This window comes from Kitasatospora sp. NPDC058048, assembly GCF_042885555.1.
In the GTDB taxonomy this organism is placed as follows: Bacteria; Actinomycetota; Actinomycetes; order Streptomycetales; family Streptomycetaceae; genus Kitasatospora; species Kitasatospora lactacystinica.
On record NZ_JBHVRT010000004.1, the window covers coordinates 250,836 to 304,222 of the forward strand.

Genomic DNA, 53,387 nt, shown 5'->3' on the forward strand with positions numbered 1-53,387 from the left:
CGCCGATCTCGCCGGGGACCGGCCAGGTGCTCTGGCCGTCGGTGCCGGGGAGGTCGTCGCGCCACATCGCGAAGTAGGTGGGCTCGGTGTAGGTGTCGAAGTAGCAGTAGCGGTCGACGGTGCTGCCGGCGGACCCGAGCAGCCGGACCAGGTAGAAGCCGGCGACGACCAGGAAGACCCCGGCGGCGGCGCCGATCGCGCACAGGGCGTTGAGCAGGCCGGGGGTACCGCCGGTGCGGCGGGCGCGCAGCAGCAGCACCAGGGTGAGCACCACCACTCCGGCCGCGGACCACACGAACCAGCCGGAGTAGAGGAGGAACAGCAGCCCGATCCCGAGGCCGAGCACGGCGCCGCGGACGGCGGCGGTGCGGCGCGGGAGGTCCGGGGCGCGCTGGAGGAGCTGCATCAGCTTCGCCACCACCGGGAGGAAGGCGACGAGCACGAAGGTGGTGTACGGCTTGTACGGCTGCGCCATCGGCAGGGCGGCGGTGACGCCGATCCCGAGCGCCCAGAGCGGGGGCAGCAGCAGGCGCCAGGACAGGTAGGCGAGCGGGCCCAGCAGCGCGGTGAACGCCAGGTCGGCGAGCTTGAGCGCGTAGCCCACCTGGCCGTGGGTGAGGTGCTCGGCGATGAAGGCGACGATGTGCGGGAACAGCGGCGGGTAGGCGCCGTCGAGGGACTTGCCGTCCATCAGGGCGCCGACCCAGGCCTGGAGGCTGCCGGAGTCGCCGTGCTGGGCGTACAGCGGCCAGTTGGTGTCGCGCAGCGCGAGCGAGATGCCGGCGGCCAGGACGCCGGAGGACAGGCCCGCGATCGCGGCGGCGGCGAACCGCACCGGGAGGTCCGCCCAGCGGCGCATCGCCGGCACCAGGACCAGGACGACGAGGCCGACGAGCAGCAGGAGCCGGAGCTGGAGCGCGGCGAGGCCGCTGACCTGGCCGATCCTCGACATGGGGTTCAGGTGGACGGTCCATGCCAGACCGGTCATGAAGAGCGCCGCCGTGGCCGCGGTCAGGATCTCCGCGGCCCAGAGGACGGCGGGGAGGCGAAGAGCGGCTGCCCGTCTCCTCTGGCTGGGCGGTATGCCCTGATGCCTGCCCGAGGCGGGGGCGGGCTGGACGCTCGTCGTCACTGTTCGGTCCTTCTGCTTCCCGCAGCACGTGGACGCGGGGGCGGTGTGTGGTTTCGGTGGCCGGACACCGCGATTCTGCCAGCACCTCGATCGGGGGATCGTCGCGGGCTGAACCACCGTTCCCGGGCGGGTCGTTGTCGTCCAGGGGCGAGGAGTGCGTTGGCTCCGGCCGATCACCGCGTGGCACACTGCCGATGCGCTTCGACGCGTGGTGGCAGGACCCGTGGCACGCCGTCCGGAACCGGTCATGACGAGGTCGTCAACTCATACAAGTAGGGAAGTGTCTCGGTGCAGCCGCTGATCGACTCTGCCCACACGTCCGACGGGCCGCGCCGGGGTGAGGGCGGCGACGGGAGCGCGTCCGGCACCCCGGCCCCGGTCGTGCCGGTCCGGCTGCGGGCGCTCGCCGCCCACCGCTGGTTCTGGCCGGCGGCCCTGCTGCTCGGGTACGGCGCGCAGGTGGCGTTCCGCCTGGTGCTGTCGATCCACAACTACTTCCCGTCGGTGCACGCCGACGAGGACTCGTACCTGGTGATAGCGCGGGTGCTGGCCGGCCGGCCGACCACCGAGATGCCGGTCGGCGTGGTGATCCCGGGCGGTTACCCGCTGCTGATCTCGCCGGCGCTGCGGATCGCCGACAACCCGGCCACCGCGTACCACCTGGTGATGGGCATCAACGCGGTGCTCAACGCGCTGGTGTTCCCGCTGGCCGTGGTGGCGGCGCGCCGGCTGGGCCTGTCCCGGCCGCAGGCGTACCTGGTGGGCACCGCCGTGGCGCTGGTGCCGCCGGTGGTCTTCTACTCCCAGTTCGTCATGTCGGACACCGTGCTGCCGGTGCTCCTGCTGGCCTGGGTGCTCGCGATGCACGGCTGGCTCTCGCCCGGCACGGCGCGCCGCCGCGCGCTGTACGCGGCGGGGATGGGCCTGGCGGCCGGCTACACGATGGCCACCCACGACCGGGGCGGCGTGGTCGTGGCGCTGACGGCGCTGGTGCTGGTCGTGGTGCTGGTCCTCGGCTGGGCGCCGCGGCTCGCCTCGCTGGCCGGTGTCGGCGCGCTCGGGGTGTCGTACCTGGGCGCGAAGCTGCTGGCCGGCTTCGTCGAGAGCCAGTTCAAGGACGTGCCGCCGAGCGACGTCGGCAACAAGGTCTTCGAGAACCTCGAGGACAGCAAGTACATCGGCACGATCGTCGCCCGCACGTTCGGGCAGCTGTGGTACTTCATGACCTCCACGTACGGCTTCGGGGCGATCGCCCTCGTGCTGTGCGTGGTGGTGGTGTTCCGGCGCCGGTACTCGGTGGCCGAGCGGGTGGTGGCCTTCACCCTGGTGGCGATGCTGTTCGGCACCGCGCTGGCCTCGGCGGCCGGCCTGGCGGACAACGACCGGACCGACAACTGGGTGTACGCCCGGTACTGCGCGGTGCTGGTGCCGCTGTTCCTGGTGGTCGGCCTGACCGCGCTGTTCCGGGCCGGGGTCCGTGCGCTGCTGTGGATGGCGCTGGTCGGCACGGTGGTGATCGGTGTCATCCAGGTGTCGGTCGGCGCGTACGCGGGTGCCGCGCTGAAGCTCTGGATCAGCCCGTGGACGGTGCCGGACGCGATGTTCCTGGCCTCGACCTGGGACGGCCTGCACATGATCCGGACGAGCTTCGGCGCGCTGGCGGTGCTGGCCGCCTGCCTGCTGCTGCGGGTGGCCGGCGGGCGCCGGGTGGTCGCCGCGGTGGTGGCCTGCCTGACGCTGTTCGCGGCCTACTCGACGATCGCCATCACCGACAACGTCTCCGAGCCGCACGCCAAGTTCCGCAAGTACCAGGCGGTCGGCGTGGCCAAGGAGGCGGGCCTGCGCAAGGGCGACAACGTGGTCCTGGACTGGGACCTCGACTGGGACACCCGGATGGCGATGGCCTACGAGGTCTACTGGGGACGGGTCTGGACGGACGACGTCAAGGGCGGCAACACCCCGCCGGAGAAGGCCACCGCGTTCCTGGCGGCCACCGGCAAGGACGCCCCGCCGGAGGCCAGCTGGCCGAATCCGAAGCCCGGCTGGCACGTCGCGAAGTACAACAAGGACCGCGGCTGGGTGCTCTGGCGCAAGGACTGACCAGGGCGTTCACCCCATCGGGGCCGGTGAGGAGCGCCTCACCGGCCCCGATTGGCATCCGGGCTGCTCCATGTGGCAGTATGTCCAAGTTGCTCGGTTGAGTGCCGATGCTGCGCGCCTCCCGCCGGGAGGACTGGAAGCGAGTCCCATGTACTCGTCGTTCCCGTGATGGCCGTCAAGCGTGAGTTCTACGCCACGGCAGCTGCGGGGCGAAAGTACGGGAATCTTCCGGGAAGCGTGAGCGGGGCCTCGACCCGGCGCCCCCAACCCCGAAAGTTTGAAACCGACGAAGTAATTCGTTGGTTTTTTGCAAGCGCGAGTGCGACACGCCCGAGCGCGGGGGTCGGAGGGTTGTCGTGCAGTGACTAAGGACAAAGGACTACTGAGTAGCCATGGCGGGACAGAAGATCCGCATCCGGCTCAAGGCCTACGACCACGAGGTCATCGACTCTTCGGCGAAGAAGATCGTCGAGACGGTGATCCGTACTGGTGCGCAGGTCGCGGGCCCGGTGCCGCTGCCCACTGAGAAGAACGTGTACTGCGTCATCCGCTCGCCGCACAAGTACAAGGACTCGCGCGAGCACTTCGAGATGCGTACTCACAAGCGTCTGATCGACATCCTCGACCCCACGCCGAAGACGGTTGACTCGCTCATGCGTCTCGACCTGCCGGCCGGCGTCGACATCGAGATCAAGCTCTGAGAGGCGCACCGAAGATGGCTAAGCAGATTAAGGGCATCCTGGGCGAGAAGCTCGGCATGACCCAGGTCTGGGACGAGAACAACCGGGTTGTCCCGGTGACCGTCGTCAAGGCTGGGCCCAATGTCGTGACCCAGGTCCACACCGCCGACAGCCCGGCCGGCTACGACGCCGTCCAGATCGGCTTCGGCGAGATCGACCCCCGCAAGGTGAACAAGCCCCTCGCGGGTCACTTCGCCAAGGCCGGTGTCACCCCGCGCCGCCACCTGGTCGAGCTGCGTACCTCGGACGCGTCCGAGTACACCCTGGGCCAGGAGATCACCGCCGAGCTGTTCGAGGCGGGTGTCAAGGTCGACGTGACCGGCACCTCCAAGGGCAAGGGCTTCGCCGGTGTCATGAAGCGCCACAACTTCCGGGGCCTCGGCGCCGGTCACGGCGTGCAGCGCAAGCACCGTTCGCCCGGTTCCATCGGTGGCTGCGCCACCCCGGGCCGCGTGTTCAAGGGCCTGAAGATGGCCGGCCGGATGGGTCACGAGCGTGTGACCACCCAGAACCTGACCGTGCACGCGGTTGACGCGGAGAAGGGTCTGCTCCTGATCAAGGGTGCGATCCCGGGCCCGAACGGCGGCCTCGTCCTCGTCCGCACCGCGGCGAAGGGGCTGTGAAGGATATGAGCACCATTGACATCCTGTCGCCCTCGGGTGACAAGACCGGCAGCCTCGAGCTGCCGGCCGAGATCTTCGACGCGAAGGTCAGCGTTCCGCTGATGCACCAGGTCGTCGTGGCGCAGCTCGCTGCGGCCCGTCAGGGCACCCACAAGACCAAGACTCGTGGCGAGGTCCGCGGCGGCGGCAAGAAGCCGTACCGCCAGAAGGGCACCGGCCGCGCCCGTCAGGGCTCGACCCGTGCGCCGCAGTTCGCCGGCGGTGGCGTCGTGCACGGTCCCGTGCCGCGCGACTACTCGCAGCGGACCCCGAAGAAGATGATCGCCGCCGCTCTGCGCGGTGCGCTCACCGACCGGGCCCGCCACAACCGCATCCACGTCGTCACCGACGTGGTCGCGGCCGAGGTGCCGTCGACCAAGGCCGCCAAGGGCCTGTTCGGCAAGATCACCGAGCGCAAGAACGTCCTCCTGGTCGTCGAGCGCGAGGACGAGCTGGGCCTGAAGTCCGCTCGGAACCTGCCGCACGTGCACATCCTGGACGCCGGTCAGCTGAACACCTACGACGTGCTCGTCTCCGACGATGTGGTCTTCACCCAGGCCGCCTTCGAGCGTTTCGTGGCCGGTCCGGCCGCGTCCGCCAAGGCCGTTGCCGCTGAGGGCGAGCTCGAAGGGAGCGCCGCCTGATGAGCGACGTTACGAGCAAGACGTTCACGGACCCCCGTGACGTCCTGGTGAAGCCGGTCATCTCCGAGAAGAGCTACAGCCTTCTCGACGAGAACAAGTACACGTTCATCGTGTCGCCGGGCGCCAACAAGACCCAGATCAAGCAGGCCGTCGAGGCGGTCTTCTCGGTCAAGGTCGAGGCTGTCAACACGATCAACCGTCAGGGCAAGCGCAAGCGCTCCAAGACGGGCTTTGGCAAGCGCAAGGACACCAAGCGCGCCATCGTGACGCTGGCCGAGGGCAACCGCATCGACATCTTCGGTGGTCCGGTCTCCTAACGGAGATCGTGATCGTCGATAAGGACGAGGACGAGAGAGCCAAATGGGCATCCGCAAGTACAAGCCGACTACGCCGGGCCGTCGTGGCTCCAGCGTGGCCGACTTCGTAGAGATCACGCGGTCCACGCCGGAGAAGTCGCTGGTTCGCCCCCTGCACAGCAAGGGCGGCCGTAACAACGCCGGTCGGATCACCGTTCGCCACCAGGGTGGCGGTCACAAGCGCGCCTACCGCGTGATCGACTTCCGTCGTCACGACAAGGACGGCGTGCCGGCCAAGGTCGCGCACATCGAGTACGACCCGAACCGCACCGCGCGCATCGCGCTCCTGCACTACGCGGACGGCGAGAAGCGCTACATCATCGCGCCGCGCGGCATCGCGCAGGGTGACCGGATCGAGAACGGCGCTGGCGCCGACATCAAGCCGGGCAACAACCTGCCGCTGCGCAACATCCCGGTCGGTACCACCATCCACGCGGTGGAGCTGCGTCCCGGTGGCGGTGCCAAGCTGGCCCGCTCCGCCGGCTCCGGCATCCAGCTGCTGGCGCGTGAGGGCAAGATGGCGCACCTGCGCATGCCCTCCGGCGAGATCCGCCTGGTGGACGCGCGCTGCCGCGCGACCGTCGGCGAGGTCGGCAACGCCGAGCAGTCGAACATCAACTGGGGCAAGGCCGGCCGTATGCGCTGGAAGGGCGTTCGCCCGACCGTGCGTGGTGTGGCCATGAACCCGATCGACCACCCGCACGGTGGTGGTGAGGGTAAGACCTCCGGTGGTCGCCACCCGGTCTCGCCGTGGGGCCAGAAGGAGGGTCGTACCCGTCGCCCGAAGAAGGCGTCGGACGCTCTCATCGTGCGCCGCCGCAAGACCAACAAGAAGCGCTAGGAGCAGGTCAGATGCCGCGCAGTCTCAAGAAGGGCCCCTTCATCGACGGCCACCTTCTCAAGAAGGTGGACGCGCAGAACGAGGCGGGTACCCAGAACGTCATCAAGACCTGGTCCCGTCGCTCCGTGATCTTCCCGGCCATGCTCGGCCACACGATCGCGGTTCACGATGGTCGCAAGCACGTCCCGGTGTTCGTCACCGAGTCGATGGTCGGCCACAAGCTGGGCGAGTTCGCTCCGACCCGCACCTTCCGCGGCCACGTCAAGGACGACCGCAAGTCGAAGCGTCGCTAGTCGCCTGAGCTTCACCGCCAGAACGACTCAATGACTTACTCCATTAAGGGGACAACCATGGAAGCCAGGGCCCAGGCGCGGTACATCCGCGTCACGCCCATGAAGGCCCGCCGCGTGGTGGACCTCATCCGTGGCCTGCCGGCCACGGAGGCCCAGGCCGTCCTGCGTTTCGCTCCGCAGGCCGCCACCGTGCCGGTCGGCAAGGTGCTCGACAGCGCCATTGCCAACGCCGCGCACAACTACAACCACTCCAACGTGGACGACCTCGTCATCAGCGAGGCGTACGTTGACGAGGGTCCGACCCTGAAGCGGTTCCGTCCGCGTGCCCAGGGCCGCGCCTACCGGATCCGCAAGCGGACCAGCCACATCACCGTGGTCGTCAGCAGCAAGGAAGGGACCCGGTAATGGGCCAGAAGGTTAACCCGCACGGGTTCCGCCTCGGCATCAGCACGGACTTCAAGTCCCGCTGGTACGCCGACAAGCTGTACAAGGACTACGTCAAGGAAGACGTTGCCATTCGTCGCATGATGACGAAGGGCATGGAGCGCGCCGGCATCTCGAAGGTTGAGATCGAGCGCACCCGCGACCGCGTCCGCGTCGACATCCACACCGCTCGCCCCGGCATCGTCATCGGTCGCCGTGGCACCGAGGCCGACCGCATCCGCGGCGACCTCGAGAAGCTGACCGGCAAGCAGGTCCAGCTGAACATCCTCGAGGTCAAGAACCCCGAGCTGGACGCCCAGCTCGTGGCTCAGGGCGTCGCGGAGCAGCTGTCCTCGCGCGTCTCCTTCCGCCGTGCCATGCGCAAGTCGATGCAGGGCACCATGAAGTCCGGCGCCAAGGGCATCAAGGTCCAGTGCTCCGGTCGTCTCGGCGGCGCCGAGATGAGCCGTTCGGAGTTCTACCGCGAGGGTCGCGTGCCGCTGCACACCCTGCGTGCGAACGTCGACTACGGCTTCTTCGAGGCCAAGACCACCTTCGGCCGCATCGGCGTGAAGGTCTGGATCTACAAGGGCGACGTCAAGAACATCGCCGAGGTCCGCGCTGAGAACGCCGCTGCGCGCTCGGGCAACCGCCCGGCCCGTCCCGAGGGTGGTCGTCCCGCCCGCGGTGGCGACCGCCGTGGTGGCGAGCGCGGTGGCCGTGGCCGTCGTCCCGCCGCTGCCGAGGCCCCCGCGGCCGCGGCCGCCGAGGCGCCGGCTGCCGAGAACACCGGAACGGAGGCCTGACCCCAATGCTGATCCCCCGTCGGGTCAAGCACCGCAAGCAGCACCACCCCAAGCGCCGTGGCGCTGCCAAGGGTGGCACCGAGCTCGCGTTCGGCGAGTACGGCATCCAGGCCGTCACCCCGGCCTACGTGACGAACCGGCAGATCGAGTCCGCTCGTATCGCCGTCACCCGTCACATCAAGCGTGGCGGCAAGGTCTGGATCAACATCTACCCGGACCGTCCGCTCACCAAGAAGCCGGCCGAGACCCGCATGGGTTCCGGTAAGGGTTCGCCCGAGTGGTGGATCGCGAACGTGCACCCGGGTCGGGTCATGTTCGAGCTGTCGTACCCCAACGAGAAGGTGGCTCGTGAGGCGCTGACCCGCGCAGCTCACAAGCTCCCGATGAAGTGCCGGATCATCCGGCGCGAGGCAGGTGAGAGCTGATGTCGGCCGGCACCAAGGCTGCTGACCTCCGCGAGCTGGACAACGAGGGTCTCGTTGCCAAGCTCCGTGAGGCCAAGGAGGAGCTGTTCAACCTCCGCTTCCAGGCGGCGACCGGGCAGCTCGACAACCACGGACGGCTGAAGCTCGTCCGCAAGGACATCGCGCGGATCTACACCCTGATGCGCGAGCGCGAGCTGGGCATCGAGACGGTGGAGAACGCCTGATGACTGAGAACACCAACGAGACGCGCGGTTTCCGCAAGACCCGTGAGGGTCTCGTCGTCAGCGACAAGATGGACAAGACCGTCGTCGTCGCCGTCGAGGACCGCGTCAAGCACGCTCTGTACGGCAAGGTCATCCGCCGTACGAACAAGCTGAAGGCGCACGACGAGGCGAACGCCTGCGGCATCGGCGACCGGGTCCTCCTCGCGGAGACCCGCCCGCTGTCCGCGACGAAGCGCTGGCGCGTCGTCGAGATCCTCGAGAAGGCCAAGTAACGAAGCCGATGTGGTACGGCCGTATGTGCAGCGGGTCCCTGCGGGACGCCGGTGTGAGCAGCGGCCGGCCCGTCAGCTCTCGTTGACGATCAGGAGAAAGCTGTGATCCAGCAGGAGTCGCGACTGCGTGTCGCCGACAACACGGGCGCGAAGGAAATCCTTTGCATCCGCGTTCTCGGTGGCTCCGGTCGTCGCTACGCCGGTATCGGGGACGTCATCGTCGCGACCGTCAAGGACGCGATCCCCGGCGGTTCGGTGAAGAAGGGTGACGTCGTCAAGTGCGTCGTCGTCCGTACCGTGAAGTCGCGTCGTCGTCCGGATGGCTCGTACATCCGCTTCGACGAGAACGCCGCGGTTGTTCTGAAGAACACCGATGGTGACCCCCGTGGCACCCGCATCTTCGGCCCGGTGGGCCGCGAGCTGCGTGACAAGAAGTTCATGAAGATCATCTCGCTTGCGCCGGAGGTGCTCTAACTCATGGCGAACAGCATGAAGATCAAGAAGGGTGACCTGGTTCAGGTCATCACCGGCAAGGACCGCGGCAAGCAGGGCAAGGTCATCCAGGCCATGCCCGCCGAGAACAAGGTCCTGGTCGAGGGTGTGAACCGGGTCAAGAAGCACACCAAGCCGGGCCCGGGCACTCAGGGTGGCATTGTCACCGTCGAGGCCCCGGTGCACGTCTCCAACGTCCAGCTGGTCGTGGAGAAGGACGGCAAGAAGGTCGTCACCCGCGTTGGCTACCGCTTCGATGACGAGGGCAACAAGATCCGCGTTGCCAAGCGAACCGGTGAGGACATCTGATGTCTGAGACGACTGTTGAGAAGGTGACCCCCCGTCTCAAGGAGCGTTACAACTCCGAGATCAAGGGTCAGCTGCAGGAGCAGTTCTCGTACGAGAACGTCATGCTGACGCCCGGCCTGGTCAAGGTCGTCGTCAACATGGGTGTCGGCGAGGCCGCCCGTGACAGCAAGCTGATCGAGGGCGCGATCCGCGACCTGACCGCGATCACCGGTCAGAAGCCGGCCGTGACCAAGGCTCGCAAGTCCATCGCGCAGTTCAAGCTGCGCGAGGGCCAGCCGATCGGCACGCACGTCACCCTCCGCGGTGACCGCATGTGGGAGTTCCTGGACCGTCTGGTTTCGCTGGCCCTGCCGCGAATCCGTGACTTCCGCGGCCTCTCCCCGAAGCAGTTCGACGGCCGTGGCAACTACACCTTCGGTCTGACCGAGCAGGTTATGTTCCACGAGATCGACCAGGACAAGGTCGACCGTCAGCGCGGTATGGACATCACCGTCGTGACCACCGCTCAGACCGACGACGAGGGCCGGGCGCTCCTGCGCGCTCTGGGCTTCCCGTTCAAGGAGGCGTGAGCCAATGGCGAAGAAGTCCCTCATCGCGAAGGCCGAGCGGAAGCCGAAGTTCGGCGTCCGGGCCTACACCCGGTGCCAGCGCTGCGGCCGTCCGCACTCGGTGTACCGCAAGTTCGGCCTCTGCCGTGTCTGCCTCCGTGAGATGGCGCACCGCGGCGAGCTGCCGGGCGTGACCAAGAGCTCCTGGTAATCAAGGCGCTTTAGGCACACAGCGAAGCAGAGGTGCCCGATCCCACACCGGCCCGTTTTGGGCCTGCCGTACGGAGTCCCGTAAGGTAGTGGGGTCGGGCCCCCTGCCACGGCTTCCCCATGGATGTCCGTGGCCCTCTCAAGGGAGGGCTCGCACCCAGTCTTACGACGTCGCAGGTCCCCTGCGCTTGTGCCCCTGACGAACTCGGAAGAGTGCGTAAGGGGGACCTGGCGCGGAGAAACCGCGGCGAGAGAGGCCTGAGGCCATCATGACCATGACCGACCCCATCGCAGACATGCTCACGCGTCTGCGTAACGCGAACTCGGCGTACCACGACACCGTGGCGATGCCGGCCAGCAAGATCAAGGCGCACGTCGCCGAGATCCTGCAGCAGGAGGGGTACATCTCCTCCTACAAGGTTGAGGAGCCCGTCGAGGGCGAGGTCGGCAAGAAGCTGACCATCGAGCTCAAGTTCGGCCCCAACCGTGAGCGCTCCATCGCCGGCATCAAGCGCATCAGCAAGCCGGGTCTGCGTGTTTACGCAAAGTCCACCAACCTGCCGAAGGTTCTCGGCGGCCTGGGCGTGGCGATCATCTCCACGTCCTCCGGCCTCCTGACCGACAAGCAGGCCGCCAAGAAGGGCGTAGGCGGAGAAGTTCTCGCCTACGTCTGGTAATTCGGGAAACGGAGGTACAGCAATGTCGCGCATTGGACGGCTGCCCATCCAGGTCCCCGCTGGCGTGGACGTCACCATCGATGGCCAGACGGTCTCGGTGAAGGGCCCGAAGGGCTCCCTCACCCACGTCGTCGCCGCGCCGATCGAGATCGGCAAGGGCGAGGACGGCATTCTGGCTGTCACCCGCCCCAACGACGAGCGTCAGTCGAAGGCCCTGCACGGCCTGACCCGCACGCTGGTGGCGAACATGATCACCGGCGTGACCGCGGGCTACCGCAAGTCGCTGGAGATCAGCGGTGTCGGCTACCGAGTTCTGGCGAAGGGCTCCGACATGGAGTTCCAGCTGGGCTACAGCCACCCGATCCTCGTCGAGGCGCCGGAGGGCATCTCCTTCGTCGTCGAGTCGGCCACCAAGTTCCACGTGGACGGCATCGACAAGCAGAAGGTCGGCGAGGTCGCCGCGAAGATCCGCAAGCTGCGCAAGCCGGACCCGTACAAGGCCAAGGGTGTCAAGTACGCGGGCGAGGTCATCCGCCGCAAGGTCGGAAAGAGTGGTAAGTAAGCGATGAGTGTCTCTGTCAAGATCGGCAAGGGCAACGCCTACAAGAGCGCCGCTCGCAAGCGCCGCGCGATCCGCGTTCGCAAGCGCGTCGTCGGCACCGAGGTGCGTCCGCGCCTCGTCGTGACGCGCTCGAACCGTCACATGGTCGCCCAGGTCATCGACGACGCCAAGGGTCACACCCTGGCGTCGGCGTCCACCCTCGACGTGTCCATCAAGGGCGCCGAGGGCGACAAGACCGAGCTGGCCAAGAAGGTCGGGAGCCTGGTCGCCGAGCGCGCCAAGGCCGCCGGCATCGAGTCGGTCGTCTTCGACCGCGCGGGCAACCGGTACGCCGGCCGCATCGCCGCCCTGGCGGACGCGGCTCGCGAGGCCGGGCTCGACTTCTAAGCCGCTCGTCGACTCTGTCGACGGACGTAAACGAGAGAGGTAATTCCAATGGCTGGACCCCAGCGCCGCGGTAGCGGCGCCGGCGGTGGCACCGGCGGTGGCGAGCGGCGCGACCGTAAGCGTGACGACCGGGGCAACGCCCCCGCCGTCGAGAAGACCGCTTACGTCGAGCGCGTCGTCGCGATCAACCGTGTCGCCAAGGTTGTCAAGGGTGGTCGTCGCTTCAGCTTCACCGCGCTGGTCGTGGTGGGCGACGGTGACGGCACCGTGGGTGTCGGTTACGGCAAGGCGAAGGAGGTTCCGGCCGCCATCGCCAAGGGTGTTGAGGAGGCCAAGAAGAACTTCTTCAAGGTCCCCCGTATCCAGGGCACCATCCCGCACCCGATCCAGGGTGAGAAGGCCGCCGGCGTCGTGCTGCTGAAGCCCGCCGCCCCCGGTACCGGTGTTATCGCCGGTGGTCCGGTGCGCGCCGTCCTGGAGTGCGCCGGCATCCACGACATCCTGTCGAAGTCGCTCGGCTCGGACAACGCGATCAACATCGTGCACGCCACCGTGGCCGCTCTGAAGGGCCTCGTGCGCCCCGAGGAGATCGCCGCCCGTCGTGGTCTGCCGCTGGAGGACGTGGCCCCCGCCGCTCTGCTGCGGGCGCGTGCTGCTGGGGTGAGCGCCTGATGGCTCGCCTGAAGATCACGCAGACCAAGTCGTACATCGGCAGCAAGCAGAACCACCGTGACACCCTGCGTTCGCTTGGTCTCAAGCGCATGCACGACGTGGTGGTCAAGGAGGACCGTCCCGAGATTCGCGGGATGGCCCACACGGTCCGTCACCTGGTGACGGTTGAGGAGGTGGACTGATCATGGGCGACAACCCGATCAAGATCCACAACCTGCGTCCCGCCCCGGGTGCCAAGACCGACAAGATCCGCGTGGGTCGTGGTGAGGGCTCCAAGGGTAAGACCGCTGGTCGTGGTACCAAGGGCACGAAGGCCCGCTACCAGGTTCCGCAGCGCTTCGAGGGTGGCCAGATGCCGCTCCACATGCGCCTGCCGAAGCTGAAGGGTTTCAAGAACCCGTTCAAGATCACCTTCCAGGTCGTCAACCTCGACAAGCTGGCCGAGCTCTACCCGCAGGGTGGAGAGGTCACGGTCGAGGACCTGGTCGCCAAGGGCGCGGTTCGCAAGAACTCCCTCGTCAAGGTGCTCGGCACCGGCGAGATCTCGGTTGCCCTGCAGGTGACGGTCGACGCCGTCTCCGGCTCGGCCGCCGAGAAGATCACCGCCGCCGGCGGTACGGTCACCGAGCTCGTCTGAGCCCGCTGACAACCGGCTTCGAGCCCCGCACCTCCTCCGGGAGGTGCGGGGCTCGTGCCGTTCCCGGGGATATCCGGCCGGACGGCGCTCGTTCTTTTGTGTGGCAAACCCGGGCATCCCGTACCCCATGAGTGGGGGAGGGGCGGTACGCGCTTCTTCCGAGTGGCTGCGCACTGTTAGAGTCCGTGGAGTTCCCTTGTAGGCTGCGCGTAGGCTCGCCTGTGCCGTCTGTACGGGGGCCCGAACCGCAAACTCCCCATTCAGGACCGACCCTCCCGCCGACGACGCGCGGGAGGCGCAGGAGGCACCGTGCTCAGTGCGTTCGCGCGGGCGTTCCAGACGCCCGACCTGCGCAAGAAGCTGCTGTTCACGCTGGGCATCATGGTGCTGTTCCGCCTGGGCTCGCACATCCCGATCCCGGGCGTGAGCTTCACGGCCGTGAACGAGTGCGTGAAGGAGACCAAGAACAGCGGCCTCTTCGGACTCGTCAACCTGTTCAGCGGTGGCGCGCTCCTCCAGCTGACGATCTTCGCCCTCGGCATCATGCCGTACATCACGGCGAGCATCATCCTCCAGCTCCTCACCGTCGTGATCCCGCGACTGGAGATGCTGAAGAAGGAGGGACAGGCCGGCCAGGCCAAGATCACCCAGTACACCCGCTACCTGACCATCGCGCTCGCCGTGCTCCAGGGCACCGGCATCGTGGCGACGGCCTCCAGCGGTGCGCTGTTCTCCGGCTGCCCGCTGGCCAACGAGATCGTCCCGGACACCGGCGTGTTCCGGATCGCGGTCATGGTGCTCACCATGACCGCCGGCACGACGGTCATCATGTGGCTCGGCGAGCTGATCACCGACCGCGGCATCGGCAACGGCATGTCGCTGCTGATCTTCACCTCGATCGCGGCCCAGTTCCCGTCCTCGATGTGGGCGATCAAGCAGTCCGGCACCATCGGCGGCGGCTGGGTCGAGTTCCTCTCGGTGGTCGCGGTCGGCGTCATCGTCGTGATGCTGGTCATCTTCGTCGAGCAGGCCCAGCGCCGGATCCCGGTCCAGTACGCGAAGCGGATGATCGGGCGCCGGGCGTTCGGCGGGACCTCGACCTACATCCCGCTCAAGGTGAACCAGGCCGGTGTCATCCCGGTCATCTTCGCCTCGTCGCTGCTGTACATCCCCGCCCTGGTGGTCCAGCTGACCAACAGCCAGGCAGGCTGGGCCACGTGGATCCGGACGAACTTCGTCAAGGGTGACCACCCGATCTACATGGCCACCTACTTCCTGCTGATCGTCTTCTTCGCGTTCTTCTACGTCGCCATCTCCTTCAACCCCGAAGAAGTTGCCGACAACATGAAGAAGTATGGTGGGTTCATCCCGGGTATCCGGGCCGGCCGACCGACGGCCGAGTACCTGAACTACGTGCTGACCCGTATCACGTGGCCGGGTTCGCTCTACCTGGGCCTGATCGCGTTGATCCCGATGATCGCCCTGGTCGCCTTCGGACAGCAGACCAACTTCCCGTTCGGCGGCACCAGCGTGCTCATCGTCGTCGGCGTCGGACTCGAAACTGTGAAGCAGATCGAGAGCCAGCTCCAGCAGCGCAATTACGAAGGGTTCCTCCGCTGATGCGTATCGTCCTCGTTGGTCCTCCCGGGGCCGGGAAGGGTACTCAGGCGCACCTGCTCGCCAAGACCCTGTCCATCCCGCACATCTCCACCGGCGACCTGTTCCGTGCCAACATCGGCCAGGGCACCCCGCTGGGGCTCGAGGCCAAGGGCTACATGGACGCAGGCCGCCTGGTACCGGACGAGGTCACCATCGGGATGGCCAAGGACCGCATGCTCCAGGCGGACGCCGAGAACGGCTTCCTGCTCGACGGCTTCCCCCGCAACCTCGGCCAGGCCGAGGCGCTCGACGAGTTCCTCGCCGAGAAGGGCATCAAGCTGGACGGCGTCCTGGACCTGGAGGTCCCCGAGGACGAGGTCGTCAAGCGGATCGCGGGCCGTCGCCTGTGCCGCAAGAACGGCAGCCACGTGTTCCACGTCGCGTACAACCCGCCGAAGGAGGAGGGTGTCTGCGACGAGTGCGGTGGCGAGCTCTACCAGCGCTCGGACGACACCGAGGCAGCGGTGCGCACCCGCCTGGAGGTCTACCACACGGAGACCGAGCCGATCATCGGCTACTACAAGGAGCAGGGGCTGCTGGTGACCATCCCGGCCCTCGGCAAGGTGGACGAGGTCACCTCCCGCGCCATCGAGGCGCTGAAGCAGGACAGCTGAGTCTCTCGGCGAACGTACGACGGTACGGCCGGGTCGCCCGCCCCTCGCGGGTGGCCCGGCCGTTTCGGCGTCGTACGGTGGTAGCAGTGGTAATCCGGACTTGGAAGGCGTGACCAGATGGTGGAGATCAAGACCCCCGAGCAGATCGCGAAGATGCGAGCGGCCGGGCTGGTCGTCGCCGAGGCCCTGAAGGCCTGTCGCGAGGCGGTCGTCCCCGGGGTGACCACCCAGGAGCTCAACGACGTCGCGGACAAGGTCATCACCGGCCACGGTGCCACCTCGAACTTCCGGGCCCACCATGGCGGGCTCTGGTTCCCGGGCGTGATCTGCGCCTCGGTGAACAACGAGGTCGTGCACGGCATCCCCGGCGAGCGGGTGCTCCAGGAGGGTGACGTCATCTCGATCGACTGCGGCGCCATCCTGGACGGCTGGCACGGCGACTCGGCCATCACGGTGGCGGTCGGCGAGGTCCGCCCGGAGGTCGAGATGCTGAGCCGGGTCACCGAGGGCTCGATGTGGGCCGGCATCGCCCAGATGAAGAAGAACAACCGCCTGGTGGACGTCTCCAAGGCGATCGAGGGCTTCATCCGTCGCCAGCCGCTGCCGCCGAAGGGCAAGTGGGGCATCACCGAGGGCTACGGCGGCCACGGCATCGGCACCGCGATGCACATGGAGCCGCACGTGCTGAACTACGTCGAGCGCGGCCGCGGCAAGGGCCCGAAGCTGGTCCCCGGCACCGTGCTCGCGATCGAGCCGATGGTGTCGCTCGGCACCCCGCACACCACCGTGCTGGACGACGAGTGGACGGTCGTCACCAACGACGGCACCTGGGCCTCGCACTGGGAGCACTCGGTGGCCGTCACCGAGCAGGGCCCGCTGGTGCTGACCGCCTTCGACGGCGGCAAGGCCGAACTGGCCAAGCTGGGCATCACCGCAGCTCCGGACCCCCTCGCGTAGTCGCCACGGCGCTCAACTGCCGCTGCTGACAAGGGATCAGAGCCCTGGAGGTTTGGACCTCCAGGGCTTTTGTCCTATTTTTATCGGCTGGCAGGGTCTGTAGTGGCTTACGAGCGAGCAGGAGAGAGTACGTGCTCAAGGGATTCCGCGACTTCATGATGCGCGGCAACGTCGTCGACATGGCGGTCGGTGTGGTCATCGGTGCCGCGTTCACCGCGGTGGTGACCGGCTTCGTGTCCGCCTTCCTCACCCCGCTGGTGGGCGTGGTGGTCGGTGCGGCCGGCGACTTCAGCTCGTACAAGGCGCACATCGCGGGGGTGACCTTCCCGTACGGGCAGTTCCTCAACGTGCTGATCGCGTTCTTCATGACCGCCGCGGTGCTGTACTTCTGCGTGGTGCTGCCGATCACCAAGGCGACCGCGCGCTACATGCCGAAGAAGCCGAAGACGCCGAAGCGTCCCTGCCCCGAGTGCCTGACCGAGATCCCCGAGGCCGCCCGCCGCTGCTCGGCCTGCACCGCCCACGTCGAGCCGCTGGTGGTCGTCGCCAAGGCCTGACGCGACGGGTGTGACGGTGACCGCTTTCCGGGACCCCCGTTTTGGTCCGTCGGACGCGCTGGCGTAGGATGGACCGTCGGCTCACTCGTAGCGTGCTTCAGCGCGCCCTCTTCCCCCCGGGGGAGGGGTGAACCCAGGTTCGCACGAGCGTTCCGCATACGGTAGCCGGTCCCGGAAGGTGGATCTCGCAGTTCATGGCTAAGAAGCAAGGCGCCATTGAGATCGAGGGCACCGTGATCGAGTCTCTGCCGAACGCGATGTTCAAGGTCGAGCTGCAGAACGGTCACAAGGTCCTCGCGCACATCAGTGGCAAGATGCGCATGCACTACATCCGCATCCTGCCGGACGACCGGGTCGTCGTGGAGCTCAGCCCCTACGACCTCACGCGCGGGCGGATCGTCTACCGCTACAAGTAAGAACGTCAGATCTAGACCCGGAGAACCTGAACATGAAGGTCAAGCCGAGCGTCAAGAAGATCTGCGACAAGTGCAAGGTGATCCGCCGTCACGGCCGGGTCATGGTGATCTGCGACAACCTGCGCCACAAGCAGCGCCAGGGCTGATCTCTCCCCAGCATTTCTCGTAGTACTTCGCGCGACGCGAAAACGTCATAAGCGGGCTGCCCGATCCGTTCCGTCCGGAACGGACTGCCACCCCCGGTCAGAGGCCGGGGCTCCCTCACCGTGAGGTGTCGGAGTAGGTAGCACGCAAGACCTCTGAAAAAGCACAGGAGCCTTGAATGGCACGCCTCGCCGGCGTTGATCTCCCCCGTGAGAAGCGGATCGAGATCGCCCTCACCTACGTGTACGGCATCGGCCGTACCCGCGCCCAGCAGACCCTGGCCGAGACCGGTGTGAACCCGGACGTCCGCGTCCGCGACATCACCGAGGACGACCTGGTCAAGCTGGGTCAGTACATCGACGCCAACTACACGGTCGAGGGTGACCTCCGCCGTGAGGTGGCCGCCGACATCCGCCGCAAGGTCGAGATCGGCTGCTACGAGGGTCTGCGTCACCGCCGTGGCCTGCCGGTCCGCGGCCAGCGCACCCACACCAACGCGCGTACCCGCAAGGGCCCGCGTCGCGCGATCGCCGGTAAGAAGAAGCCGGGCAAGAAGTAGTCCGTCCCGTAACCGGACATCCCTCCGGCCCGCGGGTCAGCGGACCGACCACCTCAGTAGGAGAACAGACTTATGCCCCCCAAGGGTCGTCAGGCTGCCGGCGCGAAGAAGATCCGCCGCAAGGAAAAGAAGAACGTCGCTCACGGCCACGCGCACATCAAGAGCACGTTCAACAACACCATCGTTTCGATCACCGACCCCGCGGGCAACGTGATCTCCTGGGCCTCTGCCGGCCACGTCGGCTTCAAGGGCTCGCGCAAGTCGACCCCGTTCGCCGCGCAGATGGCCGCCGAGGCCGCTGCCCGTCGCGCGCAGGAGCACGGCATGCGCAAGGTTGACGTCTTCGTGAAGGGTCCGGGCTCCGGCCGCGAGACCGCGATCCGTTCGCTCCAGGCCACCGGCCTGGAGGTCGGCTCGATCCAGGACGTCACCCCCACCCCGCACAACGGCTGCCGTCCGCCGAAGCGCCGCCGCGTCTGACGCAGCGCCTTCGGGCACGCAGGTGATGTTTTAAACCTCGTACGGGCTCCCGTTCTCCACGGGAGCCCGTACGCTTGGTCCTGTCGGCATCAAATAGTGGGTGCCGAAGACAACCGGAGGATTTCCCCCATGCTTATCGCTCAGCGTCCCTCGCTGACCGAAGAGGTCGTCGACGAGTTCCGCTCCCGGTTCGTGATCGAGCCGCTGGAGCCGGGCTTCGGCTACACCCTCGGCAACTCCCTGCGCCGCACGCTCCTGTCGTCGATCCCGGGTGCCGCTGTCACCAGCATCCGCATCGACGGCGTCCTGCACGAGTTCACCACCGTGCCGGGCGTCAAGGAGGACGTGACCGACCTCATCCTCAACATCAAGCAGCTGGTCGTCTCCTCGGAGCACGACGAGCCGGTCGTGATGTACCTGCGCAAGCAGGGCCCGGGTGTCGTCACCGCCGCCGACATCGCCCCGCCGGCGGGTGTCGAGGTGCACAACCCCGAGCTGGTCCTCGCCACGCTGAACGGCAAGGGCAAGCTGGAGATGGAGCTGACCGTCGAGCGCGGTCGCGGCTACGTCTCCGCCGTCCAGAACAAGGCCTCCGGCCAGGAGATCGGCCGCATCCCGGTCGACTCGATCTACAGCCCCGTGCTGAAGGTCACCTACAAGGTCGAGGCCACCCGTGTCGAGCAGCGGACCGACTTCGACAAGCTGATCGTCGACGTCGAGACCAAGCCCGCCATGCGTCCGCGCGACGCCATGGCCTCGGCCGGCAAGACCCTGGTCGAGCTGTTCGGTCTCGCCCGCGAGCTGAACATCGACGCCGAGGGCATCGACATGGGCCCGTCCCCGACGGACGCCGCCCTGGCCGCCGACCTGGCGCTGCCGATCGAGGAGCTGGAGCTCACCGTCCGCTCCTACAACTGCCTCAAGCGCGAGGGCATCCACACCGTGGGTGAGCTCGTCGCCCGCTCCGAGGCCGACCTGCTCGACATCCGCAACTTCGGTGCGAAGTCGATCGACGAGGTCAAGGCGAAGCTGGCCGGCATGGGCCTGGCCCTCAAGGACAGCCCGCCCGGGTTCGACCCGACCGCTGCCGCCGACGCCTTCGGCGCCGACGACCTCGACGACTCGCACTTCGCCGAGACCGAGCAGTACTAAGAGAATTGGCCGCGGGGGCGGTTCCACGGAGCCGCCCCCGTCGTCGTGAAAGTCGTACGGGCAACAGTGCCCGTACGCCCGCTGCGGTACCTGATACGGCCGTAGTCGGAGATCCAAGGAGAAATCCATGCCGCGTCCCACCAAGGGTGCCCGCCTCGGCGGCGGCCCGCACCACGAGCCGCTGCTGCTCGCCGGTCTGTGCCGGGAGCTGTTCCAGTACGGCCGCATCACCACGACCGAGGCCAAGGCCCGTCGGATGCGCCCGCTGGCGGAGAAGCTGATCACCAAGGCGAAGAAGGGCGACATCCACAACCGTCGCCTGGTGCGCAAGACCATCACCGACATCTCGGTGCTGCACACCCTCTTCACCGAGATCGCGCCGCGCTACGAGAACCGCCCGGGTGGCTACACCCGCATCACCAAGATCGGTCCCCGTCGTGGCGACAACGCCCCGATGGCCGTGATCGAGCTGGTCGAGGCGCTGACCGTCGCGCAGACCGCCGTCGGCGAGGCCGAGGCCGCCACCAAGCGCGCCGTCAAGGAGGCCGACGAGGCCGCTGCCGTCGAGACCAAGGCCGACGAGGCCGAGGCCGCCGAGCAGGCCTGACGCCTCTAGGTGTTCCGCGGGCCCGTTTCCCCAGCAGTGGGGGAGCGGGCCCGTTCCTCATCCCCGGGAGATGTGAGAAGCAGTGGTCAACGATTGCGCCGAGCAGCCGCCGGTGAAGGACGGCCCGGCCGACGGGTACGTCCGGGTCCGGCTCGACCTCGCCTACCAGGGCGCCGAGTTCTCCGGCTGGGCCCGCCAGAAGGGCGGCCGCCGGACGGTCCAGGAGGAGATCGAGACCGCGCTGCAGATCGTCACCCGCAGCCCCGAACTGTTCCCGCTGACCGTGGCCGGCCGCACCGACGCCGGGGTGCACGCCCGCGGCCAGGTCGCCCACGTCGACCTGCCGGCCGAGCTGTGGGAGGCGCACCGGGAGAAGCTGCTGCGCCGGCTGGCGGGCCGGCTGCCCGGGGACGTCCGGATCTACCGGGTCGGCGAGGCCCCGGCCGGGTTCGACGCCCGCTTCTCGGCGGTCTGGCGCCGGTACGCGTACCGCGTCGCCGACCACCCCGGCGGGGTGGACCCGCTGCTGCGCGGCCACGTGCTCTGGCACGACCGCCCGCTCGACGTGGACCGGATGAACGCCGCGGCGAAGCTGCTGCTCGGCGAGCACGACTTCGCCGCGTACTGCAAGAAGCGCGAGGGCGCCACCACCATCCGCACCCTGCTGGAGCTGCACTGGGACCGCGTCCCGGTGGACTCCTACGCCGCCCAGGAGGGCTCGCTCGCGGTCGCCACCGTCCGGGCCGACGCCTTCTGCCACAACATGGTCCGGGCGCTGGTCGGCGCGATGCTGCTGGTCGGCGACGGGCACCGGCCGGTGGAGTTCCCCGGCGAGGTGCTGGCGGGCGGGGTGCGCAACTCCGCCGTCAACGTGATCCGGCCGTACGGGCTCACGCTGGAGGAGGTCGGCTACCCGCCGGACGACCAGCTGGCCGAGCGCAACCGGGCGGCCCGGCGGATGCGGACCCTGCCCGGGCAGCCGGCCGTCGGGTAATCCGTTTTGGCACGGCGCGTCCGCTTGGGAGAATCGCTCCCATGGGACACGTCGAGATTTCGCACCTGGAGTACTACCTGCCGGACGGGCGCGTGTTGTTCGACGACGCGTCCTTCCGGGTCGGAGAGGGCGCCGCGGTCGCCCTGGTCGGTGCCAACGGCGCCGGCAAGACCACCCTGCTGCGCATGATCGCGGGGGACATCCAGCCGCACGGCGGCTCGGTGACGATCAGCGGCGGGCTCGGCGTGATGCGCCAGTTCGTCGGCACCACCGGCCGCGAGGACCAGTCGTCCACCCCCGGCGCGCTGCCGGCCGACGCCTCGGTGCGCGACCTGCTGGTGTCGGTCGCCCCCGAGCGGATCGCCAAGGCCGCCCGCGCGGTGGACGCCGCCGAGCTGGCGATGATCGCCCAGGACGACGAGAAGACGCAGATGGCCTACGCCCAGGCGCTCTCCGACTGGGCCGACGTCGGCGGCTACGACTACGAGACGGACTGGGACGTCTGCACCACGGCGGCCCTCGGGGTGCCGTTCGACAAGGCCCAGTGGCGGGGCCTGAACACCCTCTCCGGCGGCGAGCAGAAGCGGCTCGTCCTGGAGGCGCTGCTGCGCGGCCCGGAGGAGGTGCTGCTGCTCGACGAGCCGGACAACTACCTGGACGTCCCGGGCAAGCGCTGGCTGGAGGAGGCCATCAAGACCACCTCGAAGACCGTGCTGTACATCTCGCACGACCGCGAGCTGCTCTCGAAGACCGCGGACAAGATCATCGCCGTCGAGTCCGGCGCCGCCGGCAGCAGCGTCTGGGTGCACGGCGGCGGCTTCGACAGCTTCCACGAGGCCCGCAAGGACCGCTTCGCGCGCTTCGAGGAGCTGGGCCGGCGCTGGGACGAGGAGCACGCCAAGCTCAAGAAGCTGGTCGTCACCCTGCGCCAGGCGGCCTCGGTCAGCCACGCGCTCGCCACCCGCTACGCCGCCGCCCAGACCCGGCTGAAGAAGTTCGAGGAGGCCGGCCGCCCCGAGGAGCCCCCGCGCGAGCAGAGCATCACCATGCGGCTCAAGGGCGGGCGCACCGGCATGCGCGCCTTCACCCTGGAGCAGCTGGAGCTCACCGGCCTGATGCAGCCCTTCGACCTGGAGGTCTTCTACGGTGAGCGGGTCGCGGTGCTGGGCGCCAACGGCGCCGGCAAGTCGCACCTGCTGCGGCTGCTGGCCGGTGACACGACGGTCGGGCACACCGGGAACTGGAAGCTCGGCGCCCGGGTCGTCCCCGGCCACTTCCGGCAGACCCACGCCCACCCGGAGCTGTTCGGCCGCACCGTGCGGTCGATCGTCGAGGAGGAGCACGCGCTCAGCCGCGGCGCCGCGATGGGGGCGCTGCGCCGCTACGAGCTGGACCGTCAGGAGGAGCAGAAGTTCGAGTCGCTGTCCGGCGGGCAGCAGGCCCGGCTGATGATCCTCAAGCTCGAACTCTCCGGCGTGACGGCCCTGTTGCTCGACGAGCCGACCGACAACCTGGACCTGGAGAGCGCCGAGGCCCTGCAGACCGGCCTGGAGGCCTTCGAGGGCACCGTGCTGTGCGTCACCCACGACCGCTGGTTCGCCAGGACCTTCGACCGCTTCCTGGTGTTCGGGGCGGACGGCCGGGTGTACGAGTCGTCGGAGCCGGTCTGGGACGTGACCCGGGTGGAGCGCGAACGCTGAGTCGCGACCGGCCCCGACCGGGAGGGGGCCAGCCGATTTTTGACCCCTCAGGGTCGGGCCGGTAACCTGGACGCTTGATGTGCGTATTGGCTCGCTCTATCTCACGTGAGAGGTCGGTACGCCGGAGACATCAGGTCGTCGACCAGCGGTCCCCCTTGAATTGCGTCCAAGGTTGGCCAGGCTGCTCTGCCGTCCGGGTGCTCCTGTCAGGACTCACTCACTGAAAAGCGAAGGCTACGACCGTGCGTACGTACAGCCCCAAGCCCGGCGACGTCCAGCGTCAGTGGCACGTCATCGACGCGACCGACGTCGTGCTCGGCCGCCTGGCCTCCCAGGCCGCCAACCTCCTCCGGGGCAAGCACAAGGCGATCTACGCGCCGCACGTTGACACTGGTGACTTCGTCATCATCATCAACGCCGACAAGGTGCACCTGTCCGGTAACAAGAAGACCCAGAAGCTGGCCTACCGCCACTCGGGCTTCCCGGGCGGTCTGCGCTCGGTGCGCTACGACGACCTGCTGGCGAACAACCCGGAGAAGGCCGTCGAGAAGGCCATCAAGGGCATGATCCCCAAGAACAGCCTGGGCCGCCAGATGCTCTCCAAGCTGAAGGTCTACTCGGGCGACCAGCACCCGCACGCTGCCCAGCAGCCGGTGCCGTTCGAGATCACCCAGGTCGCGCAGTAATTCGGCCACCAAGCCCCCCAACACTGAAAAGAGCTGAGGAACATCGTGGCCGAGACCACTGAAACCCTTGAGGTCGACTTCGACGAGGCCGTTGAGGCCGTCGAGGGCGAGTACACCTCCGAGGAGAGCTACACCTCCGAGTCCCTGGCCGGCCGCTTCGGCGAGGCCACCCCGGGCGCCGGCCTCGGCCGTCGCAAGGAGGCGATCGCCCGCGTGCGCATCGTCCCCGGCACCGGCCAGTGGAAGATCAACGGTCGCACCCTCGAGGGTTACTTCCCGAACAAGGTGCACCAGCAGACCGTGAACGAGCCCTTCAAGCTCCTTGAGCTGGACGGCCGTTACGACGTCATCGCCCGCATCAGCGGTGGTGGCACCTCCGGCCAGGCCTACGCGCTGCGCCTCGGCGTCGCCCGTGCCCTGAACGAGGCCGACGTGGAGAACAACCGCGCCGCCCTGAAGAAGGCCGGCTTCCTGATGCGTGACGCCCGTGCCGTCGAGCGCAAGAAGGCCGGTCTGAAGAAGGCCCGCAAGGCGCCGCAGTACAGCAAGCGCTAATCGCCTCCCCGGGGGTGCGCTCCGCCCTGGCGGCGCACCCCCTGGTTGTGCGAAACCGTCGCCCCGGAGTACCTCGAGTACTCCGGGGCGACGTGTTCCCCGGCTACTGTGCGGCGGCCGGGATCTTCGGTTGGGTTCCGAGCAGTGGTGATGGAGGACGGGACAGTGGGACGACTCTTCGGTACGGACGGCGTGCGCGGGGTGGCCAACGAGGGCCTGACGGCGGAGCTGGCGCTCGGCCTGTCGGTCGCGGCGGCCCATGTGCTCGGCGAGGCCGGCGCCTTCGACGGCCACCGGCCGGTCGCGGTGGTCGGCCGTGACCCGCGCGCCTCGGGCGAGTTCCTGGAGGCCGCCGTCATCGCCGGTCTGGCGAGCGCCGGCGTCGACGTCCTGCGGGTCGGCGTCCTGCCCACCCCGGCCGTGGCGTACCTCACCGGCGCGCTCGGCGCCGACTTCGGCGTGATGCTGTCCGCCAGCCACAACGCCATGCCGGACAACGGCATCAAGTTCCTCGCCCGCGGCGGCCACAAGCTGGACGACCGGATCGAGGACGCGATCGAGTCCCACTACCGCAAGCACACGCTCGGCGACGAGGACTGGAACCGTCCGACCGGCGCGGCCGTCGGCCGGGTGCGCGAGTACACCGAGGGCTTCGACAAGTACGTCGCCCACCTGATCGGCGTGCTGCCCAACCGCCTGGACGGCATCAAGGTCGTCATCGACGGCGCCCACGGCGCGGCCGCCTACGTCGCCCCCGAGGCCTTCGCCCGGGCCGGCGCCGAGGTGGTCCACACCCTGGGGGCCGAGCCCACCGGCCTCAACATCAACGACGGCGTCGGCTCCACCCACCTGGACCGGCTGCGGGTCGCGATGAAGGAGCACAAGGCCGACCTGGGCATCGCCCTGGACGGCGACGCCGACCGCTGCCTGGCCGCCGACGCCGAGGGCGCCGAGGTGGACGGCGACCAGATCATCGCGATCCTCGCGGTCGCCATGAAGGAGGCCGGCACCCTGCGCCGCAACACCGCGGTGGCCACCGTGATGTCCAACCTCGGCTTCAAGCTGGCGATGGAGCGCGAGGGCATCGAGCTGGTGGAGACCGCCGTCGGCGACCGCTACGTGCTGGAGGCGATGAAGGAGCACGGCTTCGCGCTGGGCGGCGAGCAGTCCGGCCACGTGATCCTGCTGGACCACGCCACCACCGGCGACGGCACCCTGACCGGCCTGATGCTGGGCGCCCGGCTGGCCGCCACCAAGCAGCCGCTGGCCGACCTGGCCGCCGTGATGACCCGGCTGCCGCAGGTGCTGATCAACGTCAAGGGCGTCGACAAGTCCCGGGTGCGGACCAGCACCGAGCTGACCGCGGCGGTCGCCGCGGCCGAGGCCGAGCTGGGCTCCACCGGCCGGGTGCTGCTGCGCCCGTCGGGCACCGAGCCGCTGGTCCGGGTGATGGTCGAGGCCGCCGACCCGGCGCAGGCCGAGGCGGTCGGGCAGCGGCTGGCCGACGCGGTGCGCACCCACCTGGGCTGAGCCCCGGAGACGGCGAAGGGCCCCCGCGCGACGCGGGGGCCCTTCGTGTCGTGCCCGGCGGGCGCTGTCGTGCCCGGCGGGCGTTCAGAGCTTGCGCAGCAGCGCCCGGCGGACCTTGTGGTCCGAGCCCTTCTGGAGGATCAGGGTGGCGCGGCCGCGGGTCGGCAGCACGTTCTCCAGCAGGTTGGGCTTGTTGATGGTGCGCCAGACCTGCCGGCCGTACTCCATCGCCTCCTCCTCCGGCACCTCGGTGAAGCGGCGGAAGTAGGAGTTCGGGTCCTGGAAGGCGGTCTGCCGCAGCTTGCGGAAGCGGTCCAGGTACCAGTGCTCGATGTCGTCGGTCCGGGCGTCGACGTAGATCGAGAAGTCGAAGTAGTCGGCCACCGCGAGGCGGGTGCGGCCGTCGGAGCCGGGCAGGGCCGGCTGGAGCACGTTCAGCCCCTCGACGATCAGGATGTCCGGGCGCTCCACGGTCAGCCGCTCGCCCTGCACGATGTCGTACACCAGGTGCGAGTAGACCGGCGCGCTGACCCGCTCCTTGCCCGCCTTCACGTCCGCGACGAAGCGCATCAGCGCCCGGCGGTCGTACGACTCCGGGAAGCCCTTGCGAGCCATCAGGCCGCGCCGGCGCAGCTCGGCGTTGGGGAGCAGGAAGCCGTCGGTGGTGACCAGCTCGACCCGGGGGTGCTCGGGCCAGCGGGCGAGCAGCGCCTGGAGCAGGCGGGCGGTGGTGGACTTGCCGACCGCCACGGAGCCGGCCACGCCGATGATGAACGGGGTGCGGGTGCGTTCGGTGTCCGGGGTGTCCAGGAAGGTGCCCAGCGTGCCGCGCAGCTCGTGCGTGGCGTGGATGTACAGGTTCAGCAGGCGCGACAGCGGCAGGTAGACGTCGCGGACCTCGTCCAGGTCGAGGGCGGTGCCGAGGCCGCGCAGCCGTTCCACCTCCTCGGCGGTCAGCGGCAGTGGCGTACGCTCGCGCAGCGCGCTCCACTCGGCCCGGCTGAGGTCGACGTAGGGGGACGGCGACGGGCCGGGCGTGGCGGCGCCCCGCGTACAGAGTTCGGTCAGCACATGCTCCATTGTGAGCCGTAGCGGCGCTCACGGTGGCTGTGGTGTCGGTCACGCAGCGTTCGCGCGCGAGGGGAAACGGCCACAGAACCGCCCTTATGCTGGCACGCATGTGCGGAATTGTTGGATACGTGGGCGCTCAGTCCGCCCTCGACGTAGTAATCGCAGGCTTGCAGCGACTGGAGTACCGGGGCTACGACTCGGCCGGTGTCGCGGTGCAGGTCCAGGACTCCGAGGGGCAGTGGAGCCTGGCCACCGACAAGCGGGCGGGCAAGCTCGCCAATCTGGAGAAGTCGCTCGCCGAGACCCCTCTGCCCGGCGGCACCACCGGCATCGGCCACACCCGCTGGGCCACCCACGGCGGCCCGACGGACGCCAACGCCCACCCCCACCTGGACGACCAGCAGCGGGTGGCCGTGGTGCACAACGGCATCATCGAGAACTTCGCGCAGCTGCGCGCCGAGATCGCCGAGCGCGGCCACACCCTCCGGTCGGAGACCGACACCGAGGTCGTCGCCCACCTGCTGGGCGAGGCCTACGCGGGTGACCTCGCCGAGGCCATGCGGGTGGTCTGCCGTCAGCTGCAGGGCGCCTTCACCCTGGTCGCCGTGCACGCGGACGCGCCGGACGTGGTCGTCGGTGCCCGCCGCAACTCGCCGCTGGTCGTCGGCCGCGGCGAGGGCGAGAACTTCCTCGCCTCGGACGTCGCCGCCTTCATCGCCCACACCCGCGAGGCGATCGAGCTGGGCCAGGACCAGGTGGTCGAGCTGCGCCGGGAGGGCGTGACCGTCACCAACTTCGACGGCACCGCGGCCGACGTGCGCGAGTACCACGTCGACTGGGACGCCTCGGCCGCCGAGAAGGGCGGCTACGACTACTTCATGCTCAAGGAGATCGCCGAGCAGCCGAAGGCGGTCGCCGACACCCTCCTCGGCCGGATCGGCACCGACGGCCGGCTGACCCTGGACGAGCTGCGGATCTCCGACGCCGACCTGCGCTCGGTCGACAAGGTCGTCATCGTGGCCTGCGGCACGGCCTTCCACGCCGGCATGATCGCCAAGTACGCGATCGAGCACTGGACCCGCATCCCCTGCGAGGTCGAGGTCGCCTCCGAGTTCCGCTACCGCGACCCGATCATGGGCCCGGGCACGCTGGTCATCGCCATCTCGCAGTCCGGCGAGACCATGGACACCCTGATGGCCCTGCGGCACGCCCGCGAGCAGGGCGCCAAGGTGCTGGCGATCTGCAACACCAACGGCTCCACCATCCCGCGCGAGTCGGACGCGGTGCTGTACACCCACGCCGGCCCGGAGGTCGCGGTCGCCTCGACCAAGGCGTTCCTGACCCAGCTGGTCGCCTGCTACCTGGTCGCCCTGTACCTGGGCCAGGTGCGCGGCACCAAGTGGGGCGACGAGATCTTCGCCGTCATCAAGGAGCTCGGCGACGCGCCGAAGCAGGTCGAGCAGGTCCTGGAGACCATGGAGCCGGTGCGCGAGCTGGCCCGCTCGCTGGCCGACGCCCGCTCGGTGCTGTTCCTCGGCCGCCACGTCGGCTTCCCGGTGGCCCTGGAGGGCGCGCTCAAGCTCAAGGAGCTGGCGTACATGCACGCCGAGGGCTTCGCGGCGGGCGAGCTCAAGCACGGTCCGATCGCGCTGATCGAGGAGGGGCTGCCGGTCGTCGTGGTCGTGCCCTCGCCGCGCGGGCGCTCGATCCTGCACGACAAGATCGTCTCCAACATCCAGGAGATCCGGGCCCGCGGTGCCCGCACGATCGTGATCGCCGAGGAGGGCGACGAGGCCGTCGTCCCGTACGCGGACCACCTGATCCGCATCCCGGCCACCCCGGTGCTGCTCCAGCCGCTGGTCGCCACCGTCCCGCTGCAGGTCTTCGCCTGCGAGCTGGCCACGGCCAAGGGCCACGAGGTCGACCAGCCGCGCAACCTGGCGAAGTCGGTCACCGTCGAGTAGTCGCTCGGCCGCACGGCGCCCCTGCGGTGGCTGCGTCCTACCGCAGGGGCGCCGTGTCGAGCGTGAAGGAGAACGGGGCGGGGAGGTCGATGGGCTTGCCGAACTCGATCCTGGTCTGCGTGGCGTAGTCGCCGCCCTGGGGGTTGGTGAAGAGCGTGACCACCCCATCGTCACGGTCGATCAGCAGGTAGCAGGGGATGCCTGCGGAGGCAAAGCCCTTGCGCTTGGGCTCGCGGTCCTTGTGCGGGTTGATCGAGGTGATCTCGAAGACGAGCAGGACGCCTTCGGCCGGGGCCCAGGAGTCCGCGTTCTCGAAGTGGCCGACCGGGCTCACGGTGCCGTCCGGGATGAACCGGCTCTTGGGGCCGATGATCAGGCCCTTGTTCCCCGAGAGGTCCAGATCGATCGCGGCCTTGCGGAAGAACTGCTTGGCGAGCAGCGAGAACGCGGTCTCGTGCGCTCCGTCCGGCGGCGGCGTCACGACGATCTCCCCTTCGATGAATTCAGCCTTGCTTCCCAGCGGGGTGTCCAACTCCAGAAACGCCTGGAGGAGGCTGTCCTCGCCCAGCGGGTGCTCGACTGCCGGCATGGCGACCATGGCCCTTCTCCCTCCTGTGGGTCCGTGCCGAGCCACAAGGTAGGCGTACGGACCGGCACCGGCGGGGGATCGAAGTGGTTGTCACTCGAAAGTGTGCCGCAGGCCCGGCTCCCGCGGGGCGGTGGCGCGGGCTAGCGTCGGAGGCAGCCGACCGCTGAAGGAGTTCTCCCCATGCGTCATGCACACCCTGTGGAAACCGTCCGGGCCGCCGAGGCCGAGCTGATGGCGCGGCTGCCGGAGGGCACCCTGATGCAGCGGGCGGCCGCGGGGCTGGCCGCGACCTGCGCGCGGCTGCTGACGCGGCGTCGGGGGCGGGTGTACGGCAGCCGGGTGACGGTGCTCGCGGGCAGCGGGGACAACGGGGGTGACGCCCTGTACGCCGGGGCCGCGCTGGCCCGGCGCGGGGCGCGGGTGACGGCGGTGCTGCTGGCGCCGCAGAAGGCCCACCCGGGCGGGCTGGCCGCGCTGCGGGCCGCCGGCGGGCGGGTGACGGCGGAGCAGGAAGTCGGCCTGGCCGACTTCTCGCGCGCGGACCTGGTGCTGGACGGCATCGTCGGCATCGGCGGCCGGGGCGGGCTGCGCCCGGAGGCCCGGCCGTACGCCCAGGCCGAGCGGCACGGGATCGTGGTGGCGGTGGACCTGCCCAGCGGGGTGGACGCCGACACCGGGGAGGTGCCGGGCGCCGCGCTGCGGGCCGACGTCACGGTCTGCTTCGGCACGTACAAGCCCGGGCTGCTGGTCGACCCGGGCGCCTCGTACGCGGGCGCCGTGCAGCTGGTCGGAATCGGGCTGGAGCCGCCGGAGGCGGACGTGACGGCCCTCCAGCACGCGGACGTGGCGGCGCTGCTGCCGCTGCCGGGCGCGGAGAGCGACAAGTACCGGCGCGGCGTGGTCGGGGTGGCGGCCGGCTCGGCGACCTACCCGGGGGCGGCGCTGCTGGCGGTGGCCGGGGCGCTGCACGGCGGCGCGGGCGCCGTCCGGTACGTGGGCACGGCGGCCGAGGAGGTGGTGCGGCGCTTCCCGGAGGTGCTGGTCACCGAGGGCGGGCCGGCCGGCGCCGGACGGGTGCAGGCCTGGGTGGTCGGGCCGGGCGGCGGCGAGGGGGCGCGGCAGGCGCTGACCGAGGCGCTGGCGAGCGACGTCCCGGTGCTGGTGGACGCCGACGGGCTGACCGAACTGGGCCGGCTCGGCCCGGACGCGCTGGCCGGCCGCACCGCGCCCACCCTGCTCACCCCGCACACCGGCGAGGCCGCCCGGCTGCTCGCCGGCGCCGACGGCGGCACACCGCCGGCCGCCGCCGACCTGGCCGCGGCCCGGCTGGCCACCGCCCGGCGGCTGGCGGCCGGCTACCGCGCCACGGTGCTGCTGAAGGGCTCCACCACGGTGGTCGCCGATCCGGGCGGAGCCGTCCGGGTGAACCCCACCGGCACCTCCTGGCTGGCCACCGCCGGCAGCGGCGACGTGCTGGCCGGGCTGGCCGGCTCCCTGCTGGCGGCCGGCCTCGCGCCGCTGGACGCCGCGTCCGTGGCCGCCTACCTGCACGGCCTGGCCGGCCGGGAGGCGGCGGGCGTGCCGGGCGCCCCGACCACGGCGCTCGCGGTGGCCGGGGCGCTCCCGGCGGTGTGGCGGGCGGTCCGCGCGGGGTGACCCCCGGAACCGGGACATCCGGTTGCGGCGTCCTGAACGGGGTGAACGGGCGGTCCGCCGCACGTCGGCGCGTCGTAGGGGTCCGCCGCGCCGACGGGCCGTTCGGCGAGGACTCCGGGACGTCTGGGAGACTGACCCTGATGACAACTGCGAACACGACCGGCACAGCCACCCGCACCGACGGCCTCCGGGCCGAGGCGACCATCGATCTCGCCGCCCTGCGCGGCAACCTCGCCGCCCTGCGCGAACGCGTCGGCGGCGCGGCGGTGATGCTCGCCGTCAAGGCGAACGCCTACGGCCACGGCGCGGTCGAGTGCGCCCGGGAAGCGGTCGCGAACGGGATCGGCTGGCTCGGCTGCGCGACGCCGGACGAGGCGCTGGCGCTGCGGGCCGCGGGCATCCGCCCGGAGCAGGCCCGCATCCTGTGCTGGCTGTGGACGCCGGGCGGGCCCTGGCACGAGGCGCTGCGCGCCGACCTGGACATCTCGGTCAGCGGCCAGTGGGCGCTGGACGAGCTGCTGCCCGCCGTCCGCGAGACCGGCATCCCGGCCCGGGTGCACCTGAAGGCCGACACCGGCCTCGGCCGCAACGGCTGCCAGCCGCACGACTGGCCGCGGCTGGTGGCCGCCGCCCGCCGGGCCGAGACGGAGGGGCTGCTGACGGTCGTCGGCGTCTGGTCGCACTTCGCCGCGGCGGACGAGCCGGGCCACCCGTCGATCCAGGCCCAGCTGGACTCCTACCGCGCCGCGCTGGCCACGGCCGAGGCCGCCGGGCTGCGCCCCGCGGTCCGGCACCTGGCGAACTCCCCGGCCACCCTGCTGCTGCCCGAGTCGCACTTCGACCTGGTCCGCACCGGCCTGGCCGCGTACGGGCTGTCGCCGGTGCCGGAGGTGGGCTCGCCGGCCGACTTCGGGCTGCGCCCGGTGATGGCGCTGACCGCGCGGCTGGCGCTGGTCAAGCACGTCCCCGGCGGGCACGGGGTCAGCTACGGCCACCACTACACGACGCCGGGCGAGACCACCCTGGGCCTGGTCCCGGTCGGCTACGGCGACGGCATCCCCCGGCACGCCAGCGGCACCGGCCCGGTGCAGATCGACGGCAAGTGGCGCACGGTGGCCGGCCGGGTCGCGATGGACCAGTTCGTGGTGGACCTCGGCGGCGACACCCCGGCGATCGGCGACGAGGTGCTGCTGTTCGGCAACGGCGAGCGCGGCGAGCCCACCGCGGAGGACTGGGCCCGCGCCTGCGGCACCATCTCGTACGAGATCATCACCCGGATCGGCGCCCGGGTGCCCCGCCGCTACCTGGGCGGCAGCCACCCGGAGGGCCCGTCGGCATGACCGGCGCACCGGCCGAGGGCAGTCCGGTCGCGGCGGTCGCCAAGGCGGCCGGCGCCGCCTCCGGGGTGAGCCGGGCGGGTGTGATCGGGATCTCGGTCGGCGTACTGGCGGCCGGGGCGGCCGCGGGCGTCGCGGTGGAGCGGCTGACCGTCGGCCGGGCGATGCGCCGCCGGGCCCGGGCCGAGCTGGACGCGAACGCCCCGTACGGCTCGCTGCGCGGCCGTCCCAGGACGGTGGCCGCGCCGGACGGCACCGAGCTGTACGTCGAGCTGGACGGCACCGGCTGGAGCGGGCCGGACGGGGACGGCACCGGCGCCGAGCCGCTGACCGTGGTGTTCTGCCACGGCTACTGCCTCAACCAGGACAGCTGGCACTTCCAGCGGGCCGCGCTGCGCGAGGGCATGCGGCTGGTTTTTTGGGACCAGCGCAGCCACGGCCGCTCCGAGCGCTCCCGTTCGTACCTGGCGGGCGAGCCGGCCGGCATCGACCAGCTGGGCGGCGACCTCAAGGCCGTGATCGACGCCGTCGCCCCGACCGGGCCGCTGGTGCTGGTGGGCCACTCGATGGGCGGCATGACGGTGATGGCGCTGGCCGACCAGTACCCGGAGCTGTTCCGCGAGAGGGTCGCCGGGGTGGCGCTGATCGGCACCCTCGCCGGGGACTGGAACGAGGTCAGCCTCGGCCTGCCGAGGGCCGGTGCGAAGCTGTTCAGGAAGGTCGCGCCCGGCATGGTGAAGCTGCTGGGCCGCCAGGTCGACCTGGTCGAGGCGACCAGGCGGCTGGGCTCGGACGTGGCCGCCGTGTTCTACCGGAGGTTCTCCTTCGGCGGCCGGGACGTCGACCCCGGCGTGGTGCGCTTCGCCGAGCAGCTGCTGGACGCCACCCCGATCGACGTGGTCGCCGAGTTCTACCCGGTGTTCGGCGCGCACGAGAAGTACGAGGCGCTGGCCGCCCTGCGGGGCCTGCCCGCGCTGGTGCTGGCCGGGACGAAGGACCTGCTGACGCCCTCGACGCACAGCGAGGCGATGGCCGCGCGGCTGCCCGGCGCCGAATTGGTCCTGGCCGAGGGCGCCGGGCACCTGGTGATGCTGGAGCGCCCGGAGCTGGTGGACCACGAGCTGGCGCGGCTGCTGCGCCGGGCCGCCGGCTTCGCCGGGGCGGCGCCGCTGCCCGCGGCCGTCCTCGACCTGGCCCGGGAGCGGGTCGCGGAAGCCGTCGTCGACCCCGTGTGAGCCCCGGTGGCGCGCGGATGTGGCACGGTAGCGGTGGCGGCCGGTGGTCGGTGCGCCGGTACGGACCGAAGGGCAAGACACGCGCATGGGCTCGCACGCCACTCTCACCGTCCCCACCCCGGAGCGGATGGGCCGGCTCGGCCGGGAGCTGGCCGCGCTGCTGCGGCCGGGTGACCTGGTGCTGCTCTCCGGGGAGCTGGGCGCGGGGAAGACCACGCTGACCCGGGGCCTGGGGGAGGGCCTGCAGGTCCGCGGGGCGGTGACCTCGCCGACCTTCGTGATCGCCCGGGTGCACCCCTCGCTGGTCGGCGGCCCGGCGCTGGTGCACGTGGACGCGTACCGGCTGGGCGGGGACCTGGACGAGATGGAGGACCTCGACCTGGACGTCTCGCTGCCCGAGTCGGTGGTCGTGGTCGAGTGGGGCGAGGGCAAGGTCGAGCGGCTGTCCGAGGACCGGCTGGAGGTCCGGATCGAGCGCGCCATCGGCGGCACGGCGGACGGGGACGACCAGGACCCGCGCCGGGTGGTGCTGACCGGGATCGGCCCGCGCTGGGCGGACGCGGCGCTGGCGGACCTCGGATAGCCGACGGGCGACAACGTCCCGCCGACGGGTGCCGACATCTTGCCGACAGGCTGTCGGCAAGATGTTGCGGGCGGGGTGCCGGGCGTGGTGGGATGGGTGCTGCGGTTAGGTCTGCCTAACTAGGGAGGCGCCATGTCGAGCACCACCCCCGCCCCGGAGCGCGCGGTCCCCGCCGCCGGGGCCGGAGAACCGGCCCGTCGCGCTCCGGGAGAGCCGATGCGGGCGCTGCTGGCCGCCTGCGCGGCCGCCGAGGCGGTGTCCACCCCGCCCGAACCGCGGCCCCGACCGGACGAACGGCCCGAGGCGCAGGCGCCCCGGGCCGCGTGAGGCCGGTCCTTCCGGGCCCGGGCCGTTCCGGGCCGTCCGGGTCAGGCGATCACGACCACCTTGGTGTCCTTCGGCGCGAAGTCCCAGAGCAGCTGCCCCTCGGCGCGCCCGCTGCGGATGCCGCCGGTCTTGGCGCTCGGGTCGGTGGTCGGCGTCGCGCCGTCCACCGCCGCGCTGAAGCCGAACACCACGCCGTTCTGCTGCGCGAAGCGCACCACGTGCTCGATCTGCTTGCCGTCCGTCCCGGTGGTGGTCTGGGTGCGGCTGTACACGGCGTAGCTGCCCGGGGCCGGCTCGACCGAGCCCGGGGTGACCGGGAAGGCGGCCGCGACCTGCGGGGTCTTCTTCGGGTCGACCAGCCAGACGTAGTGGCTGCCGACCGAGTAGACCACCCGGATGCCGGTGCCCGAGGTGGTCGGCAGCGCCGGGACGGTCGGGGTGGCCGAGGCCGTCGGCGCCGCGGCGGTGGCGGTGCCGGTCGCCGTGGTGGTGGCCGTGGGCTTGGGGCCGCCGGCCCGGTCCTGGGCGCCGTTGGCCTGGAAGGCCAGCAGGCTCACCACCGCCAGGGCCCCCAGGGTCAACCCCGTGACCACCACTCCAGGACCCATCTTCGCCACGTTGCCGCTCCCGCCGCCGTCCCTTTACGTACGGCCCCATCGTGCCAGGTTCATCCGCGCGGGTCGCAGCGCCTCGGATGTGTGTTCCCGGGTGGTACACCTTGCCGATCGGCCGGTCGGCCCAACGCGGTCTAACCTTGACCCCGTGCTGCTGCTCGCGTTCGACACCGCTACCCCCGCCGTCACCGCCGCCGTCCACGACGGCACGGCCGTCCTCGCCGAGACCCACCAGGTCGACGCCAGGCGCCACGGCGAACTGTTGCTGCCCGCGATCGACGGGGTGCTGCGGGCCGCGGGGGTGGACAAGCACCGGCTGACCGGCATCGCGGTCGGCGTCGGCCCCGGCCCGTACACCGGCCTGCGGGTCGGCCTGGTGACCGCCGCCGCGCTCGGCCACGCGCTCGGGCTGCCGGTGCACGGCGTCTGCACCCTGGACGCGATCGCCTTCCAGGCCCGCGCCGAGGGCCTGGCCGGGCAGCCGTTCACCGTCGCCACCGACGCGCGCCGCAAGGAGGTCTACTGGGCCTCCTACGACGCCGAGGGCCGCCGCACCGAGGGCCCCGGCGTGGACCGCCCGGCCGAGCTGACCCCGCAGGAACGCTCCGTCGGCGCCGGCGCGCTGCTCTACCCCGACGCCTTCCCGGGCGGGCACGGCCCCGAGCACGTCTCGGCCGGCGCCCTGGCCGGGTTCGCCGCCGCCGAGCTGGCCGCCGGACGCGAGCTGCTGCCGAACCACCCGCTGTACCTGCGCCGCCCGGACGCCCAGGTCCCGGCCGGCTACAAGGCGGTGCTCCCGGCGTGAACCACGGCACCACCCTGCGCCCGATGCGCTGGTGGGACATCGCGCCGGTGCTGGAGCTGGAGCTGCGGCTCTTCCCCGAGGACGCCTGGTCCGCCGGGATGTTCTGGTCCGAACTGGCCGAGTCCCACCCCGGCGGAACCCGCCACTACACCGTCGCGGCCGCCCCGGACGGCACGATCGTCGGCTACGCCGGCCTGATGGCGATCGCCGGTGAGGGCGACGTCCAGACCATCGCCGTCGACGCGCGCCACCAGGGCGCCGGTCTCGGCGCGGCGCTGCTCACCGACCTGATCCGGGAGGCCGCCCGGCGCGAGTGCGCCGAGCTGCTGCTGGAGGTGCGGGTGGACAACCCGCGCGCCCAGCGGCTGTACGAGCGCCACGGCTTCGAACCGGTGGGCATCCGGCGCGGCTACTACCAGCCCGCCAACGTCGACGCGCTGGTGATGCGCCTCGACTCCCCGAGCACTGACAGCACTGACCCGAAGGACATTGAGGACACCCGCCATGGCTGACGAACCGCTCGTCCTCGGTATCGAGACCTCCTGCGACGAGACCGGCGTCGGCATCGTGCGCGGCACCACGCTGCTGGCCGACGCGGTCGCCTCCAGCGTCAACGACCACGCCCGCTTCGGCGGCGTCGTCCCGGAGATCGCCAGCCGCGCGCACCTGGAGGCGATGGTCCCGACCATCCAGCGCGCCCTGGACACCGCCGGGATCAAGGCGAGCGACCTGGACGGCATCGCCGTCACCGCGGGCCCCGGCCTGGCCGGCGCGCTGCTGGTCGGCGTCAGCGCCGCGAAGGCGTACGCCTGGGCGCTGGACAAGCCGCTGTACGGGGTCAACCACCTCGCCTCGCACATCTGCGTCGACCAGCTGGAGCACGGCCGGCTGCCCTCGCCGACGATGGCCCTGCTGGTCTCCGGCGGGCACTCCTCGCTGCTGCTCAGCGAGGACATCACCAGCGACGTCCGCCCGCTCGGCGCGACCATCGACGACGCGGCCGGCGAGGCCTTCGACAAGGTCGCCCGGGTGCTCGGCCTCGGCTTCCCCGGCGGCCCGATCGTCGACCGCACGGCCCGCGAGGGCGACCCGAAGGCGATCGCCTTCCCGCGCGGCCTGACCGGCAAGAACGACCCGGAGTACGACTTCTCCTTCTCCGGCCTGAAGACCGCCGTCGCCCGCTGGGTGGAGGCCAGGCGCCGGGCCGGCGAGGAGGTGCCGATCGCCGACGTGGCGGCGTCCTTCCAGGAGGCGGTCACCGACGTGCTCACCCGCAAGGCCGTCAAGGCGTGCAAGGACAGCGGCGTCGACCACCTGATGATCGGCGGCGGCGTGGCGGCCAACTCGCGGCTGCGCGAGATGGCCCAGCAGCGCTGCGACCGGGCCGGCATCCGGCTGCGGGTGCCCCGGCCGGGCCTGTGCACCGACAACGGCGCGATGGTCGCGGCGCTCGGCGCCGAGATGGTGTGGCGCGGCCGCACGCCGTCCGCCTTCGACCTGTCCGCCGACTCCTCGCTGCCGGTGACCGAGGTCCACGTGCCCCACACCGACATCCACGGCCAGGCCTACGACGCCCTCGGCGGTGGCGCGGCATGACCGTCGCCGCGATGTGGGAGGCCCGGGCGGCCGACGGGCGCGGGCCCGAACTCGCCGCCTGGGCCCGGGAGTCGGCGCTGCCCGGGCTCCGCGGCTCGACCGGGCTGGAGCGCCTCGAACTGCTCACCGCCCCGGGCGGGCGGGTGCTGCTGATCACCTGGTGGAACGGCGAGCCGGTGCCCGTCGCCGACCCGCCGGCCGAGCTGCTCGGCCGCCCGGTGCACCGCTGGTCCTTCACCAGCGAGCACATGGAGTAGCCCCGTACCGGGAACCGCGCGACCGGCCGTTACCGTGCATAGCTGAGAGAATGCTGGACGGGAACCGGGAGCGCGCAGCGGTGATCAGGAACGGGCGGAGCAGGACCAGGACGTACGCGGCGGGGGCGGTGGCTCTGCTGGCCTTCGCCACCGGGTGCGGCGACAACGGGGGCGGCGGCAGCGCCGCCCCGGCCGCCGCGACCACGCCGGCCGCGCCCCGGCCCTCCGGCGCCGCGCCGACCGCGGCCGCGACCACCGCCGCCGCGGCCGGCGCCCCGGCGGGAGCGGGCGCGGCGGCCTGGGCCAAGTGGAACCTCACCCCGCTCGCCCCCGCCCCGGCGGCGCCCGCCGACAAGCCGATAAAGCTCGAACGGACCGGCCCTGTCCCGGTGTTCAGCGACGTGAGAACGAGCGACAAGGTCGTCTTCATCACCATCGACGACGGGGCCGAGAAGGACCCGAAGTTCGTCGAGATGCTCACCGACCTCAAGGTGCCGATATCGATGTTCCTGACCCGGGACATCGTCAAGAACGACTACGGCTACTTCAAGCCGCTCCAGGCCCTGGGCAACCACGTCCAGAATCACACCGTGGACCACCCGGTGATGAGCAAGATCCCGGCGGAGAAGCAGAAGTCCGAGATCTGCGACGCGCAGTCCGCGCTCACCCAGCAGTACGGCGCCGCCCCGCTGCTGTTCCGCCCGCCGTTCGGCGACGGCGCCAACACCCCGACGCTCAACACCTCCGTCCAGCAGTGCGGCCCGCGCGCGATGGTGCTCTGGCGCGAGTCGATGCAGATCCACGACATGCAGTACCAGGCGGCGGACAAGCAGCTGAAGCCCGGCGACATAATCCTGGCGCACTTCCGCGGCCCCAAGGAGCTCAAGGGCGCCACGATGACCCAGATGTTCGGCGACCTGCTGGCCCGGATACAGGAGCAGGGCTTCTCGGTGGCGCGGCTGGAGGACTACATCCAGCCACCCGCGTGACCGACGCCGCGGGTCGACCCCCTAGCGCGCCGCGACCGGCTGTCCCAGCATCATCAGCGGCCCGTTGTCGGTGCGGCTGAGGATCACCGTGACGCTGTTCGGCCCGGAGGGCTTGAGCTGGCGGCGCAGCTCCTCCGGGGTGATCGCCATCCCGCGCTTCTTGATCACCACCGTGCCGACCGCCCGCTCGCGCAGCAGCGCCTTCAGCTTCTTGATGTGGAACGGCAGCACGTCGGTGAGCTCGAAGGCGTGCGCGTACGGGGTGGCGACCAGCTCGTCCGAGGTCAGGTAGGCGATCTTCGGGTCGATCAGCCGGCCGCCCACCTGCCCGGCCACCTCGGCCACCAGGTGGGCCCGGATCACCGCGCCGTCCGGCTCGTACAGGTACCGCCCGACCGGGCCGGCCGGCGGGTCGGGCAGGTCGCCGCCGGTCAGGCTGGCGCCCTGCGGCAGCAGGGTGGCGCGGTGCGGGCTCGCGGCCCGGGTGCCGAACCAGAGCACCGCCTCCTTGACGTCGCCGTGGTCGGAGACCCACTCGGCCTCGGCGTCCTCCGGCACGGCCTCGTGCGGGATGCCCGGTGCGACCTTCAGCGCGCCGATCGGGGTCCGCCGGCCGGCCTCGATCGCCCAGGAGAGCGGCGGGGCGTACGCCTCCGGGTCGAACACCCGGCCGCGCGAGGTGCGCCGGGCCGGGTCGGTGAACACCGCGTCGTAGCCGCTGACGTCCACCTCGGCGACGTCCGCGCAGCGCACCTCGACCAGCTCGGACAGGCCCAGGGCGGCGGCGTTGGCCGCGGTGGCGGCGCAGGCCGCCGGGTCCTTGTCGACGGCCAGCACCTCGATGCCCGCCCGGGCCAGCGCCAGCACGTCCCCGCCGATGCCGCAGCACAGGTCCGCCAGCCGTCGGACGCCCAGCGCGGCGAACCGCTGCGCCCGCCACTCGGCCACGCTGCGCCGGGTGGACTGCTCGACCCCGTTGGGCGTGAAGTACATCAGGTCGGCGTCCGCCCCGAACTTCGCCCGCGCCCGCTGCCGCAGCCGCGCCTGCCCGAAGGCCGCCGAGACCAGCTCTGCCGGATGCTCCCGGCGCAGGCGGGTCGCCAGCGCCAGCTCCTCCTCGGGGGTGAACTCGCGCAACTCGGCGAGCAGGGCCTGGCCCTCGGGCGTCAGCAGCGGCTGGAGGTTCTCGGTGTCCACGGGGGCCATTCTCGCCGCTCGGCCGGTCGGTCACCGCAGCGCGGCGGTCACCGGCCGATGACGGGGATGCCGGAGGCGAGCCAGCCCACGAGCACGCCCAGCGGTGCCGCGGCCACCGCGGCGTACGGCGTGATCCGGTAGCCGAGGCGCCGGGTGCCCCGGTGGGTCAGGGTCAGCAGCACGAGCAGGACCACGACGCCGAAGACGTCCAGGGCCACCGTCCCGGGGCCGTACAGGGCGAGCAGCTTCAGCACGTTGAGCACGAGCGATCCGAGGAACACCGCGACGGCGGTCACCGCGAGCACCACCGCGGCGAGCACCAGGTCCGCCGCCCAGTGGATCCGCGGCGGCTCGGACGGGGCGGCCGGCCGGCTCACCGGAACACCCCCGGGACGAGCGGCGGCGCGGGCGGGGCGTCCTTCGCGCCGGAGGGTCCGACGCGTACCGGGGTGTCGGTCATGGCAGGAGTCTGCCCGAGGGAGCGCCGTCCGTACATGGGTACGGGAATCCGGACGCCCAGGGCGCGTCGTTGGCACTCTGGTTGACTGAGTGCTAACACGGCCCTATGGTCGTCCTTGGCACTCTCCACCGGGAGAGTGCTAATGCGACGACGTGTGTCTGACCCCCGCGACGGCAGGCCCGCAGGATCGCCCTACCCGTTAGAAAACCCCGTAATCTCCGAAGGGGAGCTCGGACGTGACCACCAGCAGCAAGGTTGCCATCAAGCCGCTCGAGGACCGCATTGTGGTCCAGCCGCTCGACGCCGAGACCACCACGGCCTCCGGCCTGGTTATCCCGGACACCGCCAAGGAGAAGCCCCAGGAGGGCGTCGTCCTGGCTGTCGGCCCGGGCCGCTTCGAGGACGGCCAGCGTCTGCCGCTCGACGTCGCCGTGGGTGACATCGTCCTGTACTCGAAGTACGGCGGCACCGAGGTGAAGTACCAGGGCGAGGAGTACCTGGTGCTCTCCGCCCGCGACGTCCTCGCGATCATCGAGAAGTAAGACGTTCCGACCCGCCCCGGATCCGTGTCCCAAGTGACAGGGGCCCGGGGCGTGGTTGTTGGTTCACGTAGTTCGGCGGCCGGTGGGCCGGCCGCAGCCCCGAGGGAATAGGGAACATGGCGAAGATCCTGCAGTTCGACGAGGACGCCCGCCGCTCGCTGGAGCGCGGTGTCAACAAGCTGGCCGACACCGTCAAGGTGACCATCGGCCCCAAGGGCCGCAACGTCGTCATCGACAAGAAGTTCGGCGCCCCGACCATCACCAACGACGGTGTCACCATCGCCCGCGAGGTCGAGCTGGACGACCCGTACGAGAACCTTGGCGCGCAGCTCGTCAAGGAGGTTGCCACCAAGACCAACGACGTCGCGGGTGACGGCACCACCACCGCCACCGTGCTGGCCCAGGCCCTGGTCAACGAGGGCCTGCGCAACGTCGCCGCCGGTGCCGGCCCGGCCGCCCTGAAGAAGGGCATCGACAAGGCCGTCGCCGCCGTCTCCGAGCACCTGCTCTCGGTCGCCCGCGAGATCGAGGGCAAGGACGACGTCGCCGCCGTCGCGTCCCTCTCCGCCCAGGACACCCAGGTCGGCGAGCTGATCGCCGAGGCGATCGACAAGGTCGGCAAGGACGGTGTCATCACCGTCGAGGAGTCGAACACCTTCGGCGTGGAGCTGGACTTCACCGAGGGCATGCAGTTCGACAAGGGCTACCTGTCGCCGTACTTCGTCACCGACGCGGAGCGGCAGGAGGCGGTCCTGGAGGACCCGTACATCCTGATCAACCAGGGCAAGATCTCCTCCATCCAGGAGCTGCTGCCGCTGCTGGAGAAGATCCTCCAGGGCGGTGCCTCCAAGCCGCTGCTGATCATCGCCGAGGACGTCGACGGCGAGGCGCTGTCGACCCTGGTCGTCAACAAGATCCGCGGCACCTTCAACGCCGTCGCCGTCAAGGCCCCGGGCTTCGGCGACCGCCGCAAGGCGATCCTCGGCGACCTGGCCGTCCTGACCGGTGGCCAGGTCATCTCCGAGGAGGTCGGCCTCAAGCTCGACCAGGTCGGCCTGGACGTGCTGGGCACCGCCCGCCGCGTGACCATCACCAAGGACGAGACCACCGTCGTCGACGGCGCCGGTGACACCGAGGCCGTGGCCGGCCGCGTCGCCCAGATCAAGGGCGAGATCGCCGCGACCGACTCCGACTGGGACCGCGAGAAGCTGCAGGAGCGCCTGGCCAAGCTGGCCGGCGGCGTCTGCGTCATCAAGGTCGGCGCCGCCACCGAGGTGGAGCTGAAGGAGCGCAAGCACCGCCTGGAGGACGCCATCTCGGCGACCCGTGCCGCGGTCGAGGAGGGCATCGTCGCCGGCGGTGGCGCCTCCCTGGTCCACGCCGCCAAGGTGCTGGACGGTGGCCTGGGCCTGTCGGGCGACGAGGCCACCGGTGTCGCCGTGGTCCGCAAGGCGCTGCACGAGCCGCTGCGCTGGATCGCCCAGAACGCCGGGCTCGAGGGCTACGTCATCACCCACAAGGTTGCCGAGCTGGAGGCCGGTCACGGCTACAACGCGGCCACCGGTGAGTACGGCGACCTGCTGAAGGCCGGCGTCATCGACCCGGTCAAGGTCACCCGCTCCGCCCTGGAGAACGCCGCCTCGATCGCCTCCCTGCTTCTCACCACCGAGACCCTCGTGGTGGAGAAGAAGGAGGAGGAGGCCGACAACGGTCACGGCCACGGCGGCCACGGCCACTCGCACTGAGGCTCCGACGCCTGACCGGAGGCCCGGTCCGCGCCCCGCGAGGGGTGGCGGGCCGGGCCTCCGGCGTTCACCTTCACCGTTCAGCTATCAGTAGAATTTTGCAGAATGCAAAGATTGCCTTATAACTAAGGCATGATCGAGGCCCGCCATCTGCGCGTCCTGCGTGCCGTCGCCCGCACCGGCTCCTTCTCCGCCGCCGCCCGCGAGCTGGGGTGTACGCAGCCCGCCATCAGCCAGCAGATGAAGGCGCTGGAGAAGTCGGTGGACACCCCGCTGGTGGTCCGCTCGGGCCGCGGGATGCAGCTCAGCGAGGCCGGCCGGGTCCTGCTCAAGCATGCCACCGGAATCCTCGCCGGGCTCTCGGCCGCCGAGGAGGAGGTGGCCGCGATCGCCGGGCTGCGGGCCGGGCGGGTGCGGCTGGTCTCCTTCCCGACCGCGAGTTCCACCCTGGTGCCGCCCGCGGTCGCCCGCCTGCGGGACGGCCATCCGGGGGTGCGCGTGTCGCTGGTCGAGGCGGAGCCGCCGGAGTCGCTGGCGATGCTGCGCGGCGGCGAGTGCGAGATCGCGCTGGCCTTCCGCTACCCGCAGTCCGACGGCGCCGTCGCGCTCCCGGCGCCGGCCCACGGCACGCCGCGCGAGGCGCGCGCCGAGGCCAATCTGGAGGCGCAGCAGCTGACCGCGGGGTCCGACTGGTCCGATCTGGTGGTCACCCCGCTGCTGGACGACCCGCTGGTGGGCCTGCTGCCCGCCGCCCACGGGCTGGCGGGGCGGGGCGGGGCGGTGGGGCTGGCCGAGCTGGCGGGGGAGCAGTGGATCGCGGGCTGCCCGCAGTGCCGGGGGCACCTGGTGGAGCTGTGCGCCGGGGCGGGCTTCGAGCCGCGGATCGACTTCGCGACGGACGACTATCCGGCGGTGGTCGGCCTGGTGGCGGCCGGGCTGGGAGTGGCGGTGCTGCCCCGGCTGGCGCTCCGGTCGGTGCGTCCTGACGGCGTGTCGACGGTGCCGGTGCACACGGCCTCCGGGGCGCCCGCGGTGCGCCAGGTGGTCGCGCTGACCCTGCCGGACCTGGCGGAGGTGCCGGCCGTGGCGCTGATGCTGGAGCGGCTGGCGGGGGCGGCCGCCGATCGCTGACGGTGGGTGACGGGGCCGCGGGGGTCCGGTACGTACGGTGAGCCAGAAGGCTGAAGCGCCGCGAAGGAACGTTTCTTCACGGCGCTCACGGAGTCGGGTCTAGCGCTGGGCGACCGCCGGCGGGGCCAGCGGGACCTCGATCAGTCGGTGCCGCGAGCGCCCCAGCATCTCCTCGCGCTCGTCCTCGGTCATCCCGCCCCAGACGCCGTACGGCTCACGGACCGCCAGTGCGTGCGCCGCGCACTCGGCGATCACCGGGCAGCGCATGCAGACCTCCTTGGCGCTGGCCTCGCGCGAACTGCGCGCGGCCCCGCGCTCGCCCTCGGGGTGGAAGAAGAGCGAGCTGTCCACGCCACGGCAGGCTGCGGAGAGCTGCCAGTCCCAGAGGTCCGCGTTGGGACCGGGGAGGCGGGAGAAATCTGCCATGGCTCATTCCCTTCAGAGGCTGTCGGCCGTCGGCCGGGCGTTCGGCGGGGCTGCTGCCGAGCGGTGCGGCGGGGCTTCGATGCACTGGTGTGGACACCTGGAAATATGACTTAAGGCAACTCCATGGACAAGTCACCCACACACTGGCACAACAGTCAATGACCATACGAAAGCTATAAAAACGGGCATAGCGGGCAAGGGCTCCGCCGGGCGCGGGCGTGGCAATCGGGTGGCCGACGGGCGCGCGACGTGCCGAATCGGTGTGCGGGTCGTACGCCCACCGCGCGCGAGCTGCGCAAAAGTGCGGCGTGTGCACCGCGATGCGGCTGATCGGTAATGGGTTGGCCACGTACAGTGGTGGAGATGGCCCCGAAGGCCGTAACTCATTCGAGTGACGGTCGTTGGAAGTGCGGAGGCGGTTAGCGGGCGCCGGACGTCGGGAACGATCGCGGGCAGGTTGGGGCGATCAGGACGGAGTCTGTCGCCGATCGGCCGTGTCGGAGAGGTTCGTACCAGCCAGGAGGCTCAACGTGACGCGGATCAGCTGCGGAGGACGACGGTCATGACTTCCGTTCTCGTTTGCGACGATTCCCCGCTCGCCCGCGAGGCGCTTCGCCGCGCGGTCGCGACCGTACCCGGTGTGGACCGGGTCACCACCGCGACGAACGGGGAGGAGGTCCTCCGCCGCTGGGTGGCCGACCGCTCCGATCTCGTTCTGATGGACGTCCGGATGCCCGGCCTCGGCGGGGTCGAGACGGTCCGGCGGCTGCTGTCCGCCGACCCCGGCGCGCGGATCATCATGCTCACCGTCGCCGAGGACCTCGACGGCGTCGCGCTCGCGGTGGCCGCCGGCGCCCGCGGGTACCTGCACAAGGACGCCTCGCGTGCCGAGCTGCGGGCCACCGTCACCCAGGCCCTCGCCGACCCGACCTGGCGGCTCGCCCCGCGCCGGCTGCGCAGCCCCGACATGGGCGCGGCACCGACGCTGACGGCGCGTGAGATCCAGGTGCTGGAGGGCATGAGCCACGGCCGCAGCAACGCCGAGATCGGCCGTGAACTGTTCCTCTCCGAGGACACCGTCAAGACCCACGCCCGACGGCTGTTCAAGAAGCTCGGGGCCTCCGACCGGGCGCACGCGGTGGCGCTGGGTTTCCGCTGGGGCCTGGTCCGCTGACCACCGGCGGCGCCGCCGGGTGCGGCGTGCCGCCGGCGGTTCCCGGAGCGGGTGCCGCACAGGCGTGTGACGTTACGGTCCCGAGGTTGCACCATGGAGGAGTGGAGCACCTCGGGGACCAGCGGACAGGCACTGCGGCGAACCACGCAGCCGCAGGACACTCGGCGGACGGCGCGACGGACGGGACCACCACCGATCGCGGCGGGGCGGGAGGCGGCACGGTGCAGGAGGGGCCGGTGGTGCGGGGCACGCCCTACGGTGCCACAGCGCATAACGTTCCGGTGCACAACTCCGGACGCGGTGCCGCGTTTTCCCGCTCGACCAGGCACCATGGACCGATGCGCGACGACGTCGCCGGTACGGCCGGCCAGGCGGACCCGGCGGAGGCCGAGCCCTCCGGTCCGGGCCGTGATCCGTCGTACGCCGACTCCGACGGTCCCGCCGGCATGACCGGCCAGGACCGCCCGCCGGTGCTCGGCACGGGCGGCTCGCCGCTGATGGGCGAACTGGTCGCGGCCGCGGTCCGCGGCGAGGGCCCGGCGATCGACGCGCTGCTCGCCTACGTCCACCCGCTGGCGCTGCGGTACTGCCGCGCCCGGCTGGTCCGGCTGCCCGGCGGGGCCCGGCACCACGTGGACGACGTCGCGCAGGAGGTCTGCGTGGCCGTCCTCTGCGCGCTGCCCCGGTACAAGGACCAGGGGCGCCCGTTCGAGGCCTTCGTGTACGGGATCGCCGCTCACAAGATCGCCGACCTCCAGCGGGCCGCGATGCGCGGACCCGGCTCGACCGTCGTGCCGCAGGACGACCTGCCCGAGGTGCCGGACGAGGCGCTCGGCCCCGAGGAGCAGGCGCTGCTGAGCAGCGACGCCGCCTGGGCGAAGGAGCTCCTCTCCAACCTGCCGGCCCGTCAGCGCGAGCTGGTGCTGCTGCGGGTGGCCGCCGGGCTGTCGGCGGAGGAGACCGGCGAGGTGCTCGGGATGTCGCCCGGCGCCGTCCGGGTCGCCCAGCACCGGGCGCTCAGCCGGCTGCGGGCCCTCGCGGAGGAGTCTTCCTGATCGGGTCCCCCGATCCGGCGGCCCGTCCCGATCCGCACTCTTTCCACCGTTTGCGGGCGGAATGAGCCACGGGGCCGGGTTGTTGTCAAGGGCACACGAGGACACATTCGCGGTGCCAGTACCATGGGGTATCGGCGCCTGGGCGGGTTGCCAAAGTTTGACGGGTGCGCTCTGGGTCCCCTTGGAGGATCCTCCCATTGCATCCGGCTTCGGCGGTCTGCGCGAGTGAGCGATGAATGCGCCCCCACCCTCGGGCGTGAGCGGATAAGGCCGGCCACGGAAGGTACCCCCCAAATGTCTTACAACGCCGCAGGCGTACCCGAGAAGTTCGCGATGCTCGGGCTCACGTACGACGACGTCCTGCTGCTGCCCGGGGCCTCCGAGGTGCTGCCGAACCAGGTGGACACCTCCTCGCGGGTCTCCCGGAACGTGCGCGTCAACATCCCGCTGCTGTCCGCGGCGATGGACAAGGTGACCGAGTCGCGCATGGCCATCGCCATGGCCCGCCAGGGCGGCGTCGGCGTGCTGCACCGCAACCTGTCGGTCGAGGACCAGGCCAACCAGGTCGACCTGGTCAAGCGCTCCGAGTCCGGCATGGTCACCGACCCGATCACGGTCGGCCCGGAGACCACCCTGGCCGAGGCCGACGCGCTGTGCGCCAAGTTCCGCATCTCCGGCGTGCCGATCGCCGACGAGGCCGGCAAGCTGCTCGGCATCGTCACCAACCGCGACATGGCCTTCGAGTCGGACCGCAGCCGCCAGGTCCGCGAGATCATGACCCCGATGCCGCTGATCACCGGCAAGGTCGGCATCTCCGGGGTGGACGCGATGGCCCTGCTGCGCCGCCACAAGATCGAGAAGCTGCCGCTGGTCGACGACGAGGGCCGGATCAAGGGCCTGATCACCGTCAAGGACTTCGTCAAGGCCGAGCAGTACCCGAACGCGGCCAAGGACGCCGAGGGCCGGCTGCTGGTCGGCGCCGCCGTCGGTGCCAGCGCCGAGGCGTTCGACCGGGCCCAGGCCCTGGTCGAGGCCGGTGCGGACTTCCTGGTGGTGGACACCTCGCACGGCCACAGCCACAACGCGCTGGCCTGGATCGCGAAGATCAAGTCGGCCGTCGGGATCGACGTGGTCGGCGGCAACGTGGCCACCCGGGACGGCGCCCAGGCGCTGATCGACGCCGGCGTGGACGGCGTCAAGGTCGGCGTCGGCCCCGGCTCCATCTGCACCACCCGCGTGGTCGCCGGCATCGGCGTCCCGCAGGTCACCGCCATCTACGAGGCCGCCCAGGCCTGCCTGGCGGCCGGTGTGCCGGTCATCGGCGACGGCGGCCTGCAGTACTCGGGCGACATCGGCAAGGCGCTCGCCGCCGGTGCCGACACCGTGATGCTCGGCTCGCTGCTGGCCGGCTGCGAGGAGTCCCCGGGCGAGCTGATGTTCATCAACGGCAAGCAGTTCAAGTCCTACCGCGGCATGGGCTCGCTCGGCGCCATGCAGTCCCGCGGCCAGGGCCGCTCGTACTCCAAGGACCGCTACTTCCAGGCCGAGGTGGCCTCGGACGACAAGCTCGTCCCCGAGGGCATCGAGGGCCAGGTGCCCTACCGCGGCCCGCTGTCGGCCGTGCTGCACCAGCTCGTCGGCGGTCTGCGCCAGACCATGGGCTACGTCGGCGCCGCCACCGTCGCCGAGATGGAGAGCAAGGGCCGGTTCGTCCGGATCACCTCGGCGGGCCTCAAGGAGAGCCACCCGCACGACATCCAGATGACCGTCGAGGCGCCGAACTACTCGGCCCGCTGACCCGCTGAACCCCCGAAGGGCCCGCTGCCGCACCGCGGCGACGGGCCCTTCGGGCTGCCCGGGGCGCGGCCCGCGTGCGCCGGGGGTGCGGCCCGGGGGCGCGGCTCCGGGCGCGGCCGGAGGCGTCCGGGGCGTGTCCGGGCCGTGGGCCGTCGGGGCGGGACCAGCGGCGGTACGGGATACTGGGGTGCGGCCGGGGTGACCCGGCGCGGGCATGAGCAACAAAGCAGAAGGGCTCGAAGTGACTGAGATCGAGATCGGGCGAGGCAAGCGCGGCCGACGGGCGTACGCCTTCGACGACATCGCCGTCGTCCCCAGCCGCCGTACCCGGGACCCGAAGGAGGTCTCGATCGCCTGGCAGATCGACGCGTACCGCTTCGAGCTGCCGTTCCTGGCCGCCCCGATGGACAGCGTGGTCTCGCCGCAGCAGGCCATCCAGATCGGCCGCCTCGGCGGTCTGGGCGTGCTGAACCTCGAAGGCCTGTGGACCCGCTACGAGGACCCGCAGCCGCTGCTGGACGAGATCGCCGCGATCACCGACGAGTCCACCGCGACCCGCCGCCTCCAGGAGATCTACGCCGCGCCGATCCGCGCCGAGCTGATCAAGCAGCGGATCCAGGAGGTCCGCGACTCCGGTGTGGTCACCGCCGCCGCGCTCTCGCCGCAGCGCACCGCCGAGTTCTCCAAGGCCGTGGTCGACGCCGGCGTCGACGTCTTCGTCATCCGCGGCACCACCGTCTCGGCCGAGCACGTCTCCAGCGCCGCCGAGCCGCTCAACCTCAAGCAGTTCATCTACGAGCTGGACGTTCCGGTGATCGTCGGCGGCTGCGCCACCTACACCGCCGCGCTGCACCTGATGCGCACCGGCGCCGCCGGCGTCCTGGTCGGGTTCGGCGGGGGCGCCGCCCACACCACCCGGAACGTCCTGGGCATCCAGGTGCCGATGGCGACCGCCGTGGCCGACGTGGCGGCCGCCCGTCGCGACTACATGGACGAGTCCGGCGGGCGCTACGTGCACGTGATCGCGGACGGGGGCGTCGGCTACAGCGGGGACATCCCGAAGGCGGTCGCCTGCGGCGCGGACGCGGTGATGATCGGGGCCGCGCTGGCCCGGGCGACCGACGCCCCGGGCAAGGGGTTCCACTGGGGGATGGAGGCCGTCCACGAGGAGCTGCCGCGCGGCAAGCGGGTGAACCTCGGCGCGGTCGGCACCACCGAGGAGATCCTCACCGGTCCTTCGCACACCCCGGACGGGACCATGAACCTGTTCGGTGCGCTGCGGCGCGCGATGGCCACCACGGGGTACACGGAGCTCAAGGAGTTCCAGCGGGTCGAGGTGACGGTGAACCCGGCGCTCGATCACCGCTGACGGGTGTCGACGGAGGCCCCTGCCGGGAATCGGCGGGGGCCTTCGGCGTTTTCGGGGGGCTTGCGGGAGGGGCGCCGGCGTCAGCTTCGGGTGGCGGTGCGGCGGGTGAGGAGGAAGCCGCCGATGAGGGCGATGGCGTAGAAGGCGGCATCGAGGGGGCGGAGGTCGGCGCGCCAGGCGGTGACGGTGTCGTGCAGCAGGCCGTGGGGGGCGGGGCCCTCGGCGCGCAGGCGGCGGAGGTGTTCGATCAGTTGGCCGAGGAGGAGGGCGCCGGCGGCGAGGAGGGCGCCGAGCGGGGGGAGCGAGCGGCTCTTGCCGCCGAGGCGGCCGAGGGGGAGGGCGACCAGGCCGGCCGGGGCGATGGCCAGCCAGCCGAGGCTGTCGGCGGCGCGCAGGGGGGCGCTGCCGTAGGCCAGGCCGCCGATCAGCATGGCGAGCACGGCGAGGGCCACGGCCAGGGCGGTGCGGCGGCGGGGGACGGGCCGGGGCGGGGGTTCGGTGGGTTCGAAACCGGCCACGGGGGCGCCGGGCATGCCGGGGGCGACGTATCCCTCGGGGGCGGCCGGGGGCGGCGCGACCGAGTAGTGCTCGGCGGTGCGGGGCCGGGTCGATGGGCCGTCAGTGCCCGGCGCGGGTGCGGTCATGGGCGTCGAATCCCCCCGGAAAGACGATGAGCTGCCGAACGGTAGCAGTGGTTCGGGCAGATCTTGGCGAGTTTTCGATCACAGATCGAGCACGGAGCGCCGCGCCCGTTCCGGTTCGTCCCGGCTTGTGGCGGGGGCCGGGTGGTCGCGGGCCCTCCGGACAGGAGATGATGGAGGCTTGGGCGTCCGGGCCCCAGGTCGGGCCGACGTGCCGTCACCACGACCGCCAGCAGCACATGGGGGAACGTTCCGAATGACCCAGGCGAAGGGTTCCACCGGCCGCCTCCTGGCCGGCCGCTACCGCCTGAACGGCGTGCTCGGGCGCGGTGGCATGGGCACGGTCTGGCGTGCCGAGGACGAGATGCTGGGCCGGACCGTCGCGGTCAAGGAACTGCGGATGAACGCCAGCGTCGACGAGGAGGAGAAGCACCGGCTGATCACCCGGACGCTGCGCGAGGCCAAGGCGACCGCGCGGATCCGGCACAGTTCGGCGGTGACGGTCTTCGACGTGGTCGACGAGGACGACCGGCCGTGGATCGTCATGGAGCTGGTCGAGTCCCGCTCGCTGGCCGACGTGGTGCGGGAGGACGGGCCGCTGGAGCCCGCCCGGGCCGCGGAGATCGCGCTGGACGTGCTGGGCGTGCTGAGCGCGGCGCACGCGCTGGGCATCCTGCACCGGGACGTCAAGCCGTCCAACGTGCTGATCGGCGAGGACGGCCGGGTGGTGCTCACCGACTTCGGCATCGCCAGTGTGGAGGGCGACGCCTCCGTCACCTCGACCGGGATGCTGGTCGGCGCGCCCTCGTACATCTCGCCGGAGCGGGCCCGCGGGCAGAAGCCCGGGCCGCCGGCCGATCTGTGGTCGCTGGGCGGCACGCTGTACGCGATGGTCGAGGGCCGGCCGCCGTACGACCGGGGCTCCGCGCTGGCCACGCTGACCGCGGTGATGACCGAGGACCTGGCGGCGCCGGTGAACGCCGGGCCGCTGCGGCCGGTGATCGAGGGGCTGCTGGCGAAGGACCCGGCCGAGCGGCTGGACGCCTCGCAGACCCGGTCGATGCTCAAGCGGGTGGTCGCGGATTCCACCGCGCGGGCGGAGTCGACCACCGAGCACGCGGTGCCGGTGGAGAAGGCGGCGCCGGAGCCCGCGAAGGAGGAGCCGGAGCAGGCCGAGGAGGGCCGCAAGCGGCCCGTGGCCGGGCTGCTGGGGACGGTCCGGGTCGGCAGCCGGGCCCAGGACGAGGAGCCCGTCGAGAAGCCGGCCGGGGAGCCGGAGGCGCCGGAGCCGGAGTCGATCCGGCCGGTGACCAGTGAGTGGACGATGGGCGCGACGCAGGCGGCCGGGGCCGACCCGCGCACCGGTCGGCGGCGGCTGGCCATCGCCACCGTGATCGTGGTGCTGCTGCTGATCGCCGGGGTGGTGGCGGTGCTCCGGATGGTCGGCAACGAGGACGGCGGGTCGGGCGGCGGGGCCGCGCAGAGCGCGGGGGCCACCGCGCCGGTGACGGCGGGTACGGAGCCGGAGTCGAGCCCGGGCGCGACGGCGCCGCCGGCGGGCGGACCCGCTCCGCAGCCGACCGGCGACCCGGCCGCGGTGCCGGACGCGCCCGTGCAGTCGGCCGGTTCGCCGGCGGCTCCCGTGCAGCCCCCGGCACCGGTCCAGACCCCGGCGCAGCCCACGCCGGGGGGCGTGCCGGCCGGGTACCACGAGTACAAGGACCCGAGCGGCTTCTCGGTCGTGCTGCCGGACGGCCTGCAGCCGACGGCGTCCGACGCCAACCGGCGGATCTTCAAGAACGCGGCGGACGGCAGCCAGCTGCGGATCGAGTGGACCACGTCGCCCGGCGCGAGCGCGGTCGCCGATTGGCAGGAGTCGGAGCCGAGCGTCCGCGGGCAGGTCACCAACTACCAGCGGCTGAACCTGGCGGCGATCACCTACCGGCAGTGGAGCAACGCCGCGGACTGGGAGTGGACCAACGGCACGCCCAGGATGCACTCGCTCAACCGCGGCTTCGTGACCGGGACCCCGGCCAAGTACGGGTACTCGATCTACTGGATCGTCCCGGACGCCGAGTGGGCCGCCCAGGCCCCGGTCCGGGACGTCGTCTTCAACAGCTTCCAGCCCGCGCCGTAGACAGGCTCTAGCCGAGCAGGCGCTGCTTGGCGCGGGTGAACTCGTCCTCGGTGAGGGCACCGGAGGTGCGCAGGGCGGCCAGCCGTTCGAGCTGGCCGATGAGCTGTTCGCCGGTGGCGGCTCCGGCCGGTGCGGCGGGCAGGGCCTTCGGGGTGTTGCGGGCGGCGCGGGCGGCGGCCCGGAGCTGCTCGGCGAAGAACTCGGCCTTGACCACGTCCTCGAAGCGGTGCGAGCCGGTGAGCGCCACCACCAGGAGCACTTCGCCGTTGAGCTTGGTGCGGGTCACGGTGACGTCGCTGACGGCGGCGAGCGGAACCGGGACCGGCGGCTTGCCGTCCTTCAGGAACAGGAGCCGATGGGTGGTCAGCACGAGCACTCCCTTGCGGAAGTGCTCGGGGTGGCGCCCGGCGGTGGAGGCGACCGGTTTCTCGCCGTCGATGACGGTCGCCTCCACGGCGCGGACGGCCTCGGCCTGGTTGGCCTTGCTGCTGTTCCCGGACGCCTCGAGGGCGGTGTCGATCAGATCGGTCCAGTCCATGGATCGAGCCTAAGGGAGCCGCTCAGTAGGCTGGTCGGCGAGCGAGAGGAACTGGCATGCGAGGCGGCCCCGAGCTGTTGCTGGCGGGACGGTACCGGCTGACGGACCGTCCCGGACCGCTGAGCGCCCA

General features: G+C 71.0%; 66 protein-coding genes (2 of these 66 cut by a window edge). 57 read left to right on the top strand and 9 right to left on the bottom strand.

The window, feature by feature from the left end; all coding sequences use genetic code 11:
- Window positions 1-1,132 carry the 5' portion of a hypothetical protein gene (locus ACFVVA_RS06535; protein WP_387686293.1) on the bottom strand. Its footprint begins 629 nt before the window's first position, so the window shows 1,132 of its 1,761 coding nt (coding positions 1-1,132); its start codon is at window positions 1,130-1,132; the stop codon falls past the left edge of the window.
- A 288-nt stretch (window positions 1,133-1,420) separates the two neighbouring features.
- Here ACFVVA_RS06535 and ACFVVA_RS06540 point away from each other — a divergent pair, with 288 nt between their 5' ends.
- From ACFVVA_RS06540 to glmM, 37 genes are all read left to right on the top strand, one after another.
- Window positions 1,421-3,232 (top strand): hypothetical protein, encoded by a 1,812-nt coding sequence (locus tag ACFVVA_RS06540; RefSeq protein WP_387686295.1) that lies wholly within the window; start codon window positions 1,421-1,423, stop codon window positions 3,230-3,232.
- Between the two features lie 392 nt (window positions 3,233-3,624).
- On the top strand, window positions 3,625-3,933 hold the full coding sequence (gene rpsJ / locus ACFVVA_RS06545) for a 30S ribosomal protein S10 (RefSeq protein ID WP_012785157.1): 309 nt from the start codon (window positions 3,625-3,627) through the stop codon (window positions 3,931-3,933).
- 14 nt (window positions 3,934-3,947) lie between these two features.
- The gene (gene rplC / locus ACFVVA_RS06550) at window positions 3,948-4,595 is read left to right on the top strand and encodes a 50S ribosomal protein L3 (RefSeq protein WP_189916064.1); all 648 of its coding nucleotides are present in this window, start codon (window positions 3,948-3,950) and stop codon (window positions 4,593-4,595) included.
- Window positions 4,596-4,600: 5 nt separating this feature from the next.
- Entirely contained in the window at window positions 4,601-5,278 is a 678-nt protein-coding gene (rplD, locus tag ACFVVA_RS06555) for a 50S ribosomal protein L4 (protein WP_359897509.1), read from the top strand.
- On the top strand, window positions 5,278-5,595 hold the full coding sequence (rplW, locus tag ACFVVA_RS06560) for a 50S ribosomal protein L23 (RefSeq protein WP_030280768.1): 318 nt from the start codon (window positions 5,278-5,280) through the stop codon (window positions 5,593-5,595). The genes rplD and rplW overlap by 1 nt, the downstream gene beginning before the upstream one ends.
- Window positions 5,596-5,638: 43 nt before the next feature.
- A complete protein-coding gene (gene rplB, locus ACFVVA_RS06565; protein ID WP_320440637.1) occupies window positions 5,639-6,475 on the top strand; it encodes a 50S ribosomal protein L2 in 837 nt (278 codons plus the stop codon).
- An 11-nt stretch (window positions 6,476-6,486) separates the two neighbouring features.
- Window positions 6,487-6,768: a 30S ribosomal protein S19 gene (gene rpsS, locus ACFVVA_RS06570; protein WP_030055821.1), complete on the top strand. Its 282-nt coding sequence runs from the start codon at window positions 6,487-6,489 to the stop codon at window positions 6,766-6,768.
- A 57-nt stretch (window positions 6,769-6,825) separates the two neighbouring features.
- Complete coding sequence (gene rplV, locus ACFVVA_RS06575; protein WP_030055822.1) at window positions 6,826-7,173, top strand: 50S ribosomal protein L22; 348 nt, start codon at window positions 6,826-6,828, stop codon at window positions 7,171-7,173.
- The gene (gene rpsC / locus ACFVVA_RS06580) at window positions 7,173-7,997 is read left to right on the top strand and encodes a 30S ribosomal protein S3 (RefSeq protein WP_359820416.1); all 825 of its coding nucleotides are present in this window, start codon (window positions 7,173-7,175) and stop codon (window positions 7,995-7,997) included. The genes rplV and rpsC overlap by 1 nt, the downstream gene beginning before the upstream one ends.
- 5 nt (window positions 7,998-8,002) lie before the next feature.
- Window positions 8,003-8,422, top strand: coding sequence for a 50S ribosomal protein L16 (rplP, locus tag ACFVVA_RS06585; protein WP_030055824.1), 420 nt, complete (start codon window positions 8,003-8,005; stop codon window positions 8,420-8,422).
- Window positions 8,422-8,646: a 50S ribosomal protein L29 gene (gene rpmC, locus ACFVVA_RS06590; protein ID WP_063348970.1), complete on the top strand. Its 225-nt coding sequence runs from the start codon at window positions 8,422-8,424 to the stop codon at window positions 8,644-8,646. The genes rplP and rpmC overlap by 1 nt, the downstream gene beginning before the upstream one ends.
- Window positions 8,646-8,918, top strand: coding sequence for a 30S ribosomal protein S17 (gene rpsQ / locus ACFVVA_RS06595; protein ID WP_030055826.1), 273 nt, complete (start codon window positions 8,646-8,648; stop codon window positions 8,916-8,918). Before rpmC ends, rpsQ begins: the two co-directional genes overlap by 1 nt.
- 102 nt (window positions 8,919-9,020) lie before the next feature.
- The gene (gene rplN, locus ACFVVA_RS06600; protein WP_030393301.1) at window positions 9,021-9,392 is read left to right on the top strand and encodes a 50S ribosomal protein L14; all 372 of its coding nucleotides are present in this window, start codon (window positions 9,021-9,023) and stop codon (window positions 9,390-9,392) included.
- Window positions 9,393-9,407: 15 nt separating this feature from the next.
- Complete coding sequence (gene rplX, locus ACFVVA_RS06605) at window positions 9,408-9,719, top strand: 50S ribosomal protein L24 (RefSeq protein WP_030055828.1); 312 nt, start codon at window positions 9,408-9,410, stop codon at window positions 9,717-9,719.
- On the top strand, window positions 9,719-10,288 hold the full coding sequence (gene rplE / locus ACFVVA_RS06610) for a 50S ribosomal protein L5 (protein ID WP_030393302.1): 570 nt from the start codon (window positions 9,719-9,721) through the stop codon (window positions 10,286-10,288). The genes rplX and rplE overlap by 1 nt, the downstream gene beginning before the upstream one ends.
- 4 nt (window positions 10,289-10,292) lie before the next feature.
- A complete protein-coding gene (locus tag ACFVVA_RS06615) occupies window positions 10,293-10,478 on the top strand; it encodes a type Z 30S ribosomal protein S14 (protein ID WP_030393303.1) in 186 nt (61 codons plus the stop codon).
- Between the two features lie 268 nt (window positions 10,479-10,746).
- Entirely contained in the window at window positions 10,747-11,154 is a 408-nt protein-coding gene (gene rpsH / locus ACFVVA_RS06620; RefSeq protein WP_033824224.1) for a 30S ribosomal protein S8, read from the top strand.
- 22 nt (window positions 11,155-11,176) lie between these two features.
- On the top strand, window positions 11,177-11,716 hold the full coding sequence (rplF, locus tag ACFVVA_RS06625) for a 50S ribosomal protein L6 (protein ID WP_030393304.1): 540 nt from the start codon (window positions 11,177-11,179) through the stop codon (window positions 11,714-11,716).
- Window positions 11,717-11,719: 3 nt separating this feature from the next.
- Window positions 11,720-12,103 (top strand): 50S ribosomal protein L18, encoded by a 384-nt coding sequence (gene rplR / locus ACFVVA_RS06630; protein WP_030280785.1) that lies wholly within the window; start codon window positions 11,720-11,722, stop codon window positions 12,101-12,103.
- 48 nt (window positions 12,104-12,151) lie between these two features.
- Window positions 12,152-12,775: a 30S ribosomal protein S5 gene (gene rpsE, locus ACFVVA_RS06635; RefSeq protein ID WP_030055834.1), complete on the top strand. Its 624-nt coding sequence runs from the start codon at window positions 12,152-12,154 to the stop codon at window positions 12,773-12,775.
- Window positions 12,775-12,957, top strand: coding sequence for a 50S ribosomal protein L30 (rpmD, locus tag ACFVVA_RS06640; RefSeq protein ID WP_030055835.1), 183 nt, complete (start codon window positions 12,775-12,777; stop codon window positions 12,955-12,957). The genes rpsE and rpmD overlap by 1 nt, the downstream gene beginning before the upstream one ends.
- Window positions 12,958-12,959: 2 nt before the next feature.
- Window positions 12,960-13,412 (top strand): 50S ribosomal protein L15, encoded by a 453-nt coding sequence (gene rplO, locus ACFVVA_RS06645; RefSeq protein WP_255752515.1) that lies wholly within the window; start codon window positions 12,960-12,962, stop codon window positions 13,410-13,412.
- Window positions 13,413-13,721: 309 nt separating this feature from the next.
- Window positions 13,722-15,032 (top strand): preprotein translocase subunit SecY, encoded by a 1,311-nt coding sequence (gene secY, locus ACFVVA_RS06650; protein ID WP_387686301.1) that lies wholly within the window; start codon window positions 13,722-13,724, stop codon window positions 15,030-15,032.
- Window positions 15,032-15,685 carry an adenylate kinase gene (locus ACFVVA_RS06655; protein ID WP_380538526.1) on the top strand — a complete coding sequence of 218 codons (654 nt, stop codon included), beginning with the start codon at window positions 15,032-15,034 and terminating at the stop codon, window positions 15,683-15,685. Before secY ends, ACFVVA_RS06655 begins: the two co-directional genes overlap by 1 nt.
- A gap of 117 nt (window positions 15,686-15,802) precedes the next feature.
- The gene (gene map, locus ACFVVA_RS06660) at window positions 15,803-16,642 is read left to right on the top strand and encodes a type I methionyl aminopeptidase (protein ID WP_387686304.1); all 840 of its coding nucleotides are present in this window, start codon (window positions 15,803-15,805) and stop codon (window positions 16,640-16,642) included.
- Window positions 16,643-16,773: 131 nt separating this feature from the next.
- Complete coding sequence (gene mscL, locus ACFVVA_RS06665; protein WP_359897506.1) at window positions 16,774-17,199, top strand: large conductance mechanosensitive channel protein MscL; 426 nt, start codon at window positions 16,774-16,776, stop codon at window positions 17,197-17,199.
- Between the two features lie 194 nt (window positions 17,200-17,393).
- On the top strand, window positions 17,394-17,615 hold the full coding sequence (gene infA, locus ACFVVA_RS06670; RefSeq protein WP_003956442.1) for a translation initiation factor IF-1: 222 nt from the start codon (window positions 17,394-17,396) through the stop codon (window positions 17,613-17,615).
- Between the two features lie 32 nt (window positions 17,616-17,647).
- Window positions 17,648-17,761 (top strand): 50S ribosomal protein L36, encoded by a 114-nt coding sequence (gene rpmJ / locus ACFVVA_RS06675; RefSeq protein ID WP_003956441.1) that lies wholly within the window; start codon window positions 17,648-17,650, stop codon window positions 17,759-17,761.
- Between the two features lie 176 nt (window positions 17,762-17,937).
- The gene (gene rpsM / locus ACFVVA_RS06680) at window positions 17,938-18,318 is read left to right on the top strand and encodes a 30S ribosomal protein S13 (RefSeq protein WP_350511311.1); all 381 of its coding nucleotides are present in this window, start codon (window positions 17,938-17,940) and stop codon (window positions 18,316-18,318) included.
- Between the two features lie 72 nt (window positions 18,319-18,390).
- A complete protein-coding gene (gene rpsK, locus ACFVVA_RS06685) occupies window positions 18,391-18,798 on the top strand; it encodes a 30S ribosomal protein S11 (protein ID WP_030232513.1) in 408 nt (135 codons plus the stop codon).
- Window positions 18,799-18,927: 129 nt separating this feature from the next.
- Complete coding sequence (locus tag ACFVVA_RS06690) at window positions 18,928-19,950, top strand: DNA-directed RNA polymerase subunit alpha (RefSeq protein ID WP_049649049.1); 1,023 nt, start codon at window positions 18,928-18,930, stop codon at window positions 19,948-19,950.
- Between the two features lie 127 nt (window positions 19,951-20,077).
- A complete protein-coding gene (gene rplQ / locus ACFVVA_RS06695; protein WP_359897505.1) occupies window positions 20,078-20,557 on the top strand; it encodes a 50S ribosomal protein L17 in 480 nt (159 codons plus the stop codon).
- A gap of 82 nt (window positions 20,558-20,639) precedes the next feature.
- Entirely contained in the window at window positions 20,640-21,551 is a 912-nt protein-coding gene (gene truA, locus ACFVVA_RS06700) for a tRNA pseudouridine(38-40) synthase TruA (protein WP_380631384.1), read from the top strand.
- A 41-nt stretch (window positions 21,552-21,592) separates the two neighbouring features.
- Entirely contained in the window at window positions 21,593-23,251 is a 1,659-nt protein-coding gene (locus tag ACFVVA_RS06705) for an ABC-F family ATP-binding cassette domain-containing protein (RefSeq protein ID WP_387686310.1), read from the top strand.
- A gap of 242 nt (window positions 23,252-23,493) precedes the next feature.
- On the top strand, window positions 23,494-23,937 hold the full coding sequence (rplM, locus tag ACFVVA_RS06710) for a 50S ribosomal protein L13 (protein ID WP_030055846.1): 444 nt from the start codon (window positions 23,494-23,496) through the stop codon (window positions 23,935-23,937).
- Window positions 23,938-23,982: 45 nt separating this feature from the next.
- Window positions 23,983-24,492, top strand: coding sequence for a 30S ribosomal protein S9 (gene rpsI, locus ACFVVA_RS06715; protein WP_387686312.1), 510 nt, complete (start codon window positions 23,983-23,985; stop codon window positions 24,490-24,492).
- A 165-nt stretch (window positions 24,493-24,657) separates the two neighbouring features.
- Entirely contained in the window at window positions 24,658-26,022 is a 1,365-nt protein-coding gene (glmM, locus tag ACFVVA_RS06720; protein ID WP_359897502.1) for a phosphoglucosamine mutase, read from the top strand.
- Between the two features lie 84 nt (window positions 26,023-26,106).
- On the opposite strand, the gene coaA is transcribed toward glmM, so the two are convergent.
- A complete protein-coding gene (gene coaA, locus ACFVVA_RS06725; protein WP_359897501.1) occupies window positions 26,107-27,102 on the bottom strand; it encodes a type I pantothenate kinase in 996 nt (331 codons plus the stop codon).
- A 98-nt stretch (window positions 27,103-27,200) separates the two neighbouring features.
- Between coaA and glmS the strand changes: the two genes are divergently transcribed.
- Window positions 27,201-29,057, top strand: a complete 1,857-nt coding sequence (gene glmS / locus ACFVVA_RS06730; RefSeq protein ID WP_387686379.1) for a glutamine--fructose-6-phosphate transaminase (isomerizing) — start codon at window positions 27,201-27,203, stop codon at window positions 29,055-29,057.
- 37 nt (window positions 29,058-29,094) lie between these two features.
- On the opposite strand, the gene ACFVVA_RS06735 is transcribed toward glmS, so the two are convergent.
- Window positions 29,095-29,646 carry a Uma2 family endonuclease gene (locus ACFVVA_RS06735; RefSeq protein WP_387686381.1) on the bottom strand — a complete coding sequence of 184 codons (552 nt, stop codon included), beginning with the start codon at window positions 29,644-29,646 and terminating at the stop codon, window positions 29,095-29,097.
- A gap of 180 nt (window positions 29,647-29,826) precedes the next feature.
- Between ACFVVA_RS06735 and ACFVVA_RS06740 the strand changes: the two genes are divergently transcribed.
- The 5 genes from ACFVVA_RS06740 to ACFVVA_RS06760 all read left to right on the top strand — a co-directional run bounded on the left by ACFVVA_RS06740 (window position 29,827) and on the right by ACFVVA_RS06760 (window position 34,784).
- Entirely contained in the window at window positions 29,827-31,302 is a 1,476-nt protein-coding gene (locus ACFVVA_RS06740) for an NAD(P)H-hydrate dehydratase (RefSeq protein ID WP_387686315.1), read from the top strand.
- A gap of 140 nt (window positions 31,303-31,442) precedes the next feature.
- Window positions 31,443-32,642, top strand: coding sequence for an alanine racemase (gene alr, locus ACFVVA_RS06745; protein WP_380538516.1), 1,200 nt, complete (start codon window positions 31,443-31,445; stop codon window positions 32,640-32,642).
- Window positions 32,639-33,874: an alpha/beta fold hydrolase gene (locus ACFVVA_RS06750; protein WP_387686317.1), complete on the top strand. Its 1,236-nt coding sequence runs from the start codon at window positions 32,639-32,641 to the stop codon at window positions 33,872-33,874. The genes alr and ACFVVA_RS06750 overlap by 4 nt, the downstream gene beginning before the upstream one ends.
- Before the next feature lie 85 nt (window positions 33,875-33,959).
- Entirely contained in the window at window positions 33,960-34,457 is a 498-nt protein-coding gene (tsaE, locus tag ACFVVA_RS06755; protein ID WP_359897495.1) for a tRNA (adenosine(37)-N6)-threonylcarbamoyltransferase complex ATPase subunit type 1 TsaE, read from the top strand.
- Between the two features lie 132 nt (window positions 34,458-34,589).
- Window positions 34,590-34,784 carry a hypothetical protein gene (locus tag ACFVVA_RS06760; RefSeq protein ID WP_387686320.1) on the top strand — a complete coding sequence of 65 codons (195 nt, stop codon included), beginning with the start codon at window positions 34,590-34,592 and terminating at the stop codon, window positions 34,782-34,784.
- Window positions 34,785-34,825: 41 nt separating this feature from the next.
- Here the strand turns inward: ACFVVA_RS06760 and ACFVVA_RS06765 are convergent, their stop codons facing one another.
- On the bottom strand, window positions 34,826-35,392 hold the full coding sequence (locus ACFVVA_RS06765) for a hypothetical protein (RefSeq protein ID WP_387686322.1): 567 nt from the start codon (window positions 35,390-35,392) through the stop codon (window positions 34,826-34,828).
- Between the two features lie 154 nt (window positions 35,393-35,546).
- Here ACFVVA_RS06765 and tsaB point away from each other — a divergent pair, with 154 nt between their 5' ends.
- From tsaB to ACFVVA_RS06790, 5 genes are read left to right on the top strand one after another with little or no spacing between them, the layout of a single operon-like run.
- Entirely contained in the window at window positions 35,547-36,203 is a 657-nt protein-coding gene (gene tsaB, locus ACFVVA_RS06770; RefSeq protein WP_380356892.1) for a tRNA (adenosine(37)-N6)-threonylcarbamoyltransferase complex dimerization subunit type 1 TsaB, read from the top strand.
- Between the two features lie 23 nt (window positions 36,204-36,226).
- Window positions 36,227-36,715, top strand: coding sequence for a ribosomal protein S18-alanine N-acetyltransferase (gene rimI / locus ACFVVA_RS06775; RefSeq protein WP_387686383.1), 489 nt, complete (start codon window positions 36,227-36,229; stop codon window positions 36,713-36,715).
- Window positions 36,708-37,799: a tRNA (adenosine(37)-N6)-threonylcarbamoyltransferase complex transferase subunit TsaD gene (tsaD, locus tag ACFVVA_RS06780; protein ID WP_387686324.1), complete on the top strand. Its 1,092-nt coding sequence runs from the start codon at window positions 36,708-36,710 to the stop codon at window positions 37,797-37,799. Before rimI ends, tsaD begins: the two co-directional genes overlap by 8 nt.
- Window positions 37,796-38,056 (top strand): hypothetical protein, encoded by a 261-nt coding sequence (locus ACFVVA_RS06785; protein ID WP_387686327.1) that lies wholly within the window; start codon window positions 37,796-37,798, stop codon window positions 38,054-38,056. Before tsaD ends, ACFVVA_RS06785 begins: the two co-directional genes overlap by 4 nt.
- Before the next feature lie 50 nt (window positions 38,057-38,106).
- Entirely contained in the window at window positions 38,107-39,045 is a 939-nt protein-coding gene (locus tag ACFVVA_RS06790; RefSeq protein ID WP_387686329.1) for a polysaccharide deacetylase family protein, read from the top strand.
- A 21-nt stretch (window positions 39,046-39,066) separates the two neighbouring features.
- Here ACFVVA_RS06790 and ACFVVA_RS06795 read toward each other — a convergent pair whose 3' ends face one another.
- Window positions 39,067-40,251: a methyltransferase domain-containing protein gene (locus tag ACFVVA_RS06795; protein WP_387686331.1), complete on the bottom strand. Its 1,185-nt coding sequence runs from the start codon at window positions 40,249-40,251 to the stop codon at window positions 39,067-39,069.
- Between the two features lie 38 nt (window positions 40,252-40,289).
- Complete coding sequence (locus ACFVVA_RS06800; protein WP_387686333.1) at window positions 40,290-40,619, bottom strand: hypothetical protein; 330 nt, start codon at window positions 40,617-40,619, stop codon at window positions 40,290-40,292.
- 319 nt (window positions 40,620-40,938) lie between these two features.
- Here ACFVVA_RS06800 and groES point away from each other — a divergent pair, with 319 nt between their 5' ends.
- The 3 genes from groES (at window position 40,939) to ACFVVA_RS06815 (ending at window position 44,120) form a co-directional block, all read left to right on the top strand.
- A complete protein-coding gene (gene groES, locus ACFVVA_RS06805; protein ID WP_014136232.1) occupies window positions 40,939-41,244 on the top strand; it encodes a co-chaperone GroES in 306 nt (101 codons plus the stop codon).
- 116 nt (window positions 41,245-41,360) lie between these two features.
- Window positions 41,361-42,989, top strand: coding sequence for a chaperonin GroEL (groL, locus tag ACFVVA_RS06810; RefSeq protein WP_387686335.1), 1,629 nt, complete (start codon window positions 41,361-41,363; stop codon window positions 42,987-42,989).
- Between the two features lie 132 nt (window positions 42,990-43,121).
- Window positions 43,122-44,120 (top strand): LysR family transcriptional regulator, encoded by a 999-nt coding sequence (locus ACFVVA_RS06815; protein WP_387686337.1) that lies wholly within the window; start codon window positions 43,122-43,124, stop codon window positions 44,118-44,120.
- 99 nt (window positions 44,121-44,219) lie between these two features.
- On the opposite strand, the gene ACFVVA_RS06820 is transcribed toward ACFVVA_RS06815, so the two are convergent.
- Complete coding sequence (locus tag ACFVVA_RS06820) at window positions 44,220-44,546, bottom strand: WhiB family transcriptional regulator (RefSeq protein WP_387686340.1); 327 nt, start codon at window positions 44,544-44,546, stop codon at window positions 44,220-44,222.
- Between the two features lie 562 nt (window positions 44,547-45,108).
- Here ACFVVA_RS06820 and ACFVVA_RS06825 point away from each other — a divergent pair.
- The 4 genes from ACFVVA_RS06825 to ACFVVA_RS06840 all read left to right on the top strand — a co-directional run bounded on the left by ACFVVA_RS06825 (window position 45,109) and on the right by ACFVVA_RS06840 (window position 49,941).
- On the top strand, window positions 45,109-45,720 hold the full coding sequence (locus ACFVVA_RS06825; protein ID WP_014136228.1) for a response regulator transcription factor: 612 nt from the start codon (window positions 45,109-45,111) through the stop codon (window positions 45,718-45,720).
- 446 nt (window positions 45,721-46,166) lie between these two features.
- Window positions 46,167-46,775, top strand: coding sequence for an RNA polymerase sigma factor ShbA (gene shbA, locus ACFVVA_RS06830; protein ID WP_387686385.1), 609 nt, complete (start codon window positions 46,167-46,169; stop codon window positions 46,773-46,775).
- A gap of 294 nt (window positions 46,776-47,069) precedes the next feature.
- Window positions 47,070-48,572 carry an IMP dehydrogenase gene (guaB, locus tag ACFVVA_RS06835; RefSeq protein WP_387686343.1) on the top strand — a complete coding sequence of 501 codons (1,503 nt, stop codon included), beginning with the start codon at window positions 47,070-47,072 and terminating at the stop codon, window positions 48,570-48,572.
- 241 nt (window positions 48,573-48,813) lie between these two features.
- Window positions 48,814-49,941: a GuaB3 family IMP dehydrogenase-related protein gene (locus ACFVVA_RS06840; protein ID WP_380356899.1), complete on the top strand. Its 1,128-nt coding sequence runs from the start codon at window positions 48,814-48,816 to the stop codon at window positions 49,939-49,941.
- Between the two features lie 80 nt (window positions 49,942-50,021).
- Here the strand turns inward: ACFVVA_RS06840 and ACFVVA_RS06845 are convergent, their stop codons facing one another.
- The gene (locus tag ACFVVA_RS06845; RefSeq protein WP_387686346.1) at window positions 50,022-50,585 is read right to left on the bottom strand and encodes a hypothetical protein; all 564 of its coding nucleotides are present in this window, start codon (window positions 50,583-50,585) and stop codon (window positions 50,022-50,024) included.
- Between the two features lie 253 nt (window positions 50,586-50,838).
- Between ACFVVA_RS06845 and ACFVVA_RS06850 the strand changes: the two genes are divergently transcribed.
- The gene (locus tag ACFVVA_RS06850; protein WP_387686348.1) at window positions 50,839-52,719 is read left to right on the top strand and encodes a serine/threonine-protein kinase; all 1,881 of its coding nucleotides are present in this window, start codon (window positions 50,839-50,841) and stop codon (window positions 52,717-52,719) included.
- 7 nt (window positions 52,720-52,726) lie between these two features.
- Here the strand turns inward: ACFVVA_RS06850 and ACFVVA_RS06855 are convergent, their stop codons facing one another.
- Window positions 52,727-53,257, bottom strand: coding sequence for an SHOCT domain-containing protein (locus ACFVVA_RS06855; protein WP_387686351.1), 531 nt, complete (start codon window positions 53,255-53,257; stop codon window positions 52,727-52,729).
- 56 nt (window positions 53,258-53,313) lie between these two features.
- On the opposite strand from ACFVVA_RS06855, the gene ACFVVA_RS06860 reads away from it, so the two are divergent.
- Window positions 53,314-53,387 carry the 5' portion of a protein kinase gene (locus tag ACFVVA_RS06860; RefSeq protein ID WP_387686353.1) on the top strand. Its footprint extends 1,042 nt past the window's final position, so 74 of the gene's 1,116 nt are visible here — the first part of the coding sequence; the start codon lies at window positions 53,314-53,316; its stop codon lies beyond the right edge, outside the window.

Coding starts and splice junctions, on each gene's coding strand:
- ACFVVA_RS06815 (WP_387686337.1), top strand. CDS start 43,122: ATGATCGAGGCCCGCCATCTGCGCGTCCTGCGTGCCGTCGCCCGCACC.
- rplR (WP_030280785.1), top strand. CDS start 11,720: ATGAGTGTCTCTGTCAAGATCGGCAAGGGCAACGCCTACAAGAGCGCC.
- rplX (WP_030055828.1), top strand. CDS start 9,408: ATGAAGATCAAGAAGGGTGACCTGGTTCAGGTCATCACCGGCAAGGAC.
- ACFVVA_RS06705 (WP_387686310.1), top strand. CDS start 21,593: ATGGGACACGTCGAGATTTCGCACCTGGAGTACTACCTGCCGGACGGG.
- ACFVVA_RS06750 (WP_387686317.1), top strand. CDS start 32,639: ATGACCGGCGCACCGGCCGAGGGCAGTCCGGTCGCGGCGGTCGCCAAG.
- rpsK (WP_030232513.1), top strand. CDS start 18,391: ATGCCCCCCAAGGGTCGTCAGGCTGCCGGCGCGAAGAAGATCCGCCGC.
- rplV (WP_030055822.1), top strand. CDS start 6,826: ATGGAAGCCAGGGCCCAGGCGCGGTACATCCGCGTCACGCCCATGAAG.
- rpmC (WP_063348970.1), top strand. CDS start 8,422: ATGTCGGCCGGCACCAAGGCTGCTGACCTCCGCGAGCTGGACAACGAG.
- ACFVVA_RS06655 (WP_380538526.1), top strand. CDS start 15,032: ATGCGTATCGTCCTCGTTGGTCCTCCCGGGGCCGGGAAGGGTACTCAG.
- ACFVVA_RS06850 (WP_387686348.1), top strand. CDS start 50,839: ATGACCCAGGCGAAGGGTTCCACCGGCCGCCTCCTGGCCGGCCGCTAC.
- rpsE (WP_030055834.1), top strand. CDS start 12,152: ATGGCTGGACCCCAGCGCCGCGGTAGCGGCGCCGGCGGTGGCACCGGC.
- rplB (WP_320440637.1), top strand. CDS start 5,639: ATGGGCATCCGCAAGTACAAGCCGACTACGCCGGGCCGTCGTGGCTCC.
- rpsJ (WP_012785157.1), top strand. CDS start 3,625: ATGGCGGGACAGAAGATCCGCATCCGGCTCAAGGCCTACGACCACGAG.
- ACFVVA_RS06790 (WP_387686329.1), top strand. CDS start 38,107: ATGCTGGACGGGAACCGGGAGCGCGCAGCGGTGATCAGGAACGGGCGG.
- rplP (WP_030055824.1), top strand. CDS start 8,003: ATGCTGATCCCCCGTCGGGTCAAGCACCGCAAGCAGCACCACCCCAAG.
- rpsM (WP_350511311.1), top strand. CDS start 17,938: ATGGCACGCCTCGCCGGCGTTGATCTCCCCCGTGAGAAGCGGATCGAG.
- ACFVVA_RS06845 (WP_387686346.1), bottom strand. CDS start 50,585: ATGACCGCACCCGCGCCGGGCACTGACGGCCCATCGACCCGGCCCCGC.
- rpmD (WP_030055835.1), top strand. CDS start 12,775: ATGGCTCGCCTGAAGATCACGCAGACCAAGTCGTACATCGGCAGCAAG.
- rplC (WP_189916064.1), top strand. CDS start 3,948: ATGGCTAAGCAGATTAAGGGCATCCTGGGCGAGAAGCTCGGCATGACC.
- ACFVVA_RS06820 (WP_387686340.1), bottom strand. CDS start 44,546: ATGGCAGATTTCTCCCGCCTCCCCGGTCCCAACGCGGACCTCTGGGAC.
- rplE (WP_030393302.1), top strand. CDS start 9,719: ATGTCTGAGACGACTGTTGAGAAGGTGACCCCCCGTCTCAAGGAGCGT.
- glmS (WP_387686379.1), top strand. CDS start 27,201: ATGTGCGGAATTGTTGGATACGTGGGCGCTCAGTCCGCCCTCGACGTA.
- ACFVVA_RS06740 (WP_387686315.1), top strand. CDS start 29,827: ATGCGTCATGCACACCCTGTGGAAACCGTCCGGGCCGCCGAGGCCGAG.
- map (WP_387686304.1), top strand. CDS start 15,803: ATGGTGGAGATCAAGACCCCCGAGCAGATCGCGAAGATGCGAGCGGCC.
- rpsC (WP_359820416.1), top strand. CDS start 7,173: ATGGGCCAGAAGGTTAACCCGCACGGGTTCCGCCTCGGCATCAGCACG.
- ACFVVA_RS06765 (WP_387686322.1), bottom strand. CDS start 35,392: ATGGGTCCTGGAGTGGTGGTCACGGGGTTGACCCTGGGGGCCCTGGCG.
- coaA (WP_359897501.1), bottom strand. CDS start 27,102: ATGGAGCATGTGCTGACCGAACTCTGTACGCGGGGCGCCGCCACGCCC.
- rpsQ (WP_030055826.1), top strand. CDS start 8,646: ATGACTGAGAACACCAACGAGACGCGCGGTTTCCGCAAGACCCGTGAG.
- rplQ (WP_359897505.1), top strand. CDS start 20,078: ATGCCGCGTCCCACCAAGGGTGCCCGCCTCGGCGGCGGCCCGCACCAC.
- tsaD (WP_387686324.1), top strand. CDS start 36,708: ATGGCTGACGAACCGCTCGTCCTCGGTATCGAGACCTCCTGCGACGAG.
- rpsH (WP_033824224.1), top strand. CDS start 10,747: ATGACCATGACCGACCCCATCGCAGACATGCTCACGCGTCTGCGTAAC.
- ACFVVA_RS06785 (WP_387686327.1), top strand. CDS start 37,796: ATGACCGTCGCCGCGATGTGGGAGGCCCGGGCGGCCGACGGGCGCGGG.
- shbA (WP_387686385.1), top strand. CDS start 46,167: ATGACCGGCCAGGACCGCCCGCCGGTGCTCGGCACGGGCGGCTCGCCG.
- rplD (WP_359897509.1), top strand. CDS start 4,601: ATGAGCACCATTGACATCCTGTCGCCCTCGGGTGACAAGACCGGCAGC.
- rpsS (WP_030055821.1), top strand. CDS start 6,487: ATGCCGCGCAGTCTCAAGAAGGGCCCCTTCATCGACGGCCACCTTCTC.
- rimI (WP_387686383.1), top strand. CDS start 36,227: ATGCGCTGGTGGGACATCGCGCCGGTGCTGGAGCTGGAGCTGCGGCTC.
- groL (WP_387686335.1), top strand. CDS start 41,361: ATGGCGAAGATCCTGCAGTTCGACGAGGACGCCCGCCGCTCGCTGGAG.
- rplF (WP_030393304.1), top strand. CDS start 11,177: ATGTCGCGCATTGGACGGCTGCCCATCCAGGTCCCCGCTGGCGTGGAC.
- ACFVVA_RS06795 (WP_387686331.1), bottom strand. CDS start 40,251: ATGGCCCCCGTGGACACCGAGAACCTCCAGCCGCTGCTGACGCCCGAG.
- guaB (WP_387686343.1), top strand. CDS start 47,070: ATGTCTTACAACGCCGCAGGCGTACCCGAGAAGTTCGCGATGCTCGGG.
- infA (WP_003956442.1), top strand. CDS start 17,394: ATGGCTAAGAAGCAAGGCGCCATTGAGATCGAGGGCACCGTGATCGAG.
- alr (WP_380538516.1), top strand. CDS start 31,443: ATGACAACTGCGAACACGACCGGCACAGCCACCCGCACCGACGGCCTC.
- tsaE (WP_359897495.1), top strand. CDS start 33,960: ATGGGCTCGCACGCCACTCTCACCGTCCCCACCCCGGAGCGGATGGGC.
- ACFVVA_RS06825 (WP_014136228.1), top strand. CDS start 45,109: ATGACTTCCGTTCTCGTTTGCGACGATTCCCCGCTCGCCCGCGAGGCG.
- rpmJ (WP_003956441.1), top strand. CDS start 17,648: ATGAAGGTCAAGCCGAGCGTCAAGAAGATCTGCGACAAGTGCAAGGTG.
- ACFVVA_RS06760 (WP_387686320.1), top strand. CDS start 34,590: ATGTCGAGCACCACCCCCGCCCCGGAGCGCGCGGTCCCCGCCGCCGGG.
- rplW (WP_030280768.1), top strand. CDS start 5,278: ATGAGCGACGTTACGAGCAAGACGTTCACGGACCCCCGTGACGTCCTG.
- ACFVVA_RS06690 (WP_049649049.1), top strand. CDS start 18,928: ATGCTTATCGCTCAGCGTCCCTCGCTGACCGAAGAGGTCGTCGACGAG.
- ACFVVA_RS06735 (WP_387686381.1), bottom strand. CDS start 29,646: ATGCCGGCAGTCGAGCACCCGCTGGGCGAGGACAGCCTCCTCCAGGCG.
- rplO (WP_255752515.1), top strand. CDS start 12,960: ATGGGCGACAACCCGATCAAGATCCACAACCTGCGTCCCGCCCCGGGT.
- ACFVVA_RS06615 (WP_030393303.1), top strand. CDS start 10,293: ATGGCGAAGAAGTCCCTCATCGCGAAGGCCGAGCGGAAGCCGAAGTTC.
- ACFVVA_RS06855 (WP_387686351.1), bottom strand. CDS start 53,257: ATGGACTGGACCGATCTGATCGACACCGCCCTCGAGGCGTCCGGGAAC.